This window comes from Streptomyces sp. NPDC005181 (genome assembly GCF_040608395.1).
Taxonomy (GTDB): Bacteria; Actinomycetota; Actinomycetes; order Streptomycetales; family Streptomycetaceae; genus Streptomyces.
The window spans coordinates 1-56,338 of sequence record NZ_JBEXID010000034.1 but is presented as its reverse complement, the minus strand read 5'-3'; the positions used below and the strand labels follow the sequence as shown (position 1 = coordinate 56,338).

General features: G+C 70.0%; 53 protein-coding genes and 1 pseudogene (1 of these 54 cut by a window edge). 25 read left to right on the top strand and 29 right to left on the bottom strand.

The genetic code is table 11. The annotated features are described in order from the left end of the window. The 3 genes in view from ABZV38_RS22060 to ABZV38_RS22050 are tightly spaced (at most 20 nt apart) and all read right to left on the bottom strand, a layout consistent with a single transcriptional unit that may run on beyond the window. A protein-coding gene (locus ABZV38_RS22060; protein ID WP_356329405.1) for an N-acetylneuraminate synthase family protein crosses the window boundary here: on the bottom strand, positions 1–276 show its beginning. Its footprint begins 660 nt before the window's first position; 276 of the gene's 936 nt are visible here — the first part of the coding sequence; the start codon lies at positions 274–276; its stop codon lies off the left edge, out of view. Positions 277–288: 12 nt separating this feature from the next. Then, complete coding sequence (locus tag ABZV38_RS22055) at positions 289–1,533, bottom strand: N-acylneuraminate cytidylyltransferase (protein ID WP_356329404.1); 1,245 nt, start codon at positions 1,531–1,533, stop codon at positions 289–291. Between the two features lie 20 nt (positions 1,534–1,553). Next, positions 1,554–2,912: a DUF6716 putative glycosyltransferase gene (locus ABZV38_RS22050; RefSeq protein WP_356329402.1), complete on the bottom strand. Its 1,359-nt coding sequence runs from the start codon at positions 2,910–2,912 to the stop codon at positions 1,554–1,556. A 209-nt stretch (positions 2,913–3,121) separates the two neighbouring features. Between ABZV38_RS22050 and ABZV38_RS22045 the strand changes: the two genes are divergently transcribed. Continuing rightward, positions 3,122–4,105, top strand: a complete 984-nt coding sequence (locus ABZV38_RS22045; RefSeq protein WP_356329400.1) for a glycosyltransferase family 2 protein — start codon at positions 3,122–3,124, stop codon at positions 4,103–4,105. Beyond that, positions 4,102–5,475, top strand: coding sequence for a polysialyltransferase family glycosyltransferase (locus ABZV38_RS22040; RefSeq protein WP_356329398.1), 1,374 nt, complete (start codon positions 4,102–4,104; stop codon positions 5,473–5,475). Before ABZV38_RS22045 ends, ABZV38_RS22040 begins: the two co-directional genes overlap by 4 nt. A gap of 99 nt (positions 5,476–5,574) precedes the next feature. On the opposite strand, the gene ABZV38_RS22035 is transcribed toward ABZV38_RS22040, so the two are convergent. Next, positions 5,575–7,923: a glycosyltransferase gene (locus tag ABZV38_RS22035; RefSeq protein ID WP_356329397.1), complete on the bottom strand. Its 2,349-nt coding sequence runs from the start codon at positions 7,921–7,923 to the stop codon at positions 5,575–5,577. Further along, positions 7,920–9,473, bottom strand: coding sequence for a hypothetical protein (locus ABZV38_RS22030; protein ID WP_356329395.1), 1,554 nt, complete (start codon positions 9,471–9,473; stop codon positions 7,920–7,922). The genes ABZV38_RS22035 and ABZV38_RS22030 overlap by 4 nt, the downstream gene beginning before the upstream one ends. A gap of 312 nt (positions 9,474–9,785) precedes the next feature. Here ABZV38_RS22030 and ABZV38_RS22025 point away from each other — a divergent pair, with 312 nt between their 5' ends. The 3 genes and pseudogenes from ABZV38_RS22025 to ABZV38_RS22015 all read left to right on the top strand — a co-directional run bounded on the left by ABZV38_RS22025 (position 9,786) and on the right by ABZV38_RS22015 (position 11,635). Continuing rightward, complete coding sequence (locus ABZV38_RS22025) at positions 9,786–10,883, top strand: acyltransferase (protein WP_356329449.1); 1,098 nt, start codon at positions 9,786–9,788, stop codon at positions 10,881–10,883. A gap of 72 nt (positions 10,884–10,955) precedes the next feature. Beyond that, positions 10,956–11,111 (top strand): annotated as a pseudogene (locus ABZV38_RS22020) (pentachlorophenol monooxygenase); the annotation flags it as partial. A gap of 65 nt (positions 11,112–11,176) precedes the next feature. Further along, a complete protein-coding gene (locus tag ABZV38_RS22015; RefSeq protein WP_356329392.1) occupies positions 11,177–11,635 on the top strand; it encodes a MarR family winged helix-turn-helix transcriptional regulator in 459 nt (152 codons plus the stop codon). A 15-nt stretch (positions 11,636–11,650) separates the two neighbouring features. Here the strand turns inward: ABZV38_RS22015 and leuE are convergent, their stop codons facing one another. Together leuE and ABZV38_RS22005 are read right to left on the bottom strand one after the other, a co-directional pair. Next, complete coding sequence (gene leuE / locus ABZV38_RS22010; RefSeq protein WP_356329390.1) at positions 11,651–12,331, bottom strand: leucine efflux protein LeuE; 681 nt, start codon at positions 12,329–12,331, stop codon at positions 11,651–11,653. A 72-nt stretch (positions 12,332–12,403) separates the two neighbouring features. Then, a complete protein-coding gene (locus ABZV38_RS22005; RefSeq protein WP_356329389.1) occupies positions 12,404–13,984 on the bottom strand; it encodes a methylmalonyl-CoA mutase family protein in 1,581 nt (526 codons plus the stop codon). 221 nt (positions 13,985–14,205) lie between these two features. Between ABZV38_RS22005 and ABZV38_RS22000 the strand changes: the two genes are divergently transcribed. Beyond that, positions 14,206–15,105, top strand: a complete 900-nt coding sequence (locus ABZV38_RS22000; protein WP_356329387.1) for a L,D-transpeptidase family protein — start codon at positions 14,206–14,208, stop codon at positions 15,103–15,105. A 188-nt stretch (positions 15,106–15,293) separates the two neighbouring features. On the opposite strand, the gene ABZV38_RS21995 is transcribed toward ABZV38_RS22000, so the two are convergent. The 5 genes from ABZV38_RS21995 to ABZV38_RS21975 form a co-directional block, all read right to left on the bottom strand. Further along, positions 15,294–16,511: a hypothetical protein gene (locus ABZV38_RS21995; protein ID WP_356329385.1), complete on the bottom strand. Its 1,218-nt coding sequence runs from the start codon at positions 16,509–16,511 to the stop codon at positions 15,294–15,296. Beyond that, positions 16,490–17,224 carry an RNA polymerase sigma factor gene (locus tag ABZV38_RS21990; protein WP_356329447.1) on the bottom strand — a complete coding sequence of 245 codons (735 nt, stop codon included), beginning with the start codon at positions 17,222–17,224 and terminating at the stop codon, positions 16,490–16,492. The genes ABZV38_RS21995 and ABZV38_RS21990 overlap by 22 nt, the downstream gene beginning before the upstream one ends. Positions 17,225–17,522: 298 nt before the next feature. Beyond that, positions 17,523–18,101 (bottom strand): hypothetical protein, encoded by a 579-nt coding sequence (locus ABZV38_RS21985; RefSeq protein ID WP_356329383.1) that lies wholly within the window; start codon positions 18,099–18,101, stop codon positions 17,523–17,525. Between the two features lie 171 nt (positions 18,102–18,272). Then, complete coding sequence (locus ABZV38_RS21980; protein WP_356329381.1) at positions 18,273–18,971, bottom strand: DUF4328 domain-containing protein; 699 nt, start codon at positions 18,969–18,971, stop codon at positions 18,273–18,275. 215 nt (positions 18,972–19,186) lie between these two features. Beyond that, complete coding sequence (locus ABZV38_RS21975) at positions 19,187–20,797, bottom strand: glycoside hydrolase family 20 protein (protein WP_356329380.1); 1,611 nt, start codon at positions 20,795–20,797, stop codon at positions 19,187–19,189. 255 nt (positions 20,798–21,052) lie between these two features. Here ABZV38_RS21975 and ABZV38_RS21970 point away from each other — a divergent pair, with 255 nt between their 5' ends. The 6 genes from ABZV38_RS21970 (at position 21,053) to ABZV38_RS21945 (ending at position 26,066) form a co-directional block, all read left to right on the top strand. Next, the gene (locus tag ABZV38_RS21970; protein ID WP_356329445.1) at positions 21,053–21,667 is read left to right on the top strand and encodes a 2-oxo-4-hydroxy-4-carboxy-5-ureidoimidazoline decarboxylase; all 615 of its coding nucleotides are present in this window, start codon (positions 21,053–21,055) and stop codon (positions 21,665–21,667) included. Positions 21,668–21,850: 183 nt separating this feature from the next. After that, entirely contained in the window at positions 21,851–22,231 is a 381-nt protein-coding gene (gene sdhC, locus ABZV38_RS21965; RefSeq protein ID WP_078852596.1) for a succinate dehydrogenase, cytochrome b556 subunit, read from the top strand. A 5-nt stretch (positions 22,232–22,236) separates the two neighbouring features. Then, positions 22,237–22,713: a succinate dehydrogenase hydrophobic membrane anchor subunit gene (locus ABZV38_RS21960; RefSeq protein ID WP_356329378.1), complete on the top strand. Its 477-nt coding sequence runs from the start codon at positions 22,237–22,239 to the stop codon at positions 22,711–22,713. 29 nt (positions 22,714–22,742) lie between these two features. Then, entirely contained in the window at positions 22,743–24,503 is a 1,761-nt protein-coding gene (gene sdhA, locus ABZV38_RS21955; RefSeq protein WP_356329376.1) for a succinate dehydrogenase flavoprotein subunit, read from the top strand. Further along, on the top strand, positions 24,503–25,261 hold the full coding sequence (locus ABZV38_RS21950) for a succinate dehydrogenase iron-sulfur subunit (RefSeq protein WP_030914518.1): 759 nt from the start codon (positions 24,503–24,505) through the stop codon (positions 25,259–25,261). Before sdhA ends, ABZV38_RS21950 begins: the two co-directional genes overlap by 1 nt. 181 nt (positions 25,262–25,442) lie before the next feature. Further along, positions 25,443–26,066, top strand: a complete 624-nt coding sequence (locus tag ABZV38_RS21945; RefSeq protein WP_356329374.1) for a hypothetical protein — start codon at positions 25,443–25,445, stop codon at positions 26,064–26,066. A 105-nt stretch (positions 26,067–26,171) separates the two neighbouring features. On the opposite strand, the gene ABZV38_RS21940 is transcribed toward ABZV38_RS21945, so the two are convergent. Further along, positions 26,172–26,681 carry a MarR family transcriptional regulator gene (locus ABZV38_RS21940; RefSeq protein ID WP_356329373.1) on the bottom strand — a complete coding sequence of 170 codons (510 nt, stop codon included), beginning with the start codon at positions 26,679–26,681 and terminating at the stop codon, positions 26,172–26,174. 88 nt (positions 26,682–26,769) lie between these two features. On the opposite strand from ABZV38_RS21940, the gene ABZV38_RS21935 reads away from it, so the two are divergent. From ABZV38_RS21935 to ABZV38_RS21920, 4 genes are all read left to right on the top strand, one after another. Further along, complete coding sequence (locus tag ABZV38_RS21935; protein ID WP_356329372.1) at positions 26,770–28,008, top strand: MFS transporter; 1,239 nt, start codon at positions 26,770–26,772, stop codon at positions 28,006–28,008. Positions 28,009–28,076: 68 nt separating this feature from the next. After that, positions 28,077–28,511 carry a hypothetical protein gene (locus tag ABZV38_RS21930; RefSeq protein WP_356329370.1) on the top strand — a complete coding sequence of 145 codons (435 nt, stop codon included), beginning with the start codon at positions 28,077–28,079 and terminating at the stop codon, positions 28,509–28,511. Next, entirely contained in the window at positions 28,508–28,948 is a 441-nt protein-coding gene (locus ABZV38_RS21925) for a DCC1-like thiol-disulfide oxidoreductase family protein (protein ID WP_356329368.1), read from the top strand. The genes ABZV38_RS21930 and ABZV38_RS21925 overlap by 4 nt, the downstream gene beginning before the upstream one ends. Positions 28,949–28,986: 38 nt before the next feature. Beyond that, positions 28,987–29,721: a TetR family transcriptional regulator gene (locus tag ABZV38_RS21920; RefSeq protein WP_356329366.1), complete on the top strand. Its 735-nt coding sequence runs from the start codon at positions 28,987–28,989 to the stop codon at positions 29,719–29,721. On the opposite strand, the gene ABZV38_RS21915 is transcribed toward ABZV38_RS21920, so the two are convergent. The 3 genes from ABZV38_RS21915 to ABZV38_RS21905 form a co-directional block, all read right to left on the bottom strand. Next, on the bottom strand, positions 29,708–31,261 hold the full coding sequence (locus ABZV38_RS21915) for an ABC transporter substrate-binding protein (RefSeq protein WP_356329364.1): 1,554 nt from the start codon (positions 31,259–31,261) through the stop codon (positions 29,708–29,710). The genes ABZV38_RS21920 and ABZV38_RS21915 overlap by 14 nt on opposite strands. A gap of 271 nt (positions 31,262–31,532) precedes the next feature. Further along, the gene (locus tag ABZV38_RS21910) at positions 31,533–32,831 is read right to left on the bottom strand and encodes a metallophosphoesterase (protein ID WP_356329443.1); all 1,299 of its coding nucleotides are present in this window, start codon (positions 32,829–32,831) and stop codon (positions 31,533–31,535) included. 73 nt (positions 32,832–32,904) lie between these two features. Continuing rightward, positions 32,905–33,150, bottom strand: a complete 246-nt coding sequence (locus ABZV38_RS21905; protein WP_356329362.1) for a hypothetical protein — start codon at positions 33,148–33,150, stop codon at positions 32,905–32,907. 121 nt (positions 33,151–33,271) lie between these two features. Here ABZV38_RS21905 and ABZV38_RS21900 point away from each other — a divergent pair, with 121 nt between their 5' ends. Then, positions 33,272–34,549, top strand: coding sequence for a serine hydrolase (locus ABZV38_RS21900; RefSeq protein ID WP_356329360.1), 1,278 nt, complete (start codon positions 33,272–33,274; stop codon positions 34,547–34,549). Here ABZV38_RS21900 and ABZV38_RS21895 read toward each other — a convergent pair. Then, complete coding sequence (locus ABZV38_RS21895; protein WP_356329357.1) at positions 34,497–35,426, bottom strand: YihY/virulence factor BrkB family protein; 930 nt, start codon at positions 35,424–35,426, stop codon at positions 34,497–34,499. The genes ABZV38_RS21900 and ABZV38_RS21895 overlap by 53 nt on opposite strands. A 175-nt stretch (positions 35,427–35,601) precedes the next feature. Between ABZV38_RS21895 and ABZV38_RS21890 the strand changes: the two genes are divergently transcribed. Further along, positions 35,602–36,951, top strand: a complete 1,350-nt coding sequence (locus ABZV38_RS21890) for an FAD-binding oxidoreductase (protein WP_356329356.1) — start codon at positions 35,602–35,604, stop codon at positions 36,949–36,951. Positions 36,952–37,032: 81 nt separating this feature from the next. Continuing rightward, the gene (locus ABZV38_RS21885) at positions 37,033–37,788 is read left to right on the top strand and encodes a decaprenylphospho-beta-D-erythro-pentofuranosid-2-ulose 2-reductase (protein ID WP_356329354.1); all 756 of its coding nucleotides are present in this window, start codon (positions 37,033–37,035) and stop codon (positions 37,786–37,788) included. Between the two features lie 59 nt (positions 37,789–37,847). On the opposite strand, the gene ABZV38_RS21880 is transcribed toward ABZV38_RS21885, so the two are convergent. Both ABZV38_RS21880 and trpS read right to left on the bottom strand, forming a co-directional pair. Beyond that, complete coding sequence (locus tag ABZV38_RS21880) at positions 37,848–38,438, bottom strand: 2'-5' RNA ligase family protein (protein WP_356329352.1); 591 nt, start codon at positions 38,436–38,438, stop codon at positions 37,848–37,850. A 112-nt stretch (positions 38,439–38,550) separates the two neighbouring features. Next, on the bottom strand, positions 38,551–39,564 hold the full coding sequence (gene trpS, locus ABZV38_RS21875; RefSeq protein ID WP_356329350.1) for a tryptophan--tRNA ligase: 1,014 nt from the start codon (positions 39,562–39,564) through the stop codon (positions 38,551–38,553). 247 nt (positions 39,565–39,811) lie between these two features. Here trpS and ABZV38_RS21870 point away from each other — a divergent pair, with 247 nt between their 5' ends. The 4 genes from ABZV38_RS21870 to rocD all read left to right on the top strand — a co-directional run bounded on the left by ABZV38_RS21870 (position 39,812) and on the right by rocD (position 43,551). Next, complete coding sequence (locus tag ABZV38_RS21870) at positions 39,812–40,393, top strand: sigma-70 family RNA polymerase sigma factor (protein ID WP_356329441.1); 582 nt, start codon at positions 39,812–39,814, stop codon at positions 40,391–40,393. Continuing rightward, positions 40,386–41,240 carry a hypothetical protein gene (locus ABZV38_RS21865; protein WP_356329348.1) on the top strand — a complete coding sequence of 285 codons (855 nt, stop codon included), beginning with the start codon at positions 40,386–40,388 and terminating at the stop codon, positions 41,238–41,240. The genes ABZV38_RS21870 and ABZV38_RS21865 overlap by 8 nt, the downstream gene beginning before the upstream one ends. A gap of 255 nt (positions 41,241–41,495) precedes the next feature. After that, a complete protein-coding gene (locus ABZV38_RS21860) occupies positions 41,496–42,233 on the top strand; it encodes a hypothetical protein (protein WP_356329347.1) in 738 nt (245 codons plus the stop codon). A gap of 112 nt (positions 42,234–42,345) precedes the next feature. Next, positions 42,346–43,551, top strand: a complete 1,206-nt coding sequence (gene rocD, locus ABZV38_RS21855) for an ornithine--oxo-acid transaminase (RefSeq protein ID WP_356329344.1) — start codon at positions 42,346–42,348, stop codon at positions 43,549–43,551. Between the two features lie 61 nt (positions 43,552–43,612). Here rocD and ABZV38_RS21850 read toward each other — a convergent pair whose 3' ends face one another. The 3 genes from ABZV38_RS21850 to ABZV38_RS21840 form a co-directional block, all read right to left on the bottom strand. After that, positions 43,613–44,818: a glutathionylspermidine synthase family protein gene (locus ABZV38_RS21850; protein WP_356329342.1), complete on the bottom strand. Its 1,206-nt coding sequence runs from the start codon at positions 44,816–44,818 to the stop codon at positions 43,613–43,615. Positions 44,819–44,824: 6 nt separating this feature from the next. After that, complete coding sequence (locus tag ABZV38_RS21845; RefSeq protein ID WP_356329340.1) at positions 44,825–45,100, bottom strand: hypothetical protein; 276 nt, start codon at positions 45,098–45,100, stop codon at positions 44,825–44,827. Between the two features lie 237 nt (positions 45,101–45,337). Further along, positions 45,338–46,741 carry a PLP-dependent aminotransferase family protein gene (locus ABZV38_RS21840; RefSeq protein ID WP_356329338.1) on the bottom strand — a complete coding sequence of 468 codons (1,404 nt, stop codon included), beginning with the start codon at positions 46,739–46,741 and terminating at the stop codon, positions 45,338–45,340. A 47-nt stretch (positions 46,742–46,788) separates the two neighbouring features. Here ABZV38_RS21840 and ABZV38_RS21835 point away from each other — a divergent pair, with 47 nt between their 5' ends. Both ABZV38_RS21835 and ABZV38_RS21830 read left to right on the top strand, forming a co-directional pair. Then, positions 46,789–47,301 (top strand): carboxymuconolactone decarboxylase family protein, encoded by a 513-nt coding sequence (locus ABZV38_RS21835; RefSeq protein ID WP_356329337.1) that lies wholly within the window; start codon positions 46,789–46,791, stop codon positions 47,299–47,301. 47 nt (positions 47,302–47,348) lie between these two features. Further along, the gene (locus tag ABZV38_RS21830) at positions 47,349–48,077 is read left to right on the top strand and encodes an isocitrate lyase/phosphoenolpyruvate mutase family protein (protein WP_356329335.1); all 729 of its coding nucleotides are present in this window, start codon (positions 47,349–47,351) and stop codon (positions 48,075–48,077) included. Positions 48,078–48,112: 35 nt separating this feature from the next. On the opposite strand, the gene ABZV38_RS21825 is transcribed toward ABZV38_RS21830, so the two are convergent. From ABZV38_RS21825 to ABZV38_RS21795, 7 genes are all read right to left on the bottom strand, one after another. Beyond that, positions 48,113–48,961, bottom strand: a complete 849-nt coding sequence (locus tag ABZV38_RS21825; RefSeq protein WP_356329333.1) for a hypothetical protein — start codon at positions 48,959–48,961, stop codon at positions 48,113–48,115. Positions 48,962–49,054: 93 nt separating this feature from the next. Further along, positions 49,055–50,044, bottom strand: coding sequence for a malate dehydrogenase (locus tag ABZV38_RS21820; protein WP_356329331.1), 990 nt, complete (start codon positions 50,042–50,044; stop codon positions 49,055–49,057). Between the two features lie 182 nt (positions 50,045–50,226). Next, positions 50,227–51,381, bottom strand: a complete 1,155-nt coding sequence (locus ABZV38_RS21815; RefSeq protein WP_356329330.1) for a DUF2690 domain-containing protein — start codon at positions 51,379–51,381, stop codon at positions 50,227–50,229. 470 nt (positions 51,382–51,851) lie between these two features. Next, positions 51,852–53,072 (bottom strand): NADP-dependent isocitrate dehydrogenase, encoded by a 1,221-nt coding sequence (locus ABZV38_RS21810; protein WP_356329328.1) that lies wholly within the window; start codon positions 53,070–53,072, stop codon positions 51,852–51,854. A 207-nt stretch (positions 53,073–53,279) separates the two neighbouring features. Further along, a complete protein-coding gene (locus ABZV38_RS21805) occupies positions 53,280–54,023 on the bottom strand; it encodes a DUF3017 domain-containing protein (RefSeq protein WP_356329327.1) in 744 nt (247 codons plus the stop codon). Positions 54,024–54,052: 29 nt separating this feature from the next. Continuing rightward, positions 54,053–54,931 (bottom strand): bifunctional methylenetetrahydrofolate dehydrogenase/methenyltetrahydrofolate cyclohydrolase, encoded by an 879-nt coding sequence (locus ABZV38_RS21800; protein ID WP_356329325.1) that lies wholly within the window; start codon positions 54,929–54,931, stop codon positions 54,053–54,055. Positions 54,932–55,131: 200 nt separating this feature from the next. After that, a partial coding sequence (locus tag ABZV38_RS21795) for an ISL3 family transposase (protein WP_356329324.1) occupies positions 55,132–56,338 on the bottom strand: 1,207 nt, incomplete at its 5' end.

Sequence of the window (56,338 nt, the reverse complement as noted above, 5' to 3'; positions counted from 1 at the left end):
CTCGCCGAACTCGACGCGGTGACGGTAGTCGATGTACGTCATCCGGCCCCAGGGGGTGTCGCGCTCGATGTCCCACTGGTCGCGCGGGGTGCAGATCTCCGGGGTGCGCTTCTGGAACTTGACGGCGTCGCAGCCGGCTTCGGCGGCCACGTCGATCAGCGCGAGGGCGTTGTCGAGGTCGCCGTTGTGGTTGATGCCGATCTCGCCGGTGATGTAGACGGGCTGGCCGGGGCCGGCGGTGCGGGTGCCGAGGGTGCGCAGGCGGGAGGTGCTCATAGGGGTGTTTCCTTACTTGGTGGTGGTGTTGGTGGGGGTGGACTGGTGGTTTGTGAGGGTGGGGCCGAGCAGCCAGGCCGCGATTTCACGGATGGCGCCGAAGCCGCCGGGGGTGGTCGTGACGGCGCGCGCGGCGGCGCGTACCGAGTCGTGGGCGCTGGCGACGGCGACGGGCCAGCCGGCGAGGGCGAAGCAGGGCAGGTCATTGACGTCGTTGCCGACGTAGAGCACCCGCTCGGGCGCAATGCCCTGCTCGTCGCACCACTCCTTGAGCGCGAGGTCCTTGCGGTCGATGCCGTGCAGGACAGGGATCTTGAGCTTGTTGGCGCGGGCGGCGACGACCGGGTTCTGCTCGGTGGACAGGATGAGGAGGTCGAGCCCGGACTTGCGCAGGGCCGCGATGCCCAGACCGTCGCCGCGGTGGACGGCGACGATCTCGCGTCCGTCGGCGTCGATGAGCACGCGGTCGTCGGTCTGGGTGCCGTCGAAGTCGAGGACGACGGCGTCGATGTCGTCGCGGGTCGGCAGCGGCGACGGGTCGAGGAGCGGCGCGAGGGCGCGGGCACGGGCCAGGTCGTGCGGGTCGTCGATCTCCAGGACCCGGGCGGGGTCGGTGCGGACCAGCGCGGTGTCGCCGAAGAAGCGGTGGCGGTGGGTACGGAAGCCGGCGACGTTCATCGCGTACGCCGCGCCGGTCTCCAGCAGGTCCTCGGGGCGGTCCTGCCGCATCTGCCGGACGCCCTTGTCGTGGTTGACGCCATAGGCGTGGTCCTCGACGGCGGTGCCGTCGCGCCAGATGAAGCCGTGGAAGGGGGCCACGGTGACGGCCGTGTCGGCGCCTTCGTGGGCGACCGCCGCGGCCACGCCGTCGATGTCCTCGCGGGTGAGGAACGGGCTGGTGCACTGGACCAGCAGCACCACGTCGACCGTGCGGTCGTGCATCGCCTCGTATGCGTCGAGAGCGTGCAGCACCGCGTCCTCGCTGCTCGACCTGTCGCCCGCGATGGCCGCGGGGCGCTGCACGCAGTGCAGCCGCCCGGAGGCCCCCAGCGCGTCACCCGCGGCCCGCGCGGCGGCGGCGATGGCCGCGTCGTCGGTGGTCACGACGACATCGGTGACCTCGCTCGATCCGAGGCAGGCCTGCACCGCGCGGGCGACCAGCGGTATGCCGCCGACCTGGGCGAGGTTCTTGGCCGGGACGCCCTTGGATCCGCCGCGGGCGGGGATCACGGCGAGCACGGTCGGGGTCGGGCTCATCTCTGCTCCTGAAGTGGTGTTCACAGTTCGCCCATCCGTCGGATCACGGGGGCGACCCGCTGGACTCCCTGCCGGTACGCGCCCCGCGCCGCCTCCCGTACGGCGTCGCGGACCGCGCCCCGCACCCCGCCGGTCTCGCGCGGCGCCGCGGCGCCCGGCAGCGGGTGGCCGTCCGGGGCCAGGTGGTGGCGGGCGAGGATGCCGGGGAGGTAGCCGGGGGCGCTGGCGGGCGTGTAGTACGGCGCGAGGTCGGGAAGGCGGGCCTCGGCCAGCAGCGCGTCGACGCGGGCGCGAGCGGTGTCGTAGGCCGTGTCGTAGGTGCCGTCGGCGGCGACGCCCTGGCCGGCCAGCCACTTCTCGTCGGGCTCCGGGTGGGAGCCGCCGTCGAGCCGGTCCCACGAGGTGAGCAGGCCCGAGCCGATGAAATGGTGGTTGCCGAGGGTCTCGCGGACGCCGAGGTCGGTGAGGATCGCGGTCGGGATGCGCCGGTGCAGGGACTCCAGCGCGGCGGTCGAGGAGACCGTGACCAGCAGGTCGGTGCGGTCGAGGACCTCGCCCATGTGCCCGTACACCAGACTGAAGTTGGGCGGCAGCCCGCCGGGCAGCTTCTCCGCGAGCCGCTGGTACGGAAGTTCTTCGATGTGCGTGGTGTGCTCACCGGGCTTGGAGCGCAGCTTCAGCAGCACCTCGCGGTCGGGGTGCAGCCTGGCGTGCTCGACGAGCCGGCGCAGCAGGTACGTCCGGTCGGCGCGGGAGGCCGGTACGGAGGGCTGGGCGGCGAACACGACCGTGTCGCGGCCCTCCTGCGGCCGGTGCGGCGCGCCGCCGAGAAACGGCAGTGCGGCCTCCGTGACGGCCGAGGCGTCGGCGCCCACTCCTTCGTACACCGCGCGGAAACGCTCCGCGTCGTGCCGTGAGTTGGCGAGGACGACGTCCGCGCCGTGCCGCAGCAGCAGTCCGTCGGCGAGCTTCTCGTAGACGACACCGACATAGCCGGTGACGACGACGGGCCTGGCGGGCAGCCGCAGGGCGGCAAGGCCGTGCAGCATCGCCTGGACGGCGCCGCCGACCAGGGCGAGGACCACGACGTCGTACCCCTCGTTCCGCACGGTGTGCAGGAACTCGACAGCCGTCACCTCGCGCACCCGGCCGGTCTCGATCCCGACGTCGCCGACCTCGGCGAGCTGGCGCGGGGTCGGGGTGGCGCGGCCGCGCAGGAGCAGTCCGCTGATCTCGACCGGCCGGTCCGCTGCCCGGGGCGCGTCCGGGGCCCCGGTGGTCAGGCGGCGCGCGGTGAGCGCGCCCCATTTCCACCGGGTGTCCGAGTCGGCGAGTACGGCTACCCGGAGCGCCGTCGTTTTGCTGGTTGGTGGGGGCACGTCCTAGAAGTTAGGAAGGCATTTCGATTCGCAGCCCAACGTGGCGGCAACAGCTGGTTAACAGCCCGCCGACGGTTGGCGAATCAGCTCCACAAATGCGCTGCAATCGCCTCGGATTCGGACCGGTTCACCATTCCGACATTCGTCGTTCACCTGCCGTCCCTCCTGGGTCCAGGGCAAATGACGAGCACCCCCCTAGCGTGTGACAGGTGGTTAAGCTCTCCGTCATCGTGCCGTTCTACAACGTGCAGACATACGCCCCCGACACCCTGAGAAGCCTGCGGGCCAACGCCCGCGAGGACTTCGAATTCATCCTCGTCGACGACTGTTCGACCGACGGGACCGCGGACATACTGCGCCGCGCGAAGGACGAGATTCCGGGGGTGGTCGTACGCAGACACAAGCAGAACGGCGGACTGGCCACCGCCCGGAACACCGGTCTGGACGCGGCCCGCGGCGAGTACCTCGCCTTCCTGGACGGCGACGACTGGCTCGCCCCCGGCTTCTACACCGACCTGCTCGCCCGCGCCGAAGCGCTGGGCTGCGACTTCGTCCGTACCGACCATGTCCAGGTCGACGGCAGGACCCGTACGGTCCACCGCGTCCCGCACGGCCGCAGGGGCGAGGTCATGGACCCGCGGGACGCGATCCTGCCCGCCGGGCGCACCACCTCGGTCGACTATCCGTACGCCTGGGCGGGTCTCTACCACCGCCGGCTCCTGGACCGCGGGCTGCTGCACTTCACGGACGGTCTGCGCACCGCCGAGGACCGGCCGTGGATCTGGCGGCTGCACCGCGAGGCGGATTCGTTTGCGGTGCTGGGACTTCTCGGAATTTTCTACCGGCGCGGCGTCGCCTCGTCGCTTACACAGATCGGTGACGTGCGCCAGCTCGATTTCATTCGCTCATTTGACCAAGTCGTACGGGAGACAGCGAAGGACCGCGATGCGCAGGCGCTCCTGCCGAAAGCGGTCCGTACCTATTGCGCGATCATTTCGCACCACATGGGTGCGATGGAAAGGTTCGAACCTGCTGTGGCCCGTGCCCTGAAGTCGATGAGCGCCGACGCGCTCAAGCGGATGCCGCAGGACGTGCTGGACGACGCCCTCGACTCGATGGACCTGCAGCGCGCGACCCTGCTGCGCCGACTGCGCCGCCGGTCCGTCGGCGCCAAGGAGGTGGCGGCCGCATGAGCAGCAGCCGGACCCGTGCGACACAGATCTTCTTCGCCTCCACCCTCTACGGCGCGGCCACGCTCGCCGCCGCCCTGGACGCGGGCGCCTTCGCGGACGCCGACCGCCGCATCCTGCTCGTCTCGAACAACGCGGCGATCCCGGAGACGACACCCTCCGTCGACGCGATGCCCGGGTTCGACGCGCTGCGCGGCCGGTTCGACGACGTCGTGTCGTGGAACGCGACGATTGCCCCCCACCACCCGAGCGGCTGGGCTCCGCGCCCGGACGACGTACCGCTGTGGGAACGGCATCTGCGCCTCGCCTGGGGACTCGGCGACGACGAGATCGAACTCGCCATCGAGTCGATCCAGGTCAACCCGGCGATGGCGATCGCCCAGATCTTCACCGGCGTACCGATCGATGTGTACGCGGACGGGCTGATGAGCTACGGCCCGACCAGGAACAAGATCGACCCGCTGATCGGCACCCGGGTGCGGCGGCTGCTCCACCTCGACCTCGTGCCGGGGCTGAAGCCTTTGCTGCTCACTGAGTTCGGCGTGGCGTCGCAGATCGTGCCGACCGAGGCGTTCCTCAAGGTGCTCGGTGAACTGGGCGACGCGCACGATGTCGCGGCGAGCGTGCCGTCCGTGGACGCGCCCGCGCTGCTGCTCGGCCAGTACCTCTCCGCGCTCGGCCTGATCAGCGCGGCGGAGGAGGAGGAGCTGCACCTGCGGATGATGCGCGGCGCGGTCGGACTCGGCCACACCCGCCTGGTGTTCAAGCCGCATCCGACGGCCCCGGCCCAGTGGTCGCAGGCCATGGAGACGGAGGCGGCGAAGCTCGGCGCGGAGCTGACCGTGCTGGACTCGGGGGTGCTGACCGCGCCGGTCCTCGCCGAGGTGCTGTACCAGCGGATGCGGCCGGCGCTGGTCGTCGGCTGCTTCTCGACCGCTCTGCTCACGGCGTCCGCCTTCTACGGGCTGCCGGTGGCGCGGGTCGGTACTGGGATGCTGCTGGACCGGCTGTCCCCCTTCGAGAACAGCAACCGGGTTCCGGTCACGCTGGTGGACGCGCTGGTGCCGGACCTCGGCGACCGGAGCGCGGTCACGGACGCGGCTGCGGTGGCGCCGGTCGAGCTGAACGAGCTGATCACCGCGGTCGGCTTCACGATGCAGCCGAAGATCTACCCGGAGCTGCGGTCGGCCGCAGAGCGGTATCTCTCCGCCCATCTCACGAACACCACATGGCGTTACTTCAAGCGCAAGCGGCTGACTTCGCTGGGGCTGCCGGGTGGGGTGCCCGCGCAGTTCTCGTTCCTGCCGCGGAGTGCCGCGGTGCGCAGGGTTGCCAGGCGGGCGAAGGCGTTGCGGCGGGTTGTGCGGCGGTAAATCGGCTCGACCGGGTACTCCGGTGGCGGTGGAAGACGAAAATGAGGACGGAAAAGGGGCGGGGTGCCTGGTCGGCGCCCCGCCCCTTTCGTCACGCCGTCAGACGTTCACGCCTCCCTGGATCACCCGGAGGTCCGCCGCGTTCGCCTCGGTGACCTTCCACAGTTCCTGCTGCCGCCCGTGCACATCGGCCACCGTCGCCGCATGGTCGTCCAGCAGCCCGGCCGCCCGCTCCACGAGCCGCGCCCCGAGGTGCCGGTCATGGACGGAGATGCCCCACTCGGGCCGTTCGATGTCGGACAGGAAGTACGCCATCTTCGGGTGCGAGATCAGGCTGATGATCGGTGTACCGCAGCCGAACGGGATCATGCCCGCGTGCCCACGCATGCCGATGACCAGCTTGGTCCGGGCGTACGTGTCACGGATCTCGTCGTTCTCGAAGTCGTACATCGGGATCACCGGCAGCGAGATGCCGTGCTCGCGCCGCAGGTCGAAGGCGATCCGCTCGTCGTCCAGCGAGTGGGCCACGCACTGCACCTCGGCGTACTTGCCGAGCCCCTTCACCGCGGTGGCCATCTCGGCGAGGAAGTGCTCGTAGTCATGGCCGAAGCGAAGCCCGGACCGGTCGTACGCGGCGTTGATCAGCACGGTGTCCTCGCGCTGTACGGGGTCGGTCCAGCCGTCCACCAGCTGCCGGGTGACCGTGGTCGGGCAGGGCTGGAAGCGGACCTTGTCGTGCAGCGACGTCGGCAGCAGCTCGCGGACCTTCTCGATCGAGCCGTGGTTGCGCAGCCCGAAGAACGAGGCGCGCTCCACCAGCTTCCGCAGGGAGGAGAGGAACCGGTCCCTGCCGTGGCCGTACGCCTGGCCGTCGAAGGCGTTGAACCCGACCGCGTACACCATGACGGGGACGTCGATCCGCTCCAGCAGTTCGTCGGGGACGTTCCACTGCCAGCCGCTGTTGCCGTTCGGTGCGGTGTCCGGGATGAAGAGGCCGCCGCCGCCGATGACCAGTCCGCGGCGGGCGTTGACCCGCTCCAGCGCGGCCTCGTCGAAAAGCCGGTGGGCGTGGACGGAGTGCCAGCGGGCCGGGCCGGTGTCGTGGCCGAAGGCCAGCCGGACGCTCTCCGGGAGCAGCTTGTCCCCAGCGTTGCCCTGCCGGTCCATGTAGAAGGCGACGTGTGCAAGCTGCTCGGCCGCCGGTCCCTCGGCGGGGGCCGGAACATCCTTGGTGCGCTTGTACATCAGCCGGTTCGCCCGGTGGGTCGGGTCGACACCGAGCCCTTCGAGGGCGTACTGCGCGGCGGTGGCGTCGTCGCCGTGGATCCAGGCGATCTGGGCGAGGCGCGAGAAAGCGGTCGCGGCCCGGTTGGGGGCGGCGCCGGCCAGCAGGAGCTGGGCGCGGGCCTCCTCGTAGCGGGAGACGCTCATCAGCGCGTGGCCGAGCACCTCGTGCGGCCAGGCATCGTCGACGGGGATCCGGACCCCGCCGAGCAGGTCGGCCGCCTGCTGGTACTCACCGGCGCCGATGTGCGCGGCGGCGACCCGGCGGGCGCTCTCGGGGTCGGCGGTGCGCCGGACGTGCGGGGTGCCGTAGTGCACCAGCAGGTCGTGGTGCTTGGCGCCGGGCAGTGCCAGGTACGCGGCGTGGAACTCGGCGTCGGACAGCTCGAATGCGCGCCAGCGGTCCTCGGCCTGCCCGTAGCCGGCCTCGCCGCCCTGCCAGGGCTTGTGCCGCCCGGTGAAGTGCAGGATCGCGGTGGTGTCGGGCACCGGAAGGTCGCCGGAGAGCCGCCGCTTGACGAAGTTGTAGCGGGCGTCGAGCTGCACGAAGGCGCCGTCGAGCACGGCGTTCAGGATGCCCTGGTCGTGCTTGTCGAGTTCGTAGGTGCCCTTGCGGCCGACGTCGTCGATCTTCGCGCAGAACGCGTCGCTCAGATACTCGCGCTGGATGACCAGCAGCCCGCTGTTGAGCTTGTGCTGCCCGTAGAAGAACTGCGGAACGGCGGCAAGACCGTCGCGCAGCTTCAGCAGGTCGCCCAGATCGCCGAGGACCACCATGTCGGTGTCCAGGGTGATCACGGTGTCGTAGTCGCGCACCCGGAACACATCGAGGATGAAGTACGCCTTGCGCACCAGGTAGTTGTCCTGGTCGCCCTTGGCGTACGTGTCGTAGTGCGCGGCGTCGACCCGGCGGAAGTCGATGCGCGGGTGCAGCGCCCGGATCTGTGCGACGGAGGCGGGGCGCAGCCCGTCGTGCAGGACGATGAAGTCCTCGCAGACCGCCGGGTTGGACAGGGCGAGGCTGCGCAGCAGGGCGAGAAAGCCGGGCAGGTAGTTCTCGTCCACGAAGCTCGCGAAGGCGACGCGGCGCTTGCCGGTGAGTGCGTTCGCGGGGGCGGGGGCCTGTGGTGCGGGCGTGCCGGTCGTAGGGGGCGTCGTCGTCATCGCAGTCGGATCCTCATATCGGTGACGCTCTGGGCGCGTTCCATGACCCACGCCTTTTCACTGGTGTACTCGTGCACGGAGGTGATGGGCATCTTCATCGCGGCGGGCAGCCGGTAGGCGCCGCTCTCGTAGAAGTCGAAGCCGATCAGGTCGAGCTGCGGGCTGACGTCCAGGTAGTCCAGCAGCCACAGCATGTTGAAACCGCTGGTGGGGATGGCCGGCCAGACATCCGCGCCGACCTTGCCGATGTCGCGCAGCGGCCAGCGCAGCGATTCGTCGCCGAGGTACTGCTGGGCGCCCGGCACCAGCCGGTTGCGCAGCGAGTACTTCCAGTCGCCGGAGACCCCGCCGAAGACCAGCCGGGTGTGGACCTTCTGGTCCCAGTTGAAGCCGTGCTTGTGGATGGTGGCGTGGATGTCGGTGCGCTTGCCGGTCGCCGACGGGTCGATCTTGTAGGAGTTGAAGCGGACGACCAGGTCGTACGCATCGATCTCGGCGCCCATCGAACCGGTGCCGACACGCTGCGAGTTGGCGATCAGACAGATGGACTTGCCCGCGATGTGGTTACGGAACTCGCCGAGCGTGGTCCATTCGACGCCACCGAAGGTGGGGTCACCGATCGGGCCGCGCATCCGGGCCCGGCGCTGCTCGGCGTAGAGCGCGATGAGGTCCGTGAGAAGGGCGAGGTCGCCGGTGCGCGCGTTGCCACGGGGGCTGCCGCCGCTGCCCGCCGCGCCGCTGACCTCCAGCACGAGGCCGAGGTACTGGGCCAGGGCCTCCTGGATCTCCGGCACCGGCGCGCCGGCCCGGTCCTGGGCCAGCAGTGCGCCGATCAGCCGGGGCCGTGCCTCGTTCCAGTCTCCGCGCCCGTGCAGCGCCAGGCCCTCGGCCCAGGACTCGGTGACGGACCGGCCGGCGAAGGCCGCGGCCTCGGGACAGTCGCGCTCCAGCTTCCGCAGCAGCTCGCTCTGGCGCTCCGCGCCCACCCGCAGCCCGGCCGTCTTCGCCGCGACCCCGAAGCCGTCCTCGTCGGTCAGGTCGAGGTAGCGCTCGTACGCCTCGACGGCGGCGGCCTCCGCGCCCATCGCCTCGAGTGTCCGGGCCCGCAGCCGCCAGCCCGCCCTGGAGCGCTTGCGCTGGGTCAGCACGGTGTCCGTGATGAGGATCGCGAGCTTCAGCTCGTCCTCGTAACCGCAGTCCAGCGCCTTGTTGCCGACCGCGAGCAGGGGGTCGAGCAGCTCGTCGCCGAGCACGAGAGCAGAGCCCGAACCACCCTTGGCCGTGCGCCGCAGCAGCGGGATCGGGGAGGCCGCGGAGGACGTCTGCTCCATGGTGGCGTGGGTGGCCAGGAGATTCCGCAGGGCCTCCGAGAGCACCGTACGCCGCCGGTCGAGCCCGGCGACCAGCTTCCCGCTGTGCGCGGCGCAGGCACGCAGGCAGGTCTCCAGTTCCGTCGGCCGGACGGTGGCGAGGTGGGACGTACCGCCTTCGGGCGGGACCGAGTCCTCCGCGTCACGCTGCCGTGGCCAACGGGTGCGGGCTTTCGTCATGGCGCTCCAAGCGTCTGGTGCCCGTGGGGGAAAGGGGCGTATGGAGGGGTACAGATGTTCGGCAACCGTTTGAGGTTCCGTAGCACGCTAAGAAACCTGAACGGCCGCAAGATGAACTCGCTCTGTCAGCACGGGAAACTGCTCCCTTCCCGTCCGTTTCGGGGCCCCGGAGCGCCCTAACCTGACCCTTCGCCACCGTGGGAAGGGAAGGCCGTGACCACCACTCCGGAGAATCCGGGCAGGACCGTCGAGCGGGTTCTTGCCGCCCCGGCGCCGCTGCCGGCGTCACCTCGCCCGTCGTCACCGCAGCGCCTGCCCGCCCAGGACCGCCGGCCGGTGCGCACCGGGCCCCGGCTGCGCGCTCTGGACGGGCTGCGGCTGGTCGCCGCGCTGATGGTCGCCGCGTACCACTACGGCGGCCGGGGCGGCGATATCACCAAAGCGTGGGGGACCTCCGCCGCTTCCCTGTTCCCCACCGCCCACACCTGGTTCGCCTACGGCTGTCTCGGGGTGCAGATCTTCTTCGTCATCAGCGGCTTCGTGATCTGCATGAGTGGCTGGGGGCGCTCACTGACCTCGTTCTTCGCTTCGCGGGCGGCCAGGCTGCTGCCCGCGTACTGGGCGGCGGTCCTGCTGGTGACCCTGGTCTTCGCGCTGCCCGCGGTGGCGTACAAGGCGGTCTCACCCAGTGATGCGCTGGTGAACCTGACGCTGCTGCAGCAACCGCTGGGCGTGGACCGGGTGCTCGGGGTGTGCTGGACACTGTGGGCGGAGATCCGCTTCTACGCGCTGTTCGCCGTGTGCGTGGTGCTGCCGGGGGCCAGCAGGCGGCGGATCGTGCTGTTCTGCGCCGCGTGGACGCTGGCCGCCGCGCTCGGCAAGGCATCCGGCGAGCCGCTGGCCGACGTCGTCCTGATGCCCGAGTACGCCCCCTTCTTCATCGGCGGCATCGGGCTGTACCTGGTCCACCGCAACCGGCGGGACGCCACGGCCTGGGGCATCGTCGGGGTCAGCTGGCTGCTCGGCCAGCACTACGCGGTGGCCGCCCTGTGGCATCCGGCGGGTTCGCACGCCTTCTCGTACCGCTCATCGCTGGTCATCATCGTGATCGTGACCGCCGGGTTCGCCGCGGTCGCCGCGATCGCGCTCGGCGCCCTCGCCCGCTTCGACCGCCCGTGGCTGACCGTCGCGGGAGCGCTGACGTACCCCTTCTATCTCGTCCATGAACACCTGGGGTGGGTGGCGGTGAGCACGCTGCACCGGCGCCTCGGCATCCCGGCGGGGGTGACGGCGGCGCTCACGGTGCTGCTGATGCTGGCGCTGGCGTGGCTGCTGCACCGGTACGTGGAGCGGTGGAGCACTCCGCTGCTGCGCAGGTCCCTGACGGGCGGGTCGCGCCGCCCGGCCTGACCACCGCTCAGCGCACCCCGAACCGTGCCTCGATCCCTGCGACGATCAGCCGCAGGCCGTCCTCGAACCATTCCTCGCAGTGCCGACATGCTGGGGCTCTCCACTCGTATCCACCGCGGCGAGCAGGAGCGCGGTGCGGCAGCCCAGCAGCTGGGGCCCGGCTACCGCGAGGGCCCGCTGTCGGCCGGCCGTGCGGGCGCGCTGGAGGCGGGCGACCGGGCCCGGGACTCGGTGCATATCCGGCACCGCTCGGCCTTGACCTCAAGCGCGGTTGAGTTCCTACGTTCGAGGCCATGGACTACTCACATGACGACGCCGGACTCGCCCAGCAGCCGATCGGCTACTGGAGCTGGGCCGCCCACAAGGCGACGGTGACCCACATCCGCGGCGCCCTGGCCGAACACGGCCTCACCCAGCCCCGGTGGTGGGTGCTGAACCAGCTCATCGACGCGGACGAACAGGGCCGCGCCCGCACCGAAGTGGTCGCGACCCTGCGCGGCTACCTCGACATCGGGGACGGTCTTGCACCGGAGATCGACACCCTGCTCGACCAGGCCCTGATCACCGAGGACGACGACGGGCGGCTACGGATCACCGACGAGGGCCGCGCCCTGCGCACCCGCGCCGCCGCCCGTACGCGCAGGGTGAGCGCGGAGATCCACCGGGACATCCCCGACGAGGAGTACGTACGCGCCCTCAAGGTCCTGCAGCGCATGATCCGCAACGTGGGCGGCGACGCGTGGCACCAGTGAACCGGCCCGCCCGCCTCACACGCTGCTGAGCGAGAGCTTCGCCGCGAAGCCCAGGAACAGCACACCGGCCGCCGACGTCGCGCCCGCCGACAGCCGCTTGCGGCGGCGGAACGCGGCGGACAGCCGGGTGCCGCCGAATATCAGCATCGACAGGTAGAGGAAGCTGGCGATCTGCAGAAGCGAGCCCAGCAGCAGGAAGGAGAGCGCCGGGTAGGCGTACCCGGGGTCGACGAACTGCACGAAGAAGGAGATCAGGAACAGGATCGCCTTCGGGTTGAAGAGGCTCACCACCAGCGCGCGGCGGTACGGCCGTTCCACCGTCCCGGCCGCCGCCTTCGCCCCGCCCTGTCCGGCGGCGTCGTCGTCGGTCAGTTCGGCGATCTGCCGGTGCCGCTCGCGCCACATGGACGCCGCGGCCCGCAGCATCCCGATCGCCAGCCAGGTCAGATAGCCCGCGCCCGCGTACTTGACGAGGGCGAAGAGCACCGGCGTGGTCTGCAGCAGAGAGGCGGCGCCGAGCGCGGACAGCGTCATCAGCACCGTGTCACCGGTCCACACACCGGCCGCCGCCACATACCCGGTCCGCACACCGCGGCGGGCGGCGACAGAGAGCACGTACAGCGAGTTCGGCCCCGGCAGCAGAACGATCAGCACGAGGCCGACGAGATAGGTCGGAAGGTCAGTGACACCCAGCATGAATGGAAGTGTCGCACGCGGGTACGACACTCCCTTCGGGTGGCATCCCCGCCCGGTGACCGTGCGGACGGATCAGAACGCATCCGTCGGCACGTACGTCCCCCACACCTCCCGCAGCGCGTTGCACACCTCGCCGACCGTCGCCCGCGCCGCCAGTGCGTCCTTCATCGGGTAGAGGACGTTGTCCGTCCCCTCGGCCGCCTTCTTCAGGCGGCCCAACGCCTCATCGACCGCACCCTGGTCGCGCTCGGCCCGCAGCTTCGCCAGCCGGGCCGCCTGCTGGGCCTCGATCGCCGGGTCGACGCGGAGCGGCTCGTACGGCTCCTCCTCGTCGAGCCGGAAGCGGTTGACGCCGACGACGACGCGCTCCCCGCTGTCCGTCTCCTGGGCGATCCGGTAGGCGCTGCGCTCGATCTCGCTCTTCTGGAAGCCGCGCTCGATCGCGTTGACCGCCCCGCCCATGTCCTCGACCTTGAGCATGAGGTGCCTGGCCTCGGCTTCGACGGCATCCGTCATCGACTCGACGACGTACGAACCGGCGAACGGGTCGACGGTGGCGGTGATGTCCGTCTCGTACGCCAGGACCTGCTGGGTGCGCAGGGCCAGCCGCGCGGACTTGTCGGTCGGCAGCGCGATCGCCTCGTCGAACGAGTTGGTGTGCAGCGACTGCGTACCGCCGAGGACCGCGCCGAGCCCCTGGACGGCGACGCGCACCAGATTGACCTCGGGCTGCTGGGCGGTCAGCTGGACACCCGCGGTCTGGGTGTGGAAGCGCAGCATCAGCGACTTGGGGTTCTTCGCGCCGAACTCCTCCTTCATCACCCGGGCCCAGATCCGGCGGGCGGCGCGGAACTTGGCGACCTCTTCGAGGATCGTCGTGCGGGCGACGAAGAAGAAGGAGAGACGAGGAGCGAAGTCGTCGACGTCCATGCCGGCCGCGACGGCGGTACGGACGTACTCGATGCCGTCCGCGAGGGTGAACGCGATCTCCTGCGCGGGAGAGGCACCGGCCTCCGCCATGTGGTAGCCGGAGATCGAGATGGTGTTCCACTTCGGGATCTCGGCCTTGCAGTACTTGAAGATGTCGGCGATCAGCCGCAGCGAGGGCTTGGGCGGGAAGATGTACGTGCCGCGGGCGATGTACTCCTTCAGGACGTCGTTCTGGATGGTGCCGGTCAGCCTGTCCGCCGTGACGCCCTGCTCCTCGCCGACCAGTTGGTACATGAGGAGCAGCAGCGCGGCAGGCGCGTTGATCGTCATCGAGGTGGAGACCTTGTCGAGCGGGATCCCGCCGAACAGGACCCGCATGTCCTCGACCGAGTCGATCGCCACCCCGACCTTGCCGACCTCGCCGGACGCGATCGGCGCATCGGAGTCATGGCCCATCTGGGTGGGCAGGTCGAAGGCGACGGACAGGCCCATCGTGCCGTTGGCGATCAGCTGCTTGTAGCGGGCGTTCGACTCGGAAGCCGTACCGAACCCGGCGTACTGGCGCATCGTCCACGGCCGGCCGGTGTACATCGACGGGTAGACACCGCGTGTGAAGGGGTAGGCGCCCGGCTCGCCCAGTTTGTCGTCGGCGTTCCACCCGTCCAGTGCGCCCGGCCCGTACACCGGCTCGATGGGCAGTCCCGACTCCGACTCGCGCGTCATCTGCTGTGCCTCCCGCTGAAGCTACTTACTGGTAACCAACGACCCTCGCGACGGACTGTAGCGGCGGGCGTGCGACCGGTGGAGAGACACGGGCTGGGACCTTGCTCACAAGGTGCGTCCGACGGCCTTCCCCACCGCACTCACCATCATGCGCGGGCTTTGGCAACCGGGCAGAGCGGGAATTCGTCCTCACAGATACCGAAGGAAGCAGGTGGCCGAGGATGGCACACAGAACCGGGCACGGTGCAGGAACGATTGGCCGGACAGCAAGGCACCCGGGTGGTGCAGCGCTGGCTGCCGTCGCCGTCCTCGCCCTGACCGTCACCACCGCGGGCTGCAAGGCGCAGCCCGCCAACGGATCACCGGCGGCCGCGTCGTCACCGCCGAAGATCTCCGCCCCGGCGACCGACGACGCCAAGCCCGCCGCGTCTGCCTCGAAGCCGGCGGCCTCACCGACACCGTCCGCCGCGCCGAAGCCCGCCCCGCAGGGGAAGACGCTGATGGCGACCGGATCCCAGGGCAAGCAGGTACGGGAACTGCAGGCCCGGCTCCGTCAGATCGACCACTTCGACCGGGCTCCCACCGGCTACTACGGCACCGTGACCGTCGCCGCCGTGCAGTCCTTCCAGGGCAAGCGCGGACTGTCCCGTACGGGCAGGACGGACACCCTCACCTGGCAGAAGCTGCTCGCCATGACCCGGAAACCGACGGCCGCCGAGCTGAACCCGCCGACCTCCCGCCCCGTCGCCAAACCCGACAAGCGCTGCTTGACCGGCCGGGTGATCTGCATCAGCAAGAACAGCCGGACCCTGTCCTGGATGATCGACGGCCGTACCGTCTCGACGATGGACGTACGGTTCGGCTCGCAGTACACGCCGACCCGCGAGGGCACCTTCTCCATCTACTGGAAGTCACGGCACCATGTGTCGACGATTTACCACACGGCCATGCCGTACGCGATGTTCTTCAGCGGGGGCCAGGCCGTGCACTACTCGGCGGATTTCGCGGCCCGCGGCTACAGCGGCGCCTCGCACGGCTGTGTGAACGTCCGGGACCAGGGAAAGATCGCCGCGCTCTTCGACCAGGTCCGCACCGGCGACAAGGTCGTCATCTACTGGTGAGCGCGAAGAAGGGAGTGGGGCGCGGGCGGGACCGGGGGAACGTGTCCCGCCCGCGCCAGGTGCGCTGAGCCGAAGGTACGGGGGGAACCCCGGCTCTGTGCGCTGCCGATGACCAGTCGGCTCACTCTGTACTGCGCCGACGGCTCAGAAAATGTCACACCCGGTGGCGGCGGAGCGGCCGGCGCGGCTCAGCGAGTGGACGCAGAGGTGTTCCAGGCGGCCGAGGACGCAGGGGCCGACGGCGGCGGGGTGGCGGGTTTGAACCAGAGCGACCGGACCGCGTCCGGACCGTCGTCGCCCGCGCCGTCGCCGGACCCACTGCCCTGCTGCGCGTCACCGCCGTCGCCGGATCCGTTGCCGCTGCCCTGCTGCGCGTCACCGCCGTCGCCGTCGTCCTTCTCCAGGACGCGCTTGCAGAACCGGTCCAGGTTGCCGGCACCCCTGGCCAGCTCTACGAGGCGGCGCCTGCGGTCGGCGTCGAGGTTGCCGTCGCGGTAGTCGCGGCAGGCCCTGACGGTCCGGCCCAACCATTTGCCGGACGTGCCGCCCTGGCCGCTGCCGGACGTGCTGTCGCGGGCGGTCCCGTCCTCGGAACGGGGGCGGGCGTCGACGTCGTCCCCGTAACCACCGTCCTTGCCGTCCGTGCTGCCCTGGCCGTCCCGGTTGTTCGCGCCACCGTCGCCCATGCGGGTTCCGTCGCCGGCGGGGGCTGACGGAACGGCAGCGTCCGCAGAGGTGTCCGGGCCCGTGGACGCGGGCCGCGGGACACGCGTCTCGTCGGAGGCGGGCCCGGAGCCCAGCTCTCCGGGGGAGGCGGGCGCCGACACGGAGGAGGCGGGCAGCGGGTTGGCATGCCCGCCGAACGGGCCGGGAAGCACGCCCGTACCTGCGGCGACGGCAACCCCGCCGAGCGCGCAGCCCGCGAGGGAGGCAGCAAGACCGAATCGGATGGGCCGGCTCCAGCGCAGCGAACGCATGCCGCCGGGGGAGGCGAAGGAGGAGGACGAGGACGACCGGGCGGAGGGAGCGGGGCCGATACGTATCGCTCCGAGCGTCTCGGGATGACTGCTTTGCCCTGACTGCCCCAACTGTCCGTACACCTCCGGCTGCCCCGGCTCGCTGCTCTGCGTGGCGCGCCCCGCCGCCTGCGCCTCGAACTGTCCCCGCGTACGGGCGGCGCGCGGGACTGCGCGGAAGGCGGCCAGTGCGGCGGCCTCGCCCGGCAGTTCGCCGGTGGCCGACCGGGCTCCGCGGGCGGCGGCAAGCGCGGCCATCAGCCGTTCGGCGTCGGTGCGCGCGTGGCCGTCGACGGGATCGACCGGTTCGCCGCGGAGCAATCTCTCCGCCGCGTCCTTGTCAAGCCATTCGTACCGCTCGTCGGCCATCACATGTCCCTCTGCGTCCACGGACGCGAATGCGTCACACCGGCGGACGCCGTCAGGCCGGTGCGTGAGGCCCGCTGCGCGGGTACGGCATCGAGCTCCACCGCCTGACCTGCCGCGCTCCCGTGCGGGTGGGAAACGCCGCGCCCGTCGCCGTTCGCGCCGCCGCCCGGGCCGCTCTCGCCGCCGTCCGCACGGAGCAGTTCCGCCAGCCGCTTCAGTCCGCGGTGCGCAGCCGTACGCACCGCCCCGGGCCGCTTGCCCAGCGTCTGCGCCGCACTCTTCGCGTCCAGGCCCACCACCACACGCAGCACGACGGCCTCGGCCTGGTCCTGCGGCAGCTGGGCGATGAGGGACATCGTACGACCGGTGGCCAGGGCCTCGATCGCCTCGTCGGCGGTGTCGGACTCGGCCGGCTTCTCGGACAGTTCCGTCTCGTCGCCGCCGATCGCGGGGCGCCTGCCGCGCATCCGCAGATGATCGAGGGCGCGATTACGGGCTATCCGGGCCGCCCACCCCCGGAACCGGTCGGCGTCGCCGCTGAACCGGTCGAAGTCACGCGCTATCTGCAGCCAGGACTCGGACGCCACGTCCTCGGCGTCCGGCTCCCCCACCAACGTCCTTATGTAACCCAGCAGCCGCGGCTGCACTGCGCGGTACACAGTACGGAAGGCGTCTTCGTCCCCGTCCTGTGCCGCGAGCACCGCGGCGGTCAGCTCCGCGTCGTCCCCCAGCACTCCCTCAACCCGCCCTGCTGTCCTGAATCGCAGCTGGTCACCACTGCCGCGCCACCCTGCGCGACTCAGCACGCTACGTCCTTCGCAGGGGCCACGTCCATGACTTGTACAACCCGCAACCTTTCACGGGCACCGTGCGGTGTGACAGAAAACGCAGTCGCGGCGCTGAGATGAGTACGGGGTCGCCATGCGGCCCCGCGGAAGACGACCGGGGCCTCTCCTGTGGGGGGTGGCGGCCCCGGTCGTCCTCGTCAACTTCCCGAGGATGTCCGGCGCCCCCTCGCCCGAACGGGCTCGATCACGCCGGCCCGCGCCCGCGCGCCCGCCGCGATGTCGCCGCACGGAGCACCCGCTGTCCCTCGGTCGAGACGTCAAGTACCTGGCGCAGTCCCGCCCCCGCGCGGGAAGCCCCCGAGGTCTCCGCCAGCATCTCCAGGATCCGGATCTGCCGGCGCACCTCCCCGGCCACCAGCGGCCCGGCCCCCGCCGGACCGTCCTCGCGGCAGCGCCGCAACAGCTCGTCCCCGGCACCGGGCGTCGCGTCCTGCCCGAGGTGGACCTCCAGGGCCAGGAGCGAGCAGGCGTCCGCCCACGTGCGCAGCTCCGGATCCGTCCGCTCCGCAGGCGCTTCGCCGAGCAGCTTCCGTATCGCCGGTACGGCACCGTCCGCCCGGGGCGGCACGCCGTCCAGCGCCGCGCGGGCCTCAGCCAGGCGGTCCGTCCACTCGTCACCGTTGGCGCAGCCCGCCCAGAGCGGACGCAGAGGGTCGGGGTCGGCGCCCTCCGCGGGCTGCGGCAGGCACCGGTCGAGGCAGGCGATTCCGCTCGCGACCAGCGCCCGCTCGTCCGCCGCGGCGATCAGTTCCAGCAGACTCATCGGCTTCTCCCCCCTCGACCTGTCCCCGCACAGGTCCGCACGGGGACGCGGCGCTTCCCGCCGCCGCATACCGCTTTCAGCGTCGAATGGCTCAAAATCGTCACTACTGGAGTCTGAAATCGCACCCCTCAACGGGGGTTCGTCCCCCACTGAGCTTCAGCGGGTCCGTCCTCAGCTGAGCGGATACACGCCCAGCGCCGCCCGCTCCCCCTGCATCCGGGTCAGTTTGCGCACGAAGAGGATCGTGAACACCGCGGCCACGACGGCGAACGTATCGGCTGCCAGCATCCGGCCGGCCGCGTCCATGACCTCCTGTGCGTCCTCTGCCTTCATGTACTGCTGGGAGGCGTACCGGGAGAGGAGCAATGAGCAGACCCACGCCCCCCACCACAGATTGACCGGGGCCGCTGAGACCGTGCGCCAGCTGCCGTCGGTGTTCGTCTGGGCGCTCGCGGTCCAGATGCCGCCCGCGATCCGACGCGGCAGCACCAGGTTGGCGACCGGGACGAACCAGGCGCCGACCGCCCATCCGGGCTTCATCTGCTGCATGCTCGCGTCGAACACCTCGGCGTTCAGCCGCACCCGCCGGAACCAGAGGATGAAGACGACACCGCTGGCCAGCATCGCCAGGACTTGGAGGACCCCTGAGGCCACGTACAGGTTGTCGGCGCGATCCGCCTCGGCGTCGTCGAGCGTCGCGAGGCCGTTGTCCAGCGCATCGCCGAGCAGGCTGCGGATGTTCAGCCCCGCGAGCACGGCAAGCAGGTCGGCCGCGGCGACGACCACGAGCAGGATGACGACGGCCTTCGCGAGCCCGTCGGGTGAGCGCAACTGCTGCTGCGGCGACGCGAAGGGCGGGGCCGCAGGCATCGGCGCCGGCCCCCCGGCCGGCCCGGCGCACAGGATGCAGAGCCCCTCCGCGGTGACCGGCGGTCTGATGCGACAGGTCGAGCACAGCATGAAGTGGCCCCCCAGGATTCTGATCTATCCGCAAGAACGCGCGGCTTCCCTACCCGCGGAGCGCGCGGCAAGCGGAATGTAGCCCCGGCCCACCGTGATGTCCATCGAAATCCGGTACGGCCCGCTCAGCCCGTCTTGTCGATCGCCCCGGCGAGCGCCTGGAACTGACCCCAGCTCAGCGCCGGCCTCCTCGGATCCCAGAGTTTCTGGGCCGTGGCCCGCAGTGGCATCCGGATCCCCGCCGCCACCTGCGCCGGGGTCTGCGCCTGCGGCAGGTCGCCCCAGACCGCGAACCGGCCGCCCAGGATCTGGCCCGAGTAGCGGGCCGGGACCGGCTGGGTGCCGCGCAGGACGAGCGGCGTCCACAGCTCGTAGATCCGCTTCCCCGTCGGGTAGATGAACGCATTGGGCTGGCCGAGCACGTAATAGAGGAACTCGTCGTTGAGGTTCACCACCCGGCGGCCCTCGCTCAGGTACTCCTCCGGCGGCCGGGCGCCGTACTCCTTGCCCGTCCAGTACTCGACCTCGATGCCCTTGTCGGCCCGGACGGTTCCGCCGCGGAAGAAGCCGTCGTTCCAGGCCTTGGGCTGCAGGCCGTGCGGGCGCACCACCGCCGCCCGGTCGTTGAGCCACCCGGTCGCGAGGTCCTTGATGCCGGCCGCTGCGCCGTACTTCAGCTGGGCGGCGCGCTGCAGCTGCGGGTACGAGGCAGCCGGGTTCTGGACCGTCAGCGCGCGGTATTCGTCGCCGCCGAGATGCCAGTACCTACCGCCGAAGAGCTTCGTGAACTCGCCGAGCAGCTGGTCGATGAGTTTCGCCGCGCCCGGATGGGAGATGTCGAGCGACCCGGTCGAGGCCACGCCCGCCGTGTTGCGCAGCTGGAGTTCGGGGTGGGCGCGCAGGACGGCGCCGAGATGGCCCGGGGAGTCGATCTCGGGGACCACCTCGATGTGCAGCCGGCCCGCGAGGGCGAGGATCTGGCGGACCTCCGCCTTGGTGAGATGTTCGGGCGACACCACCTCGGGGTGGGTGTCGGACTCGATCCGGAATGCCTGGTCGTCGGAGAAGTGCAGGCCCAGCTGGTTGAGCTTGAGGTCGGCCATCTCGCGCAGCCGGTCCTCGATCCAGCCCACGCTGTAGTACTTGCGCGCGATGTCGAGGTTGAGCCCGCGCTGCGGCCGGTCGGGGCGGTCGCGCACCTCCCCCTCGGGCATGGTGCCGTCGGCGCGCAGCGACTGTTTCAGGGTGCGCGTTCCGTAGAAGACACCCGCCTGGTCGGGGCCGGTGATGGTGACGCGCCCGTCGTGGGTCCTGAGGGTGTACGACTCGGGGGCGCTCTTGCCGGAGGTTCCGAGGGCCAGCTCGACATCGCCCGCGCGGACGGGGACGGCGCCCCGGTAACGGATCTTCAGCTCCTTGGCGAGCAGCTGCGCCTCGTCCGCGAGCGCCCCGCTGCCGTCGCCGATCACGACGCCACTGGTCGGGCCCGGCTGCCAGCCGGGGCCCCGGGCGGCGATGTGTTCGCGTACGGCGGGGATGGTGCGGGGTGCGGTGGAGAGCGGGTAGCTACGGGTCGGTGAGGGGGAAGGGGACGCGTGCGAAGGGGTACTGGCCACGGCCGTCTCCCCCTGGCGTCCGGTGTTGGATCCTTCCGGCCAGACGACGACGGAGATCGTCACCGCGGCCGCCGCAGTGAAGGCGGCGCCGGCCACGAGCGCACCGCGTGAGAGCGACATCGGTCAGAAACCTCCGATATAGGCGGGCAATAGGGCATAAGCATGGAGATAGCCGGGCATTCTCCTCGGAGATTCGTCCATCGGACGTTCCGAAACTCTCCCTTCCGGGTGATATTCGCGCATCCGTCGGACGGCCGTTACCCAGCCTCGCTAGCGGTGGATCACATTCGTCTCTCCCTTCACCCTGCATCTCCCTGGTCTCTCTCGTCCCACCGACCCCAGGGTCACAGATGCCGATGAGCCGAGGAGCCCACGCTGTCCAGGCCCAGCGAGTCCCACGCCGGCCTCCCGGAACCACCGCCACAACACGACGGCCGGCCCGCCGTACCCGTCCAGAGCTGCCGTCCGGCCCCTGCCCGCGCCGGCGCCCGCTCCCGCGGCCTCGACCGGTTCAATACAGCATCGCCCGCCGCCACCGAAGCCGCCCTGCTCGGCTGCTGCGGCAGCCGCCGCTGGGCGCAACGGCTGGCCGCCCACCGCCCGTACCCCGATCTGGACGCCCTGCTCGCCGCCGCCGACGAGGCGGGCTACGACCTGGCCCCGGCGGATCTCGCCGAGGCACTCGCCGCCGAGGACTCCCCCGGACTGCACCACGCGGCGCCCCCGTCCGCGCATCTCGCGCTGAGTGCCGCGCATGCCGCGTACGAGTGCCGCTTCGGTCATGTCTTCGTGATCTGCCTGGACGCCTTCCTGCCCTCCGAGCACCCGGACCAGGTGCTGGCCGGCATCCGGGCCAGGCTGGGCCACGACCCGGACGAGGAGCGGGTGATCACGGCGGACGAGATGCGCAGACTGGCGCGGGGCCGCATCATCGAGCTGTTGACGGACAAGGACCCGGCGGACACTCCCTGGGGGCTGGACACGCCCTGAGGGCCGGACACCCCTAGCCCGTCCGTGCCTGTTTGATTGCCACTTTGATCACACCAGAGGCCCCCGCGCGAACGAACCGACAAACCGTCGCTACGATGGCCGGGGCCGGTGGACCGTACCCGGCCGGGTCAGACCGACAGTCAAGCCGGCCGACCCCAATCCCCGCTCCCGGAGGGTTCTTCCGTGCCGGCTGGAACGCTGTACCGCGGCCGGGAAGGCATGTGGTCCTGGGTGGCTCATCGAGTCACCGGTGTCCTCATTTTCTTCTTCCTGTTCGTACACGTCCTGGACACCGCTCTCGTCCGCGTCTCCCCCGAGGCCTACGACGACGTCGTGGCCACGTACAAGACGCCGATCGTCGCACTCCTCGAATACGGCCTGGTGGCCGCCATTCTCTTCCACGCGCTGAACGGTCTCCGCATCGTCGCCGTGGACTTCTGGGCCAAGGGCCCGCGCTACCAGAAGCAGATGCTCTGGTCCGCCGTGGGTATCTGGGTCGTGCTGATGGTCGGGGCCCTGTACCCCGTCCTCGGCCACGCCGTACGCGAAGTCTTCGGGAGCTGAGGCCAATGTCCACCGAGTCCTCCGCCGCGATCGGTTCCGTCGAAGGCGTCAGCCTCTACGACATCGACCACCCGGCCCCGCTCATCGAGCCCCCGCGCAAGCGGACCGGCAAGAGCCCCAAGGCTTCGCGCACCAACTTCGAGATGTACGCCTGGCTCTTCATGCGCCTGTCGGGCATCGTTCTCGTCGTCCTGGTCATCGGCCACCTGCTGATCCAGCTCGTGCTGGACGGCGGCGTCTCCAAGATCGGCTTCGCCTTCGTGGCGGGCCGCTGGGCCTCGCCGTTCTGGCAGGTCTGGGACCTGGCGATGCTGTGGCTGGCGATGCTCCACGGCACCAACGGCCTCCGTACGGTCATCAACGACTACGCCGAACGGGACAACTCCCGCTTCTGGCTCAAGATGCTCCTGTACACCGCCACGGTGTTCACCGTCCTGCTGGGCACGCTGGTGATCTTCACCTTCGACCCGAACATCCGCTAGGCGCCGGGCCAGAGGGACCAGAGGAAATCATGCAGATCCACAAGTACGACACCGTCATCGTCGGCGCCGGCGGCGCCGGCATGCGCGCGGCAATCGAGTCGACGAAGCGCAGCCGTACCGCCGTGCTGACGAAGCTGTACCCGACCCGCTCCCACACGGGCGCCGCGCAGGGCGGCATGGCCGCCGCGCTCGCCAACGTGGAGGAGGACAACTGGGAGTGGCACACCTTCGACACGATCAAGGGCGGCGACTACCTGGTCGACCAGGACGCCGCCGAGATCCTGGCGAAGGAGGCCATCGACTCCGTTCTCGACCTGGAGAAGATGGGCCTGCCGTTCAACCGCACGCCCGAAGGCAAGATCGATCAGCGTCGCTTCGGCGGCCACAGCCGTAACCACGGCGAGGCCCCGGTCCGCCGGTCCTGCTACGCCTCGGACCGCACCGGCCACATGATCCTCCAGACGCTGTACCAGAACTGCGTCAAGGAGGGTGTGGAGTTCTTCAACGAGTTCTACGTCCTGGACCTGCTGCTGCAGGAGGACCCCGAGACCGGGCTGAAGAAGTCCGCGGGCGTCGTCGCGTACGAGCTGGCGACCGGCGAGATCCACGTCTTCCAGGCGAAGGCGATCATCTTCGCCTCCGGCGGCACCGGCAAGTTCTTCAAGGTGACGTCGAACGCCCACACCCTGACCGGTGACGGCCAGGCCGCCGCGTACCGCCGCGGTCTGCCGTTGGAGGACATGGAGTTCTTCCAGTTCCACCCGACGGGCATCTGGCGCATGGGCATCCTGCTGACGGAGGGCGCCCGCGGTGAGGGCGGCATCCTCCGCAACAAGGACGGCGAGCGCTTCATGGAGAAGTACGCGCCCGTCATGAAGGACCTCGCGTCCCGTGACGTCGTGTCCCGCTCCATCTACACGGAGATCCGTGAGGGCCGCGGCTGCGGTCCCGAGGGCGACCACGTCTACCTCGACCTCACGCACCTGCCGCCGGAGCAGCTGGACGCGAAGCTCCCGGACATCACCGAGTTCGCGCGTACGTACCTCGGTATCGAGCCCTACACGGACCCGATCCCGATCCAGCCGACCGCGCACTATGCCATGGGCGGCATCCCGACCAACGTCCAGGGCGAGGTGCTGGCCGACAACACCACCGTCGTCCCGGGCCTGTACGCCGCCGGCGAGGTCGCGTGTGTCTCCGTGCACGGCGCCAACCGACTGGGCACCAATTCGCTGCTCGACATCAACGTCTTCGGACGCCGGTCGGGCATCGCCGCTGCCGAGTACTCCGCGAAGCACGACTTCGTCGAGCTTCCCGAGAACCCGGCGCAGCTGGTCATCGACCAGGTCGAGCGGCTGCGCAACGCGACGGGCACCGAGCGGGTCGCGACGCTCCGTCTGGAGCTGCAGGAGTGCATGGACGCCAATGTGATGGTGTTCCGTACCGAGCAGACCATCAAGACGGCCGTCGACAAGATCGCTGAGCTGCGCCAGCGCTACCTGAACGTGTCCATCCAGGACAAGGGCAAGCGGTTCAACACCGACCTCCTGGAGGCCATCGAGCTGGGCAACCTGCTCGACCTGGCCGAGGTCATGGCGACCTCCGCGCTGGCCCGCAAGGAGTCCCGCGGCGGTCACTACCGCGAGGACTACCCGAACCGCGACGACGTCAACTTCATGCGCCACACCATGGCGTACCGCGTGGTCGCCGACGACGGCACCGAGTCGATCCGGCTCGACTACAAGCCGGTCGTCCAGACCCGCTACCAGCCGATGGAGCGTAAGTACTGATGGCAACCCCGACTTTGGACAAGGTGGAGGCGGAGTCCGCCGCCTCCCCGTACATCACGGTCACCTTCCGGATCCGCCGCTTCAACCCCGAGGTCTCCGACGAGGCCCAGTGGCAGGACTTCCAGATCGAGATCGACCCGAAGGAGCGTGTTCTCGACGCCCTTCACAAGATCAAGTGGGACGTCGACGGCACGCTGACGTTCCGTCGCTCCTGCGCGCACGGCATCTGCGGCTCCGACGCGATGCGGATCAACGGCAAGAACAGGCTCGCCTGCAAGACGCTGATCAAGGACATCAACCCGGAGAAGCCGATCACGGTCGAGGCCATAAAGGGCCTCACGGTCCTCAAGGACCTCGTGGTCGACATGGACCCGTTCTTCCAGGCCTACCGCGATGTCATGCCGTTCCTCATCACCAAGGGGAACGAGCCGACGCGCGAGCGTCTGCAGTCCGCCGAGGACCGCGAGCGGTTCGACGACACCACCAAGTGCATCCTGTGCGCCGCGTGCACCTCGTCGTGCCCGGTCTTCTGGAACGACGGCCAGTACTTCGGCCCGGCGGCGATCGTCAACGCGCACCGCTTCATCTTCGACTCGCGCGACGAGGGCGGCGAGCAACGGCTGGAGATCCTCAACGACCGTGATGGTGTGTGGCGTTGCCGCACCACCTTCAACTGCACGGACGCGTGCCCGCGTGGCATCGAGGTCACCAAGGCGATCCAGGAAGTGAAGCGCGCGCTGATCACGCGTCGCTTCTGACCCTTCCGCTACGCCAGTTGCACTGGAGGCCCCGCTTTTCCGCGCCAACGCCGCGGGAAGCGGGGCCTCTTGCTGCGTTCTTCGGGCCTTGACGGTACGGTCGTGCGGAACCGGACACCGGTTCGCCGCCCCCGGCGCAGCAAGGCGCGGGGCGCACAAGCTTGATCGAGAGCGGGGAACGTTGAGCGATCCGAATCCGTACGCGGACGACTCATACAAGTGGGGACCTCCCCAGCAGCCGGGCAATCCGCCTACCGTCCCGGACGCCCAGGGGTACGGCTACCCGGGCGCGGGCACGCCGGGCGCGGGCACGCCGTCGTACGGCTACCCGCAGCAGCTGCCCGACTCCGCGGCCCAGCCGGGCCCCGGTTACGGCTACCCGAACGCGAATCAGCCGGCCGTCCAGCAGCCCCTGCCCGGCTACGGTTTCCCGCCGCAGCAGGGCCCGGGGCCCGGCGGTGGTGCGCCGATGATGTCGTTCGGCGACATCACCGTCATGAACGACTCGATCGTGACGCCGTCCGGCACGATGCCCCTCAAGGGCGCGGTGTGGACGGCCACCGACATGTCACGCACCGAGGAGAGGATCCCGACGGTCGCGATCGTGCTCGCGATCATCTTCGCCCTGCTCTGCCTGATCGGGCTGCTCTTCCTCCTGATGAAGGAGAAGAGGACGACCGGTTTCATCCAGGTCTCGGTGACCAGCGGCGGCCGGCACCATTCGACGATGATCGCGGCGACGGGCCCGGAGACCTTCCAGATGGTGATGGCCCAGATCAACACGGCGCGTTCACTCAGCATCTGACGGTCAGTACGCGAGGGGCGGAACGGGGGCGGGGCCGGGCACCGGCAACGTCCCTCCCGGCGTTGCGGCGCAGGGCCGTTCAGGCAGCGCAGGCCTCGCCGGCACTCAGTCCCGCGGGGCGCCGTCCCGGTCCTCCGCGACGACCATGATGCGCCGCAACATGTCGTTGAGCAGGGTGCGTTCGTCCCGGTCGAGGACGCCGAGCAGCCGGTACTCCTCGTGGCCGAGGAAGTCCATCGCGCCGAGCCAGGTCGAGCGCCCCTCCTCGGTGAGTTCCACGTTGACCCGCCGCCGGTCCGTGGTCGACGGCGTACGGCGGACGAAGCCGCGCCGTTCGAGTGCGTCCAGCCGGCCGGTGACGGAGGCGGGGGCCAGGTCGAGGTCGGCGGCGAGCTCGGAGGGGGCCGCCCTCCCGCCGCGTCCGGCGAGCTTGTGGAGCGTGTCGAACTCCTGCCGGTCCAGATCGAAGTCGACCAGGGACTGTTCGCGTACCCGGCGCAGATGGACCGAGAGCTTCTTCATACGGGTCACCGCGCCCTCGACATCGGGATCGAGGTCGGGAAGCACAGGCTTCCACCGCTCCACGTGTCCGTCGGTCCAGTCGCTTCGCTCCATGAGGAAAGGGTACGCCCGGAGTTCCAGAATGCTTCGGTACCGAATATTTCGTTGGCGAATAGTTCGTTTCCGCAATAGATTCCTGCGCATGCCGCATCCCTTGCGCACGCGCGCTTTCCGCCTGCTCTTCGTCGGACGCACCCTCTCCCTCCTCGGCGACGCCGCCATTCCCACCGCACTCTCGCTCGCCGTCTATCTGGCCACCGGCTCGACCGCCGCCCTCGCCCTGGTCCTGGCGTGCGCGATGGTGCCCAAGCTGGTCCTGCTGCCGCTCGGCGGCGTTGTCGGCGACCGCTTCAACGCCCGTACGGTCGCGCTCGCCACCGACCTCGTACGGTGCGCGACCCAGCTCTTCGTCGGACTGGAGCTGCTCGGCGGCGCGCCGCAGCTGTGGCAGATCGCCGTCGCCGAGGCGATCGGCGGGGCGGCGAGCGCGTTCGCCATGCCGACCGTGTCGCCGTTGATCACCGGCACCGTGGAAGCTCCGGGACTGCTGCGTGCCAACGCCCTGATGGCCGTCGTGAACAGTGCGACCCGGGTGGCCGGTCCCGCCCTCGGGGGAACCCTGATCCTCACCGCGGGTCCGGGCTGGGCCTTCGTGCTGGACGGTGCGAGCTTCGCGGTGAGCGCCGCACTGCTGTCCGCCATCAAGGTCCGGCATGTGCCGATCCCGCGCCGATCGGTGATCAGCGATCTCAGAGAGGGCTGGGGCGAGGTCCGCAGCCGCGACTGGTACTGGACGAGCCTGATTGCCCACGCCGCCTGGAACGGTGCGGCGGCCGTGCTGATGACCCTGGGTCCGGCCCTCGCCGTACGGGATATGGGCGGCAAGGACGTCTGGATCGCCCTGCTCCAGACCGGTGCGATCGGCCTGCTGCTCGGCTCGCTGCTGGCCGGCCGCGCCCGCCCGCGCCGCCCGGTCCTCGTCGCCAACCTGGGACTCGCCACCTACGCGCTCCCGCTCGGCCTTCTCGCGGCGGGCGCGCCGGCTGTGCCGACCATCGCCGCGTACGGCATCGCGCAAGCAGGCCTCGGCTTCCTCGGTCCGGTCTGGAACACCTCGGTCCAGTCCGCGGTGCCCGCGCACGCCCTGGCCCGCGTGACCTCGTACGACTGGCTGCTCTCCCTCGCCGCGATGCCGCTCGGCTATGCCCTGGCCCCGCTCGCCGCCTCGGCCTGGGGGGCCGAAGTCCCCCTCGCCGTCGCCGCGGTGGCGGTCGGCGCAGCTTGTCTGGCAACCGCGGCAGTACCGGGCGTACGGCACTTCAGGGCACCGGCCACCGAGTCCGGGACTGCGGAGAAGGAGCACCCCGGAGTACCGGCTTGAACATGTTCAAATTCCGGTCTACAGTCCATGACAACAGCTTTTTGAACGCGTTCAAGGGAGGGTGGGGCATGGACCTCACTGTTGTCGCGTACGTCATCTACCTGCTGATCAGCGTGGCGCTCACCATCTGGGTCGCCCGCACACTGAGCCGTAACGGCAAGGTCTTCCTCGCCGACGTCCTGCACGGAAACGAAAAGCTCGCCGACGCCGTCAATCACCTGCTGGTGGTCGGCTTCTACCTGGTCAACCTGGGCTTCGTCACCCTCTACCTGAAGAACTCCGACGCGGTCGCCGACGCCCGCGGGCTCTTCGAGGCGCTCTCGGTGAAGGTCGGCGTCGTCCTGCTCGTCCTCGGAGTGATGCACCTCGGAAACGTCTATGTGCTCAACAAGATCCGCCGCCGCGGTCTGATGGAGCGCGAGCAGACCCCGCCCGTACCGCCGCAGGGCTGGACGGGCCCCACCGGCCAGGGCCCGTGGGCCGCACCCGCCACCGGCCGGTGACCGGACACATCACGGCACCGTTCGACGGGCGGCGGACGCCCGTCGAACGGCTCGCCGTGCTCTACGACGCGCAGTGCTCGCTCTGCGTCCATGTGCGTCACTGGCTGATGAAGCAGCGTCAGCTCGTCCCGCTCGATCTGGTCCCGGCGGCCTCCGAGGAGGCGCGGCGCCGCTTCCCCGGGATCGACCACGCCGGGACACTCTCCGAGATCACCGTGATCGGCGACCAGGGGCAGATCTACCGCGGGACCTCCGCCTGGATCGTCTGTCTCTGGGCACTGGCCGAACACCGGCCCAAGGCCCACTGGCTGGCCACCCCGGCGGGCCTGCCGTTCGCCCGGGCGTCGGTGCTCGCCGCCGCGAAGTACCGGTCGGTGACGGCCGCACCCTGCGGGGCCGGGGACGAGGCCTGCCAGGTCCCGGACCTCGAGAGCTAGAGGCACATCTCCCGGTCCGGGCGGATACCCTCGGGGGCGTGGTGAAGGAAGTGAAGGACGTGAAGGAAGTCAAGGCTCCCAAGAGCGAGCAGACCCGCACACTCATCCTCGAAACTGCGCTCCGGCTTTTCGAGGAACGCGGTTACGACAAGACGACGATGCGGGCCATCGCGCAGGAGGCCGGGGTTTCCGTCGGAAACGCCTATTACTACTTCGCCGGCAAGGAACACCTCGTCCAGGGCTTCTACGACCGGCTCGCCGCCGAGCACGAGGCGGCGGTGCAGCCGGTCCTGGCCGGCGACAAGGACCTGGCCGTACGCATCCGCGGGGTGCTGCTCAGCTGGCTCGACGTGGCCGAGCCGTACCACCGCTTCGCCGCCCAGTTCTTCAAGAACGCCGCCGACCCGGAAAGCCCCCTCTCCCCGTTCTCGAAGGAGTCGGTCGCGGCCCGGGAGGCGGCGATCTCCATTCATGAACGGTGTCTGGCCGGCTCCAGCACCAAGACCGACCCCGACATGGCGGAAGAGCTGCCGCAGTTGATGTGGCTGATACAGATGGGTCTGGTGCTGTTCTGGGTCTACGACCGGACGGAGGGCGCCGAGCGAAGCCGCCGTCTTGTCGAACGCACCGCCCCGATCGGCGCACGAGCGATCGCGCTCTCCCGATTCCGGGTGCTGCGACCGCTCGTGCGTCAGGTCTACGACGTACTGACGGAGTTCCTGCCCGGGACGGCCGAGCACCCCGCCGGGGATCCCGGAACTAGATCCAGTTGAGTTCCCACAGTCGCCAGATGCCCGTGCCGTCCGACAGGTACTGCGAGCCGGAGACATCTTTCGTGCTGACGACGTAGTCCTTCTTCTGCCACAGCGGTACGAGCGGCACGTCCTCGCCGACCAGCGCCTGAAGGTCCTTGAAGTCCCCCGCGGTGCGGCTGCGGTCGCTGAACTGCAGCGTGGCCGAGATCAGCTGGTCCATCTTCTTGCTGCTGTAGCCGTTGTGAAGGCTGGTGTCGCGGCCGACGAGCGGCTGGCTGAAGGTGTCGGGGTCCGGGTAGTCGGGCAGCCATCCGACGGTGTACGCGTCGTACTTGCCGGCCGCGTACCCCTTCTGGAACTCCTGCCATTCCACAGCCTTGACCGAGACCTTGAACAGTCCGTCCGCCTCCAGCTGGCGGCGCAGTTCGGCGGTCTCCTTCGTGTACGCGTCGTCGGCGCGATAGGCGAAGTTGATGTGCAGCGGTATCTGCACCCCGGCCTCCTGCATCAGCTTCTTGGCACGCGCCGGGTCGGGCGCCGGGTAGGCGTCGAAGAACGGCGTGCTGTGCCCGATGTAGCCCTGCGGGATCAGCGAGTAGAGCGCCTCGACGGTGCCCTTGTAGACGTCGGTCACCAGCGGCCCTCGGTCGATGATCGCCGCGATGGCCTGCCGCACCTTCTTGTTGGCGAGCGGGGCGCCGGGGCGCACGTTGAAGACCAGGTTGCGGATCTCGGCGCTGTCCGCCTCGGTGATGTGCATGTCGGGGTCGCCGGGGTTGAGGTCGGCGAGCGTGGCGGGCGGCAGCTGCCGGTGCGTCACATCGACCTGCCCGGACTTCCAGGCGGCCAGGAGGTCGTCCGACTGCTTGTAGTAGCGGATGCTGACCGGGACGCCGCTCTTCTTCAGTGCGCCCTTGTACTTGGGGTTCGGGACCAGCTGGGCCTCGGTGCCGGGCTCGTACGACTTCAGGATGTACGGCCCCGAGCCGTCGACCGTGTTCCCGGTGCGGAGCTTGTCCGCCGGGTACTGGTCGCGGTCGACGATCGAACCGGCTCCGGTGGCGAGCTTCTGCGGGAAGGTCGCGTCACGCGAGGAGAGGTTGAAGGTGATCGTGCGGCCTTCGGACACCACGTTCTTCAGGCTGGGGAACAGCACCGAGGGGCCGACGTCCGTCTTGATCCTCATCATGCGCTCGATGGAGTACTCGGCATCGGCGGCGGTGACCTTCCGGCCGCTGGCGAAGGTCAGGTCGTCACGCAGCTTGCACTGGTACGTCTGCAGCTTCTGGCCGATGAACCCACAGCTCTCGGCGGCGTCCGGCTCGGGGACGATCGCCCCGGACTTGAACGTCATGAGCGACTGGTAGACGTTGCTGTACATCGCCCAGGAACCGGCGTCGTAGGCACCGGCCGGGTCGAGTGAGGTCACCTCGTCCGTCGTGCCGACCGTGATCGGATCGTTCTTCACCTCGTCCGACGGAAGCAACTGCCAGGCGACGACGCCTGCGATGACCAAAACCGCGAAAATCGCGAGAATCCGTAGCCGGATCGACCGCATTGCCGTGCTCTCCCTTACCAGCCCCACCTGGGCAGATGTGCTCAGAAACGCACATCACCGCATGCTCGACCTCAGCCAATCACACGATATTCACATCTGGAAGGGGAAATCCGCATCTCTTAGCCAATTCTTTGGCAGTTGAAACCTCCCACGGGCCGAACGGCCGAAAACTGCGGAGCCGCTGTGTGGTTGTGAAGGACAGCTGTGCATGCGGTCGTGCGACGCAGCGGTGCAGTCGTGCGGCGGCGCAGTGGTGAGGCTCCGTCCGCGATTACACCTGCCGGGAAGCGAGCTGCACGACGGTGATGTCGGAGGGCGCGCCGACCCGCACCGGCGGGCCCCAGGCGCCCGCGCCCCGCGAGACGTACAGCTGGGTGTCACCGTAGCGTTCGAGCCCGGCGACCGTGGGGTTGGCCAGTTCGGCGAGGTAGTTGCCCGGCCAGAGCTGGCCGCCGTGGGTGTGGCCCGAGAGCTGGAGATCCACCCCGTGCGCGACCGCCTCGTCGATGACGACGGGCTGGTGGGCAAGGAGGACGGCGGCGCGGGTACGGTCCCGGTCGCCGAGGGCGCGCTCGAAATCGGGGCCCTGCCCCTCGCTCTCCCCGGCAACGTCGTTGACCCCGGCCAGATCGAAGCCGTCGATCTCGACCCGCGCATTCTCCAGCGGGTGGAGCCCCAATTCCCTTACGTGGTCGACCCATTGGGCCGCCCCGGAGAAGTACTCGTGATTGCCGGTGACGAAGAACGCACCATGACGGGCGGTCAGCCGGGCCAGTGGTTCGGCGGCCGGGCCGAGGTCGGCGACGGTTCCGTCGACGAGGTCGCCGACGACCGCGATCAGATCGGGCTGGGTCCCGTTGATCGTGTCGACGATCCGCTGGGTGTGGGCACGGCCCAGGATCGGGCCGAGGTGGATGTCGCTGACGACGGCGATCCGGAAACCGTGCGCGGACCGGGGCAGCTTGGCGAGCGGGACGGTGACCCGCTTGACGCGCGGGCCTCGGAGCACACCGTACGTGCCGTAGCCGGCGGTACCGAGCCCTGCGACGGCGGCAGCGCCCCCGACGGCCCGTGCCACGAACAGCCGGCGGGACGGGTCGACCGCCGGCGAGGACGGGGCGGGAGCTTCGACGACGAGAGTGGCCGGGCCGGCAAGGGTCCCACTCGCGGGCGCTTCAGCCGGAGATGAATCCGTATCAGCCGCATCGTTCCCGGCAGCGGCAGCGGCCCTGCCGGCCCTGCCCTCACCCGTCGCGCGACGCACGAGCACCCGCCGCAGAACCGGCCGCACCACCTCACCGACCAGAAGAGCCATCGTCAGATACAGGAGCGCCGCCAGCCAGAGAAAGCCCGGCCAGGCCAGCGTCTGCTGCAGCCAGAACGGTGCGCCCGCACGCCCGGACACCAGGGCGCCGATGCTCAGCAGCGGCAGCAGCCAGGCCGCCACGGTGCCCGCCCGGCGCAGCGCACTGCCCGGCGCCGTCGTGTCACCGACAAAACGGCGCCACGCATAGCGGTGCACCCCGACCAGCAGCGCGAGGACCGCGACCGCCACCAGAACGAAGACCAGTGCCACTTGTGCTCCCACTCCGGTTCCGCACAACTGTGTTTCGTACGCCTATGTCCGGCCGCCGTGCGGCCGGTTATGCACGTTCGTGGCGCAGAGCCCTGAGTCCGCGCAACCCGATCACGCCGACCGCCGTCCCCAGAAGAAAGGACGTGATGGCGAGCAGCAGATGCACCCAGAAGTACGCAGTCGGGTCACCCGCGTCGTCGAAGGCAAGTCCACTGCCGTCTTTCCATAGATTCTTGGCGAAAGTGACCCAAATGCACCAGCTCCACACCCCGAAGGCGAGCAGGAACCAGGAGACGGGGCGGGTGAGCTTCATAAATCCAGTATCGCCACCGCGCTCCGGCCGGGACGCTCGGGGTCGGCTGTCCCGGCGGTCCGCTTGGCGGGTCCGGCGGTCCGCGTCCCTGTTCACATCATCAGCCTGTACGTTTCCGACCGTGCCTGCTCTGAAAAAGACCGCGTTGATGGTCACCTCTGCCGTCCTGCTGTCCACCTTTGTCGTCGGTCCCGCGTCGGCGGCCGACAAGGACACCACCGACGAACCGAAGCCGACCGCCCCGATGTCGAAGGTCGGCGGCGACCGGCTCGGCCGCGTCGGCACCCAGGTCGATCTGGGGTCGGGCGCCCCGGTGCTGCCGAAGGACCTCACCGGCCGGTCCTGGATCGTCGCGGACGCGGAGAGCGGCGCGGTGCTCGCCTCGCACAACTCGCACTGGCGGCTGCCCCCGGCGTCCACGCTCAAGATGCTGTTCGCGGACACGGTCATGGACGCGGCCGAGCTGCAGCCGAAGACCCTGAAGCACAAGGTGACGAACAAGGATCTCGCCGATGTCGGTGAGGGCAGCAGCCTGGTCGGCGTGAAGGAGCGCCAGACCTACACGGTCCACGACCTGTGGCTCGGCGTCTTCCTGCGCTCCGGCAACGACGCGGTGCACGTGCTGTCCTCGATGTACGGCGGCGTCCCCAAGACCGTCGCCGCCATGCAGGACCGCGCCGAGGAGTTGCAGGCCCTCGACACGCACGTCGTGTCGCCCGACGGCTACGACGCCCCCCACCAGGTCTCCAGCGCGTACGACCTCACCCTGTTCGCCCGCAGCGGGCTGCAGAAGGAGGACTTCCGCGAGTACTGCTCGACGGCCACGGCCGACTTCCCCGGCGAGAAGAAGGACGGCAAGAAGCGCGAGACCTTCCAGATCCAGAACACCAACCGGCTGCTCACCGGCGACGTCGGCGTCGAGCCGTACAAGGGCATCGCAGGCGTCAAGAACGGCTACACCACTCACGCGGGCAACACCTTCACCGGTGTTGCCGAGCGCAACGGCAAGGTGTTGCTCGTCACCGTCATGAACCCGTCGTCCGACGAGAGGCACGCCGTCTACAAGGAGGCCGCGAGCCTGCTCGACTGGGGCTTCGACGCGGCCGGCAAGGTGACCCCGGTCGGCGAACTGGTCCCCCCGAAGTCCGCGCAGACCGGAACCGGCAAGGGCATGGAATCGGGCAGCGGACAGAGCACTGCGGGCGCGAACGGCGCGGCGAACAAGGGCAAGCACGGTTCGGACACCACCAGGGCGGCCGCGGCCGGCGCGGGCTCCAGCGGGGTAGGGATCGCGCTCGGGATCGTCGGCGGGGTCCTGGCGCTGCTGGCCGGCGGGGTGTTCCTGGTCAACCGGCGCTGGCCGCTGCCGGACCTGGTGCGCCGCCTTCCTCGCCGCTGACGTCCGCGGCGCCCTCCTTCGTCTGCCGCCTGCTCGGCGTCGCCGTCCAGGCGGCGCAGAACAGCAGAAGTTTCGCGGTGAAGTTGATCCACAGCAGTAGAGCGATCGGCACGCCGAAGGCGCCGTACATACTCTTCGACGCGACGCTTTTCATATAGCTGCCGAGCAGCAGCTTGAGGAGTTCGAAGCCGATCGCGCCGATCACCGCGGCCGTCACCAGCCTGCGGTGCGGCGGCTTGACGCCGGGCAGCAGCGTCAGCAGATAGAGCAGCAGCAGGAAGTCGGCCAAGGCCGCCACCACCAGGGCGGCGACCTGCAGCAGCACCCCGCCGGCCCCCCGGTCGGAGATGCCCACCAGTCGGGCGGTCCAGCCGACCGCGGTGGAGCCGGCCGTGGAGGCGGCGAGGGTGACGAGCGCCGCTCCGCCGAGGCCGACCAGCAGTCCGGCGTCCTTGAGCTTACGGACGACCGGATTGCCCTCGTCCACATCGTCCATCTCCCAGACCGCGCGCAGACAGTCGCGCATCGCACCGATCCAGCCGACACCGGTGAAGAGCAGCAGCACACCGGCGACCAGCCCGACCGTGCCCGCGTGGTCCACCAGGCCGGCGATGCCGAGCTGGTCGGAGATGCCGGGCACCTGCTCGGCGACCTTGTCCTCGATCTTGTTCAGCTGCTCGGTGGAGAGCATCGCGGCGCCGATCGCCGCGGCGACCGCGATCAGCGGGAAGAGCGCCAGGAAGCTGATGAAGGTGATCGCTGCGGCGAGCCTGGTCCAGTGGACCCGGTCGAGCCTTTCGTACGAGCGCCACGCATGCGTCGTCATCAGCCGGGAGACGAGCGGTCCGATGACGGGGAATTTCTTCAGCCAGTCCATGTCGTGCGCGTACCCTCCTGGGCGCGAAAAACCGGTGTGCGGTCCCCACCGCACTCTTCTGGTCGGCTGCGGGAGTTTTGCCTCCCGAACGGATGACACTCTTTCAATCACCCATTTCGGTGAGTGTTGTAACAAATCCCTCAAAGGTGTTTTCTCGGGCGATACGGTCACCACCATGTCCGTCGACACCGTGTCCCTGACCGGCTGGGGCCGTACCGCCCCGACGACCGCGCTGCGGTTCCGCCCCCGTACGCACGAGGAGGCGGCGGTCGCGGTACGCGGCTGCGGACCCCGTGGTTCCATCGCCCGCGGCCTCGGCCGGGCCTACGGCGACGCGGCGCAGAACGCGGGCGGCTCGGTACTCGACATGACCGCGCTGAACCGGATCCGCAGCATCGACGCCACGGCCGGCCTGGTGGTGTGCGACGCGGGCGTGAGCCTGCACCGGCTGATGGAAGTGCTGCTGCCGCTCGGCTGGTTCGTACCGGTGCCCCCCGGGACCCGATACGTCACCGTGGGCGGCGCGATCGGCGCCGACATCCACGGCAGGAACCAGCACGTCTCCGGCTCCTTCTCCCGACACGTACGGGACATGGAGCTGCTGACCGCCGACGGCACGATCCGGACGGTCCGGCCCGGCACCGACCTCTTCGACGCGACCGCGGGCGGCCTGGGACTGACCGGAGTGATCCTCTCTGCCACGCTCCGGTTCCACCCCGTCGCGACGTCGCTGATGTCGGTCGACACCGAACGGACCGTCGATCTGGACGACTTGATGGCCCGGCTCACCGCCTCCGACCACCGCTACCGCTACTCGGCCGCCTGGATCGACCTCCTCGCCCGCGGCCGGGCGACCGGGCGCTCCGTACTCACCCGCGGGGAGCACGCACCCCTGCATGTGCTCCCGGCGCGCGACCGGCGCACACCGCTCATGTTCCGCCCTGGCCGGCTGCCTGCGGCGCCCGCGTTCCTACCGGACGGGCTGCTCGGCCGTACCTCCGTCGCCCTGTTCAACGAGCTCTGGTACCGCAGAGCCCCCAGATTCCGCACCGGTGAACTCCAGAAGCTCTCCACGTACTTCCACCTGCTGGACGCCGTACCGCACTGGAACCGGGTCTACGGCCGCGGCGGCTTCGTGCGGTACCAGTTCGTCGTCGGACACGGGCAGGAGGAGGCGCTGCGCCGGATCGTCCGGCGGATCTCGCAGCGGCGCTGCCCGTCGTTCCTCGCCGTGCTCAAGCGGTTCGGGCACGGCGATCCGGGCTGGCTGTCGTTCCCGATGCCGGGCTGGATGCTCGCCCTCGATCTGCCTGCCGCCCTGCCGGGCCTGGCCCGCTTCCTCGACGGGCTGGACGAGGAGGTGGCGGCGGCCGGCGGACGTGTCTGCCTGGCGAAGGACTCCCGGCTGCGCCCCGAGACGCTGGCCGCTATGTATCCGCGGCTGCCCGAATTCCGGGCGCTGCGCGCCGAACTGGACCCGAACCGGGCGTTCCGCTCGGATCTCTCCCGCCGCCTTGCGCTCTGAGTCCACGTCACGCCCGCCGGCTCCCTTCCCCCTTCCTCTCTCCCCAACTCTCTGTCCGTTGCTTCCGCTAGGAGTGTTTTCGTGAAGGACGCCTTCGGTGCCCCGCAGTCCCTGCTCGTGCTCGGTGGCACGTCCCAGATCGGGCTGGCGACCGCGCGCCGCCTGATCGCCCGCCGCACCCGCACGGTCTGGCTGGCCGGACGCCCCTCGCCCGGACTGGAGTCGGCCGCAGCGGAACTGCGCGCCCTGGGCGCATACGTCCGTACAGTCGACTTCGACGCCCTCGACTCCGAATCCCACGAGACCGCCCTCGGCAAGATCTTCACCGAGGGCGACATCGACATGGTGCTGCTCGCATTCGGCATCCTCGGGGACCAGGAGCGCGACGAGGAGGAGCCGCTCTCCGCGGTACGGGTCGCCCAGACCAACTACACGGGGGCCGTCTCCGCCGGTCTGGTGTGCGCCGGCGCACTCCAGGAGCAGGGCCACGGATCGCTGGTGGTGCTGTCCTCGGTGGCGGGCGAACGGGCCCGCCGCGCCGACTTCATCTACGGATCGAGCAAGGCGGGACTGGACGCGTTCGCCCAGGGACTGGGCGACGCTCTGCACGGCACCGGGGTGCATGTGATGGTCGTACGCCCCGGCTTCGTACGGTCGAAGATGACGGCGGGGATGGCCGAGGCGCCGCTCGCGACGACCCCGGAGGCGGTCGCGGACGCGATCCTGACGGGACTGCGGCGGCGTTCGGAGACGGTGTGGGTACCGGGGGCGCTGCGGGTCGTGATGTCGGCGCTGCGCCATGTGCCGCGGCCGCTCTTCCGGCGGCTTCCGGTCTGAGCGGCGCGGTTACGGAGCCCGGCAGACCTCGGCAGCACGGTCGGCCGGCGCCGGTGGCCTCAGGGCTGCAGGGACGGCTCGTCCACGGAGCTGCCGCCCTGTGCCGGCACCGCGGGAGCAGAGCCCTCGGCCCCGAACGGAAACTCGTTGATCTTGCGCCAGACGGCGTCCGGACCCTGCTCGTACAGCGCGAAGGAACCGCAGGTCCAGGACGCCTCGTAGTCGGAGAGCTCCGCGTACGCCCGGTCCATCGCCTCCTCGGCGATGTCGTGCGCCACGGTCACGTGCGGGTGGTACGGGAACTGCAGGTCGCGCCTCAGCGGGCCGGACGCGTCCCGCACCCGCTTCTGCAGCCAGGCACACGCCGACGCACCCTCGACGACCTGGACGTAGACGACCGGAGACAGTGGCCGGAAGGTCCCCGTCCCGGACAGCCGCATCGGAAAGGGGCGGCCGCCGGTCGCGATCGCGGCGAGATGCCGTTCGACCGCGGGCAGGTCGGCCGCCTCGGCCTCGGTCGGCGGGAGAAGGGTGACGTGGGTGGGAATGCCGTATGCGGCAGGGTCCCCGAAGCTCGCGCGCCGCTCCTGGAGCAGGCTGCCGTAGGGCTCCGGGACCGCGATCGAAACGCCGAGCGTTACGGTCCCCACGTCGTTCTCCTCAATCTTCGAAGGTCGATGGCCGGCTTCACGCCGTCACCGGAGTCGGTTACCCCTCGCCAGTGTGCCGCCTGCGGCCACGGTCCCGCCAGGGTCCTTGGACTCAGTGCTTCGCGGGCAGAAAGCCCATCCGGTCGTAGGTCAGCGCCAGGGTCTCGGCGGCCACGGCCCGGGCTTTCTCCGCGCCCTTGGCCAGGATCGAGTCCAGCGACTCCGGGTCGTCAAGATATTCCTGGGTGCGGGTCCGGAACGGTGTGACGAACTCGACCATGACCTCTGCGAGGTCGGTCTTCAACGCACCGTAGCCCTTGCCCTCGTACTTCTGCTCCAGATCCGCGACAGCGGTTCCGGTGAGGGTGGAATAGATGGTCAGGAGGTTGCTGACGCCCGGCTTGTTCGCGATGTCGTACCGGATGACCGTGTCCGTGTCGGTGACCGCGCTCTTGACCTTCTTGGCCGTGGTCTTCGGCTCGTCGAGGAGGTTGATCAGCCCCTTCGGGGTGGCCGCCGACTTGCTCATCTTCGACGACGGGTCCTGAAGGTCGAAGATCTTCGCCGTCTCCTTGAGGATGTACGGGTCCGGGATGGTGAAGGTCGCACCGAACCGGCCGTTGAAGCGCTCGGCGAGGTCGCGGGTGAGCTCGATGTGCTGGCGCTGGTCCTCACCGACCGGGACCTGGTTGGCCTGGTACAGCAGGATGTCCGCGACCTGGAGGACCGGATAGGTGAAGAGGCCGACGGTGGCCCGGTCGGCGCCCTGCTTTGCGGACTTGTCCTTGAACTGCGTCATCCGGGATGCCTCGCCGAAGCCGGTGAGACAGTTCATCACCCAGCCGAGCTGGGCGTGCTCGGGGACATGGCTCTGGACAAAGAGTGTGCAGCGCTCCGGGTCGAGTCCGGCGGCGAGCAGCTGGGCGGCGGCGAGCCGGGTGTTCGCGCGCAGCTCGGCGGGGTCCTGCGGAACGGTGATCGCATGCAGGTCCACGACCATGTAAAAGGCGTCGTGGGACTCCTGCAGCGCCACCCACTGGCGGACCGCACCGAGGTAGTTGCCGAGGTGGAACGAGCCTGCGGTGGGCTGGATTCCGGAGAGCACGCGAGGGCGTTCAGAGGCCATAAAAGTCATTGTCTCAGGTACGGAACCGATCTCCGGCAGCCGGTGTATGAAAGGTGTGAGGACGCAGGAGGGGGCCCTCCACAGGGGCCGGGAGGGGGGTCGTGCCGTCGACGACGGGGGTGCGGACCGCGCTCTCGGGCGTGCCGAGGGGCAGGTCGAGGGGCAGGTCGAGGGGCGGGCCGGGCAGCAGGCCGGGACTCGGGCCGAGACGGCGGCAGGAGCGCCGGCCGAGGGCGAGGCGGCGGTAATCGCTCGTGTGCGCGCCGGGGAGGCAGAGGCATACGCGCAGCTGGTGCGCGCCCACACGGGCGTCGCCCTGCGGGCCGCGGTCGCCTTCGGAGCGGGGGCCGATGCGGAGGATGTGGTGCAGTCCGCGTTCTTCAAGGCGTACCAGTCGCTGGGCCGCTTCCGGGAGGGGTCGGCGTTCCGGCCATGGCTGCTGCGGATCGTGGTGAATGAGACGAGGAACACAGTCCGTTCGGCGGGCCGGGCGCGGGCGGTGGCCGGGCGCGAGGCGATATTGCGAGGCACCGATCCGGTGATACCGGAGTCGGCGGATCCGGCGGTGGCGGCGCTCGCGGAGGAGCGGCGGACGTTGCTGACAGCCGCGCTCGACGGGCTGAGCGAGGAGCACCGTCGCGTCGTCACGTACCGCTACCTGCTGGAGATGGACGAGGCGGAGACGGCACAGGCGCTGGGCTGGCCACGGGGGACGGTGAAGTCCCGGCTGAACCGCGCGCTGAAAAAGCTGGAGAAGAAGCTCGGGACGTCTGCGGGCGGTCGAGGGGCGGACAGGCGAGGGGCGGAAGGGGGTGAGGGGCATGAGTGACGCGGACCGGGGGCGTGGCGGTGACCGGGCGCGCCTGCGAGCGGAGCTGCTGGCGCTGGGACGCGGGATGGATGTGCCGGCGCGGGATCCGGAGGGCGACGGGCTGACGATGGCGGAGCGGGTGCTGGCGCAGATCGTCGCGGAGAAGGTCCCGGTGCCGGTGCCCGTTCCTCCGGGGCGGCTGGAGCGGGCCGGGGCGTGGGTGCGGGGGCGGGCCCGCCTGCTGGCCGCGGCCCTCTCAGGGATCCTGGTCCTGCTGGTGCTGACGCCGCCGGTGCGGGCGGCGGTCGCGGACTGGTTCGACTTCGGCGGGGTCGAGGTGCGGTACGACCCGTCCGCGCCGGCCCCCGAGCGGCCGGGCGCGCCCGTTCCGGGCTGTGACACCTCGGTGACGCTGTCGGAGGCGGCGCGGCGGTCGGGCTTCCGGCCGGTCGTGCCGTCGGCGCTCGGCGCACCGGAGGCGGTGGCCGTGACGGGACTGCCCGACGGCCGGTCCATGGTCACTCTGTGCTGGCAAGAGGACGGGCGGACGGTACGGCTCGACGAGTTCCTGTCGAGACTCGATCCGTACTTCATGAAGCAGGTGCGGGAGCAGCCGGAGTGGCTGAAGATCGACAACGGCCACGGCGGCCGGGGGGACGGACTGTGGTTCGCCCGGCTGCATGTGCTGCGCTTCGGCATGGTCGACGGGGACGGCACCCGGTGGACGCGGTCCCAGCGAACAGCTGGGCCCACCCTGCTGTGGGTCAAGAACGATCGGCTGACACTGCGGCTGGAGGGCGTGGATGCGCGGGAGCGGGCCCGCGCGATTGCCGGGTCCACGCTAGGACGGGCCGGGGACCGGTAGGCCGGAGACCGGTACGCCGGGGAACAGTCGCCGGGGATTGGTGGGCCCCGAGCGGAACCGGCGGGGCTTGAGCGGTGTACCAGAGGTGACGCGGTACGGACGGGCCGTACCGGACAGTGCGACAGTGCAAGGGGGACGGCCATGCGAAAGCCAGAGGACCTGAACACGCGACGACCGCGGGTGCGTGCCGTGCGACAACGACAGGGGGGCCGGTTCAGGCGGCAGCCGCGGGCCCTGTTCCTACGGTGGTCGGCTGTGCTGGCCGCGGTGTGGGGGCTGAGTCTCTGCCTCGCGCCGAATGCGGTGGCAGGCGGATCGACGACCGTGCTCGTCTCTTCGCCCGACAGCGGGGAGGCGACCGCACTCTCCGTCTCGGATCCGAGGTACGCCGAGCTGGAGACCTTGCTGGGTCCGGCCGGAAAGGGCGCCAAGCAGCGGCCGCAGAGCATGGACGGGGCGATGGGGACCCGGCAGATCAATGTGACCTGGATGGTTCTGGATCTGGAGCCGATGCGGACCGACCGCGTCTTCCCGGGCGACGATCCGGACACCGTATGGATACACACGGCCTCCGAGGTCCCCTATACCTACCGCGGGTACTGGCACCGGGCGAAGAATCCGGCGGCGCTGGTCAAGCTGTTCACGGAGCTCGGGCTGATGAGGAAGAGGACCAACGAGGACGCGTACGCGAGGTTGTTCCCGCAGGCCTGGGAGAACAAGAAGGCGTCCGCCCCGACGGACCCGTTGGCCGGCCTCGCATCGGAACCGGAGACTTCCTCGTCCGCTCCTCCGTCGGCTTCTGCGGACACCGCCAGGGCCGCCGGCTCCGCCGACCGCTTCGACGGCGTGTGGTGGGCCGTACCCGGGGTGGTGGCGGGGGCGGCGCTCGCTCTGGCCCTGCGGCCCCTGGCAGTCCGCCGGGGTGGTGGCGGGGATGGCGGAGGCCGGGGCGGCCGCGACACCGGCCCACGTCAGGAGCTCCTGGACCTCTGACTGCGCAATCTCACGGGCGCGCCGTGGATTGAAGGTTTCCTCCCCGGAGATCCGACCGACGATACAAAGTGGGCACCACCCCCGCCCACGCCGCACGACGAACGGAGATCCCGTGTCGACCACGGAAACTGCCATCGCCTCCGCCGAGGCGCACAGCGCGCACAACTACCATCCGCTTCCGGTCGTCGTCGCCTCGGCGGAAGGCGCCTGGATGACCGATGTCGAGGGCCGGCGCTATCTCGACATGCTCGCGGGCTACTCGGCGCTCAACTTCGGCCATGGCAACCGGCGCCTGATCGAGGCGGCCAAGGCACAGCTGGACCGGGTGACCCTGACCTCGCGTGCCTTCCATCACGACCGGTTCGCCGACTTCTGTACGCAGCTCGCCGAGTTGTGCGGCATGGAGATGGTGCTGCCCATGAACACCGGGGCGGAGGCCGTGGAGACCGCGGTGAAGACCGCCCGCAAGTGGGGATACCGGGTGAAGGGCGTCCCGGACGGCATGGCGAAGATCATCGTCGCGTCGAACAACTTCCACGGCCGGACGACGACCATCATCAGTTTCTCCACGGACCAGGAGGCGCGGACGGACTTCGGCCCGTACACGCCGGGGTTCGAGATCGTGCCGTACGGGGACCTGACCGCGCTGCGTGCGGCGATGACGGACAACACCGTGGCGGTGCTTCTGGAGCCGATCCAGGGCGAGGCAGGGGTCCTGGTGCCACCGCCTGGCTACCTCCCCCGGGTGCGCGAGCTGACCCGCGAGCGCGACGTGCTCTTCATCGCGGACGAGATCCAGTCGGGTCTGGGCCGGACGGGCAAGACCTTCGCCTGCGAGCACGAAGGCGTCGTGCCGGACATGTATGTGCTCGGCAAGGCGCTGGGCGGCGGCGTGGTGCCGGTGTCGGCCGTGGTCTCGTCGGCCGCGGTGCTCGGGGTGTACCGGCCGGGTGAACATGGCTCGACGTTCGGCGGCAACCCTCTTGCCTGTGCGGTCGCACTGGAGGTCATCGCGATGCTGCGGACCGGCGAGTTCCAGCAGCGGGCCGCGGAGTTGGGCGACCACCTCCACCAGGAGCTGGGCCTGCTGGTGGGTGGCGGCGCGGTGGAGACGGTGCGGGGCCGCGGGCTGTGGGCGGGAGTCGACATCGCCCCGAGTCATGGCACGGGCCGGGAGATCTCCGAGAAGCTGATGGACCGCCGGGTGCTGGTGAAGGACACGCATGGTTCGACGATCCGGATCGCCCCGCCCCTGGTGATCAGCAAGGAGGACCTGGACTGGGGCCTGGAACAACTGCGCGAAGTACTGCGCGGCTGACGGTGCCGGGCGGGTGGGGCCGGGCCGGTGGGGGCCGGGTCGACGGGCCCCACCGGTGTCGCTAAAGGATGACGTGGGGCAGGAAGCGTGCGTACTCGTCCGTGACCAGCCCCGCTGATTCCCGGATGCCGAGCCCCGCGGACTCGTCCTCGACGATCCAGGCGCCCAGCACGACCCGGTTGCCGTCGAAGTCCGGCAGCGGGGCCAGCTCCTGGTAGCAGCACGGCTCGTCCCGTATCACCACGGGGCTTCCCGGCTCATGGATCGTGACGCCGGCGCCCTCACGGCCGAGCAGCGGCTTGGCGACATAGCCGATGCCACCGCCGCCGTTCCCGTCCCCGTCCCCGGCCAGTTCGCGGGGACCGTCGAGATAGGAGGGCAGCAGATTCGGGTGTCCCGGATAGAGCTCCCAGAGAATGGCCAGCAGCGCCTTGTTGGAGAGGAGCATCTTCCAGGCGGGCTCGATCCAGCAGGTGGTGCCCGTGCCGCCACCGTTGTCGAGGGTGTCCAGGACATGGGGGCCGAAGCGGTCGCTCGCCAGCCACTCCCACGGGTAGAGCTTGAAGCAGCTGCGGATGAAGCGGAGCCGATCGTCGACGAACCGTCCGGTCAGCCGGTCCCAGCCGATCCTTTCCACGGAGAGCGCCTCCGTGTCGATCCCGGCCTGTTCGGCGGTCTCACGGAGATACGCGACCGTCATCAGGTCCTCGCCGAGTTCGTCCCCCTCGGAGTGGGCGAAGTGCAGCGGTCCCGGTGGCAGCAGTGCGGCCTGCCGCTTCCATGCCGCGACAAGACGTTCATGAAGGGAGTTCCACTGGTCGGCGTCCGGGAAGCGGTCCTCCATCCAGAACCACTGGACGCTGGCCGCCTCCACGAGTGAGGTGGGGGTGTCGGCGTTGTACTCCAGCATCTTCGCCGGGCCGGTTCCGTCGTAGCGCAGGTCGAACCGGCCGTAAAGGGACGGAAGTTCAGCTCGGCGCCGCCAGGACTCGGCGATCAGAGCGGTCAGTCGCCGGTCGGTGATGCCGAGGTCGGCGAAGCGGTCCTGCTCGACGATGTGCGCGGCGGCGGCCAGGCACATCGTGTGCAGTTCCTCTACCACGTCCTCCAGCGCCTCGACCTCGGGCAGCGAAAAGACGTAGTACGCGCTCTCGTCCCAGTAGGGGCGCAGCGATCCGTCCGGGTAGCGGGTCAGCGGATAGACGATCCCCTGCTCCTCGACGGTCTCCTGCCAACCGGGGCGCGGTTCGGTGGTGCGGCGTTCCATGACCGGTCAGCCGCCGCCCGTACCGGAGCAGCCGAAGCCGCCGCGGTCGACGGCGGACTTGTCGAAACTGCCACCCTGGACCTTGCTGCCACTGGAGCTGCCGCCGTAGTAGTAATCGCCCTTGCCGCTGCTGCTCTTGCACTCGTAACTCGGCAGCTTGGAGTGGGTCACCGGGTCCACACACCGCTTGTCCGGGTCCGATCCACACGAGGTGATCGTCGCCGCGAGAACCCCCATGGAGCCGAGCACCACCGTGCTCGACCTCACCCTGCGCTTGGCCATGCTTCCGTCTCCCCCATCGTTCCGTTCAAGCCATTGGACCGTCCGTCAGATTAGATGGCCGCCCGGGAGGGCGGGAACCGGGTGCGGTGCAGACCGCCCCCGCAGAGTCCGCATGTGCTCTTTGGGATGATCTGCGCGCTCGGTTCCGAGGGATGCTCGCGGTGGAGCGCTCGAATGCCGACGGCCGGGCGCGCGGACGGCGGGCGCGGTCGAGGGCGTCGGTTGCGGTACCGGTTGCTACGGCAGTACGCGGCAGAGTGCATCCAGGGCGCCGGCCCAGGCGCTGTCGGTCGGGGAGCCGTAGCCGAGGACCAGGGCGTCGCCGCCCGGCTCCGCGTCCGCGTGCCGGAAGCGGTCCAGGCCCTCCAGGGCCAGCCCCTGCCAGGCAGCGGCCTGGATCACCGATCGTTCGGTGCCCTCGGGGAGTTCGAGCACGGCGTGCAGTCCGGCAGCGATCCCGCTGATGCGCAGTGCGGGGGCCTGTTCGGCGAGCGCCGCGACGAGCTGGTCGCGGCGGCGCCGGTAGCGCAGCCGCATCGAGCGCACATGGCGGTCGTACGCACCGGACTCGATGAACTCCGCGAGCGTCAGCTGGTCCAGTGCGCTCGACACCCAGTCGACCTGCCCCTTGGCCTCGGCCACCTCGCCCACCAGTCCCTGTGGCGGGACCATCCAGGCCAGCCGCAGCCCCGGCGCCAGGGACTTGCTGGACGTTCCCAGGTAGACGACCCGTTCCGGGTCGAGGCCCTGCAGGGCACCGACCGGTTGCCGGTCGTAGCGGAACTCCCCGTCGTAGTCGTCCTCCAGGATCAGCCCGCCCGCACTCCGCGCCCAGTCGACCGCCGCGGCCCGCCGGTCGGGATGGAGCGGCACCCCCGTCGGGAACTGGTGCGCGGGCGTCATCAGCACCGCACCCACCCCGCGCATCCCGGCCAGCTCCCCGGTCCGGGAGCCGAGTCCGTCGAGCGGCACGCAGGGCGTGCGCAGTCCGGCGTCCGCGAGCAGGTTCCAGTGCACATCCAGTCCGTACGACTCGACGGCCACCTCCCGCACCCGCCGCTGCCGCAACACCTTCCCCAGCAGCATCAAGCCATGCAGGAAGCCGGAACAGATCACGATCCGTTCCGGGTCGGCGTACACCCCGCGCGCCCGCGCCAGATAGTCGGCCAGTACGGTGCGCAGCTCGATGCGCCCGCGCGGATCGCCGTACCCGAAGGCGTCGTTGGGCGCGGCGGTCAGGGCGCGCCGGGCCGCCTTGAGCCAGTCGGCGCGCGGAAACGTAGACAGGTCGGGCGCGCCGGGCATCAGGCTGTAGGCGGGCCCTCGCCGCACCGGCCGGGAGCGCGGCGCCGTCGTGGCCGCCCGGCGCGGCTCGGCGCGCTGCGCCACCCTGGTGCCGGAACCCTGCCGGGCGGTGAGCCAGCCCTCGGCGACCAGTTCGGCGTAGGCGTCGGCCACGGTGTTCCGGGCGATTCCCAGGTCGGCGGCGAGCGTACGGGACGACGGCAGCCGGGTCCCGGGCGTCAGCCGCCCGGTCCGTACGGCCTCCCGCAGCGCGTCCATCAGTCCGGCCCGCAGCCCCGCCGCGCCGGTCGGGTCGATATGCAGGTCGGCCCCGAAAGTGGCCCAGGAATCCGTCATGGAAATGGACCATACCCGTGCGCCATCCACGCCGTACGGTTGTATCCATGACGACGAACGAGCACACCCACCCCACCTCCGACTACGCCCCCGAGCACAGCCCCCGCCTGAACTGGGCCCAGCTCGCCCCCGAGGTCTACAAGGCCATGGTCCGGCTGGACGCGGCGTCCCGTAAGGGCCTCGACCCGGTCCTCCTCGAGCTGGTGAAGATCCGCAGCTCCCAGCTCAACCACTGCGCGTTCTGCCTCGACATGCACACCAAGGACGCGCTCGCGGCGGGCGAGTCCGTCGAGCGGATCATCCAGCTCAGCGCGTGGGAGGAGTCGCAGCACTTCTACACGGAGAAGGAGATCGCGGCGATCGAGCTGACGGAGGCCGTGACGGTCCTGACCGACGGTTTCGTACCGGACGAGGTGTACGAGAAGGCCGCGAAGCACTTCGAGGAGGCCGAGCTGGCCCAGCTGATCGCCGCCATCACGGTGATCAACGCCTGGAACCGGTTCGGCGTGACCACCCGTATGGTCCCCGGTCACTACACTCCCGGCGAGATCAAGCACTGACCCGGATCGAGCAGCGCCTCCGCCCCGCCCCTCCCAGGAGCCCCGCGATGACCGTCTCCGCCTTCCGCGCGCTGCACCACGGCCGCACCTCCGGCGACCCGCTGGTCCTCCCCGGCCCGTGGGACGCCGCGAGCGCGCGGGTCTTCGCCGACGCGGGCTTCCCGGCGCTCGCCGCACCGAGCGCCGGGGTCGCGGCCTCGGTCGGGTACAAGGACGGGGCGACGCCCGCCGCCGAGATGTTCGCGGCCGTGGCCCGGATCGTGCGCGCTGTTTCCGTACCCGTATCGGCGGACATCGAGGCCGGTTACGGGCTGCCGCCGAAGGAGCTCGTGGAGCGGCTCCTCGACACCGGTGCGGTCGGCTGCAATCTGGAGGACTCGGCGGACGGCGCCCTCCTCGATCCGCAGGAACAGGCCGACCGGCTGGCACAGGTACGGGCAGCAGCGGGCGAGCGCCTCTTCATCAACGCCCGCGTCGATACGTACGTACGCGGCGTCCCGGACGGCACCGACCCGGAGACGGAGACGATCGCCCGCGCCCGGCTGTATGCGGCAGCCGGTGCGGACTGCATCTACCCGATCGCCGCACCGCCCGAGTCCCTTCCCCGCCTGGCCGCCGCCGTCCCGGCCCCGCTCAACGTCTTCGCCGTGCCGGACGGCCCGACCCCGCGCCGCCTCGGCGAACTGGGCGCCACCCGGATCACGTTCGGCCCCGGCCTGCAGCTCCAGGCCATGGCAGCCGTTCGCGAGATCGCCGACCGGCTGCACGCGCTGTAGCCTCCCGCCGCCCGCGCACCGAGGTCCGCCAGGCCCTAGCCGTGGGCCCGCCTGCCGCCGAAGGCAGCCAGGGTCCGTTCCAGCATGGGCATGGCCCGCACCACGTTGCGGGAGCGGATCAGGGCGTCCCAGGCGGGTTCGAACTTCTTCCAGCCGCCCGCGTACGCCAGGTGCCTCAGCCGCTCGTGCGTGCCCGGCTGGACGGCCGCGCCGCGCCAGATGTTCGACCAGCGGTAGAAGTCCCGGTACGCACGCCAATAGCCGTCCTCCAGCTGACGCGAGGTCATCCCCTTCGGACGGTGGACGACATGGCGGGTGTCGTAGAGATCCCAGTCGCGGTGGACGATCCGGTCCTCGGCCTCCATCTGCTTCCACAGCCCGGTGGACGGGTACGGCGTCATGATGTGAAAGGTGGCCGTCTCGATGCCCTGCTCGACGGCCCACTCCACCGTCCGGTCGAATACGTCCGGGCCGTCGTGGTCGAGGCCGAAGACAAAACTGGCGTTGACCATGACACCGGCGTCATGGAGCCGGCGGACGGCGGCCGCGTAGTCCTTGCCGATGTTCTGGTCCTTGCGGCGTTCGGCGAGGTTCGCGCTGTTGACGGTCTCGAAGCCGACAAACAGGCTGCGCAGCCCCGCGTCCACGGCCCGCTCCAGCAGATCCGGCTGGAGGACGGACTTCACGGTGCCGGCCGCCTGCCAGAGCCGCCCCATTCCGGCCATCCCGTCGAAGAGTGCCTCGGCGAAGCGCCGGTTGCCGAGCAGATGATCGTCGAGGAAGTACAGATGCTTGCCGGGCAGCCGCTCGATCTCGACGAGGGCGTCGTCCACGGCCTGGGTGTAGAAGGACTTGCCGCCCTCGTGTCCGCAGTTCCCATCCACTGCCGTTCCCGCCCACGGCCCTGTGCGAACGCAGCCGCCCCCGGCAGCGACTGCTGCCGGGGGCGGTGAGGTACGTGCCCGGAGGCGTACGGATCAGATCAGACCGAGCTCGCGAACCGCGTCGCGCTCCTCGGCGAGCTCCTGCACCGACGCGTCGATGCGCGTGCGGGAGAACTCGTTGATGTCCAGGCCCTGGACGATCTCGTACCTGCCGTCCTTCGTGGTGACCGGGAAGGACGAGATGAGGCCCTCGGGCACACCGTAGGAGCCGTCCGACGGGATACCCATCGAGGTCCAGTTGCCGGGGGCGGTGCCGTTGACCCAGGTGTACACGTGGTCGATGGCGGCGTTGGCGGCCGAGGCGGCCGAGGACGCGCCACGGGCCTCGATGATCGCGGCGCCGCGCTTGGCGACGGTCGGGATGAAGGTGTCGGCCAGCCACGCCTCATCGTTGACGAGCTCGGCGGCGTTCTTGCCGGCCACCTCCGCGTGGAAGATGTCCGGGTACTGGGTCGCCGAGTGGTTGCCCCAGATCGTCAGCTTCTTGATGTCGGAGACGGCGGCGCCGGTCTTGGCGGCCAGCTGCGAGATCGCACGGTTGTGGTCCAGGCGGGTCATCGCGGTGAAGCGCTCGGCCGGTACGTCCGGGGCGGCGGCCTGCGCGATGAGCGCGTTGGTGTTGGCCGGGTTGCCGACGACGAGGACCTTGATGTCGTCCGCCGCGTTGTCGTTGATGGCCTTGCCCTGCGGCTTGAAGATGCCGCCGTTGGCGGAGAGCAGGTCGCCGCGCTCCATGCCCTTCGTGCGGGGGCGGGCGCCGACGAGCAGAGCGACGTTCGCACCGGCGAAGCCGACGTTGGCGTCGTCCGTGATCTCGATGTTGCGCAGCAGCGGGAAGGCGCAGTCGTCGAGCTCCATCGCGGTGCCCTCGGCGGCCTTCAGCCCCTGCGGGATCTCCAGGAGGCGCAGGTTGACCGGCACGTCCGGGCCGAGCAGGTGGCCGGAGGCGATGCGGAAGAGCAGCGCGTAGCCGATCTGGCCGGCTGCGCCGGTCACGGTGACATTCACGGGAGTGCGGGTCATGGCGATCTCCGTTAGACAGCTGGCGGTGGGGGTCCCTGCCCCTGGTGCTGGATATCCCCTGAATCTTGATGTGAAGAGATATCCAGCGATCAGGCTATCCGACCCGGAACCTCCCGGCCGCCCGGCCCCCTGTGGCACCGCACACAGCCGGTCACGCACCGCTCACTGCGACCCGTGCTCTCTCATCCGGCCGCGTCGGTGGTGCACCCCTTCGTCCCGGACGCGAGCGTCGCGCAGGCCCTGGCGTCCGCGGCCTTCTTCACGGCGACCATGGGGGTGTACGCGTCCGTGTCCGTGTCCGTGCCCGCGTCCACCGCGCCGTCCTGCCCCGCGGCGCCGCCCGCGGCGATCCGGACCGTGTCGCCCGGAGTGGCTCTGGTGATCCGGGCCCACGCCGCCGCACACGTCTCGCTGTAGCGCACCTCGACGAGACTTCCGCCGACCGTGACGCTGGAGGCCGTACGGGCGAACCGGCCGCCGCATCCCATGTCCTCCGGGTCCTTCCCCGTGCAGTCGGCGCCGCTGCACTTGACGCCTTCCGGCAACTCGGGCGCGCTGGTGCCCGGCGACGCCGACGGGGTGGCGGCAGCCTTCTTGCCGCTGTCGTCACCGCCCGGGCCGGTCAGGAGTACCGCGGCGGCTATCACCATCAGCGCGCCCACCACGCCGGCGAGGAACACGGTCAGCCTGCGGCGGTCGGCCGGCTTCCGCGGGCCGCCCCCGTGTTGCGGCTGCGGCGGTGACTGCGGTGGCTGCCCCCCTGCCGCGTCTCCGTATGCGTCCGCATGCCCGGCACCCGGGCGCGCCTGCGGCTGCTGCGGCACGCGCGGGACGGTCCCGCGTTGAATCGGTACGGACGGTGCGCGGCTTCCGCCACGCCCGTCCGTACCCCTGCCCGTGCCCGGGTCCGAACCCGCGTCCGTGGCTGTGCCGACGCCCGTGCCGGTGGCCGCACCGGCGGAGCGGCGGCTCCCGCCGTGACCCACCGGGCTGGGCCCGAACTCGCCGAGCGCCGCCCGCGCCTGGGCGATCCGGATGCCCTCCATCGTCATGTCGTGGCGCATCTCGGCGCGGCTCCAGGCCCGCTCCGCCAGCTCCCACATGGTGGTCAGATGCACCTGATTGGTGCCCGTGACCTCGGCGAGAGCGACGATCGCCCCCTTCGGCGCGAGCAGCCGTCCGTTCAGATAACGCTCCCACGACGTCTTGCTGTAGCCCGTGCGGTCAGCAACCGCGGCGATGCCCAGACCACTGCGGTCGATGAGTCTGCGCAGCTGGCCGGCAAACTCCCTGACCTGCGGGTCGAGTTCATCCGGTAGTGCCTTCCAACGAGGCATTACTTCCCCCTCAGTTCCCCCGAACGTGCCTGATGTGCCCCGCTCTGTCGTTCCCCCTTGTCCGATACGGCGGTCTACCGTTCCGGACTACCCAGGAGGATGCACAAAGGCAGGCGGTCAGTTCCTGAGGAGAGAGCGCACCGAGGCATTGGGGAGTTCGGCGCGCATCGTCGCGCGCCCCCTGCCCTGCGTTGCCGGGCCAGTCTGCCACCGTTGCGCGGCGATCACACCGTGGCGGAATGGTCACTTCCGTGCCACAGGCCACAGCGTTCCCTTGAACCGTCGTTCCGCGTCGACAAGGCTGGATCCAGGCCGGGGCAAGGCCGCTCAAGTCACCACTTTCCGGCGCTTCTCCGCTCCTGTGGGCCCCGGCCGCAGGTGTCCGTCCCTTCTCGGGGGAGGGGACGGACATCGCCCGCCGGGCGGCAGGCCGCCGCGCAGCAGCCTGCCGGGCCGAACTCCAGCAGCACTCAGCGGGATGCCATCTCCTTCTGCAGGTTGACGTCCAGCGCGTCCAGGAACTGTTCCGTGGTCAGCCATGGGGCGTCCTCGGAAATCAGCAGCGCCAGATCCTTCGTCATCCGGCCGGTCTCGACGGTCTCGATGCAGACCGTCTCCAGCGCCTCGGCGAACGCAATGACGTCGGGGGTGCCGTCCAGCTTGCCGCGGTGCGCGAGACCGCGGGTCCAGGCGAAGATCGACGCAATCGGGTTGGTCGATGTCGCCTTGCCCTGCTGGTGCTGACGGTAGTGCCGGGTGATCGTGCCGTGCGCGGCTTCCGCCTCGACGGTCCTGCCGTCGGGCGACATGAGGACCGACGTCATCAGGCCGAGCGAGCCGAAGCCCTGCGCGACGACATCGGACTGGACGTCGCCGTCGTAGTTCTTGCACGCCCAGACGTAGCCGCCCTCCCACTTGAGCGCCGAGGCGACCATGTCGTCGATCAGACGGTGCTCGTAGGTGAGACCGGCCTTCGCGAACTCCGCGCTGAACTCGGCGTCGAACACCTTCTGGAAGATGTCCTTGAAGCGGCCGTCGTACTTCTTGAGGATCGTGTTCTTCGTGGACATGTACACGGGGTACGCGCGGTCCAGGCCGTAGCGGAACGAGGTGCGCGCGAAGTCCCGGATCGACTCGTCGTGGTTGTACATCGACAGTGCGACACCGGCGCCCGGGAACTCGTGGACCTCGACCTCGACCGGATCGGAGCCGTCCTTCGGGGCGAACGTCATGGTGAGGGTGCCCGGGCCCGGGATCTTCAGGTCGGTGGCGCGGTACTGGTCGCCGAAGGCGTGACGGCCGACGACGATGGGCTTGGTCCAGCCCGGGACGAGCCGCGGCACGTTCTCCATGATGATCGGCTCGCGAAAGATGACGCCGCCGAGGATGTTGCGGATCGTGCCGTTCGGCGAGCGGTACATGGCCTTGAGGCCGAACTCCTCGACACGGCCCTCGTCCGGCGTGATCGTGGCGCACTTGACCCCGACGCCGTACTCCTTGATGGCGTGGGCGGCGTCGACGGTGACCTGGTCGTTGGTGGCGTCGCGGTGCTCGATGCCCAGATCGAAGTACTTCAGCTCGATATCGAGGTACGGGAGGATCAGCTTGTTCTTGATGAAGGACCAGATGATGCGGGTCATCTCGTCACCGTCGAGCTCCACGACGGGGTTGACCACCTTGATCTTGACCATGGAGTGAAACGTCCCTTTCGCGCTTCGGCTGTCACTTTATCTCGATACCAAGATACTCGACATCAAGATAAATGCACTCGGTCTGCTGCGCAAAAAACTGCGGCCCCCTCGCACCCGGGGTGGGTGCGAGGGGGCCGGTTCGGCGTGACGCGGAGTACGCGGCGTCCTGGATTCACTCGGCGCCGGGGGTACCGCAGTCGTACGGAGTCAGCGGATCGTGAAGCGGACCGCGTGCTCCAGGAACGGTATGTCCAACCACGGCTTGGGCTGCGCCACGAGTGAGAGCAGCACGATCAGAACGCCCAGCAGTCCGTACGTCACCAGGTCGGTGAACCGGGAACGGACCGCGAGCATGCCCACCGAGGGGACCACGCAGCGCAGCACGGCTCCACCGATGAGGGCGACGCCGATCAGTATCGTGCCGATCCTGAAGGCCTCGGCGAAGGGGTTGACGGCGACGATCAGCAGGCCGATCCCGGCTGTGCTGAGCACGGCGAGCAGCGGCCACTGACGGGCCGGGGCGGGCGCGTCCCCGGACGCCGCCCTGCCGCCGCCCTCGGGGCGCGCAGTGTCCCGGGTGAACGAGGGGAACCGCCGCGACGGGCGGGGCCCGGCACCCGGACCACCGCCGGGGGCGGAATCGCTGCTGCCGGAGCCGGCCCCCGCGGCCTCGGTCGTCGTTTCGGCCGTGGTTTCGCCGTCCGGGACTTCGGCATCCGCAGCCTCTTCGGCCGTGGTTTCGCCGTCCGGGACTTCGGCGTCCGCAGCCTCGTCGCCCGCAGGCCCGGCCTCCGGGCCCTCGGCACCGGCGCCCTCGACCGCAGCGGTCACACCCTCGCCCGGCACACCCTCGGCACGCTCATCCACGCCGCGCGCGCCCCCGCCCGGCGGCACCGGAATCGCCCGGTCCGCCGCGGCGGCCGGGTCGGCCGGACTCGTACCAGCACCCATGGGGTTCCTTCCGGATCAGGTCGGTCGGCTCAGTCGGCAGAGACGGAAGCCGCGGCAGCCGCATCGCGCTCGGCCGCCTCGACCACATTGACGAGCAGCTGGGCACGGGTCATCGGACCGACACCGCCCGGGTTCGGGGAGATCCACGCGGCGACCTCGGCCACCCCGGGGTGCACATCGCCGACGATCTTCCCGTCGTCGTCCCGGCTGACGCCGACGTCGAGCACGGCCGCGCCCGGCTTCACGTACTCGGGCTTGATGATGTGCGGCGAACCGGCGGCGGCGACGATGATGTCGGCCTGCTTGAGCTGGGCGGCGAGGTCACGCGTACCGGTGTGGCACTGGGTGACGGTGGCGTTCTCGGACTTACGGGTCAGCAGCAGCGGGATCGAGCGGCCGATGGTGACACCGCGGCCGACGACCACGACGTGCGCCCCGTTGATCTCGACGTCGTGGTGGCGGAGCAACTGGACAACGCCCTGTGGGGTGCACGGCAGCGGGCCCGTCTCGTTCAGGACGAGCCGGCCGAGGTTCATCGGGTGCAGACCGTCGGCGTCCTTGGCCGGATCCATCAGCTCCAGGACACGGTTGGTGTCGATGCCCTTGGGGAGGGGAAGCTGCACGATGTACCCCGTGCAGTCGGGGTTGTCGTTGAGCTCCCGTACGACGTCCTCGATCTCCTCCTGGGTGGCGGTGTCGGGAAGTTCGCGCTGGATGGAGCCGATGCCGACCTGCGCACAGTCGCGGTGCTTGCCGTTCACGTACCACCTGCTGCCCGGGTCGTCCCCGACGAGCAGGGTTCCCAGGCCTGGGGTGATGCCCTGCGCCTTGAGGGCCGACACGCGGACGGTCAGATCGGACTTGATCGCGGCTGCGGTGGCCTTGCCATCGAGAATCTGGGCAGTCATAGTGCCCATCCTCGCGGATGACCCCACCTGCATACCAATTCTGGGTGCCGAGGGTGGACACGATGTTGCACTTGAGCAACATCCACCAACAGCGACTGGACAAACTTACGTCCCGCTTATAACGATGAAGGCCGCAGTGCCGCAGAAGTACCGGGGGGCGGACCACTGACATTTTCTGGCTCTCCTGCTTCATGAGTGGGTCACTCTGTCCGGGGTTGGCGGCCGGGCAGGGTGGGCTTGTTGCCGGCGAGGGTGAGCATGACGAGGGCGATGACTGCGTCGGCGGAGTGGAAGCCGAAGCCACGGCGGATGATCAGGCGGGTCTTGGTGTTCGTCGATTCGATCAGGCCGTTGGACATGCCGGTGGTCAACGCGGACCGGATGGCGTCGTAGTGGCGTCGGATCTTGCGCTGAAGATCGACGAAGCTGTCGATGCGGCACCGCTGGGCCCAGCCGAGCCACCGGTCCAGGGCCCCCAGCGCGGCCGTCGGGCGGGTCTTGGCCAGGGAGAACACCGTGCGGAGGGATTCCTTCAGGCGCCAGGCCCGGTGCAGGCGGGGGTCGGTGGCGGCGATCCAGGTGAGCTTCGCGGCTTGGCGGTCGGTCAGGTCCGCCTCGTTCTTCCACAGCGCGAACCGGGAGTCCTTCAACGCCCGGGCCCGGTCCTTGTCGCCGGCCTCGTGCCGCGCCCGGTTCCACGCCGCGCGGCGCTCGGTGTCCAACGCTTCGGTGGCCCAGGCGACCACGTGGAAGGGGTCCATGACCCGGATCGCATGCGGGGCCCGGCGGACCAGGGCCTCGGCGATCCAGCCGGCACCGTCGGCGCTGATGTGGGTCAGCCTCGCGACACGCTCCGGGCCGAGGTGGTCGAAGAAGGCGTCCATGACGTCCTTGCCGTGCCCGTCGGCCATCCACACCACCCGCCCCGTGTCATGGTCGACCACGCAGGTCATGTACTTGTGCCCGCGCTTGTAGGAGATCTCGTCGATCCCGATCCGCCGCAGACCCGCGAGCCGGTCGACACGCCGGTCCCGGTCGGCGACGAACCGTTCCACGATCCGGCCCACGGTCCGCCATGAGGTCCGCATCAGCACCGCCGTCGCGGACTTCGAGCACTCCGCTGCCAGCCAGACGGTCTGCTGGTCGAAGGCCAGGGTGTGACCGGCACCGTGCCGGGCCCAGGGCACCCAGGTCACCGTCGGACCGTGATTCCGGCAGGCCACCCGGGGCGCGTCGGCCTCCAGGAACACCTTCATCGCCCCGTGGTCCAGGGCCCGCCACCGGCGCCGGCCCCGCCCGGTGTCGTACCAGGGCGCGGGCCGGGAACAGATCCCGCACCGCTGCCGCCGACGCGCTTCGGGCCGTACCGATACGACCACGCACCGTTCGCTCTCGTCGAAACGGACG

Bases quoted from the DNA above. Each gene is read 5' to 3' on its own strand.
- ABZV38_RS22055 (WP_356329404.1), bottom strand. From the start codon at position 1,533: ATGAGCCCGACCCCGACCGTGCTCGCCGTGATCCCCGCCCGCGGCGGA.
- ABZV38_RS22040 (WP_356329398.1), top strand. From the start codon at position 4,102: ATGAGCAGCAGCCGGACCCGTGCGACACAGATCTTCTTCGCCTCCACC.
- ABZV38_RS22035 (WP_356329397.1), bottom strand. From the start codon at position 7,923: ATGACGACGACGCCCCCTACGACCGGCACGCCCGCACCACAGGCCCCC.
- ABZV38_RS22030 (WP_356329395.1), bottom strand. From the start codon at position 9,473: ATGACGAAAGCCCGCACCCGTTGGCCACGGCAGCGTGACGCGGAGGAC.
- ABZV38_RS22015 (WP_356329392.1), top strand. From the start codon at position 11,177: ATGGACTACTCACATGACGACGCCGGACTCGCCCAGCAGCCGATCGGC.
- leuE (WP_356329390.1), bottom strand. From the start codon at position 12,331: ATGCTGGGTGTCACTGACCTTCCGACCTATCTCGTCGGCCTCGTGCTG.
- ABZV38_RS22005 (WP_356329389.1), bottom strand. From the start codon at position 13,984: ATGACGCGCGAGTCGGAGTCGGGACTGCCCATCGAGCCGGTGTACGGG.
- ABZV38_RS22000 (WP_356329387.1), top strand. From the start codon at position 14,206: ATGGCACACAGAACCGGGCACGGTGCAGGAACGATTGGCCGGACAGCA.
- ABZV38_RS21985 (WP_356329383.1), bottom strand. From the start codon at position 18,101: ATGAGTCTGCTGGAACTGATCGCCGCGGCGGACGAGCGGGCGCTGGTC.
- ABZV38_RS21980 (WP_356329381.1), bottom strand. From the start codon at position 18,971: ATGCCTGCGGCCCCGCCCTTCGCGTCGCCGCAGCAGCAGTTGCGCTCA.
- ABZV38_RS21975 (WP_356329380.1), bottom strand. From the start codon at position 20,797: ATGTCGCTCTCACGCGGTGCGCTCGTGGCCGGCGCCGCCTTCACTGCG.
- ABZV38_RS21960 (WP_356329378.1), top strand. From the start codon at position 22,237: ATGTCCACCGAGTCCTCCGCCGCGATCGGTTCCGTCGAAGGCGTCAGC.
- sdhA (WP_356329376.1), top strand. From the start codon at position 22,743: ATGCAGATCCACAAGTACGACACCGTCATCGTCGGCGCCGGCGGCGCC.
- ABZV38_RS21950 (WP_030914518.1), top strand. From the start codon at position 24,503: ATGGCAACCCCGACTTTGGACAAGGTGGAGGCGGAGTCCGCCGCCTCC.
- ABZV38_RS21940 (WP_356329373.1), bottom strand. From the start codon at position 26,681: ATGGAGCGAAGCGACTGGACCGACGGACACGTGGAGCGGTGGAAGCCT.
- ABZV38_RS21935 (WP_356329372.1), top strand. From the start codon at position 26,770: ATGCCGCATCCCTTGCGCACGCGCGCTTTCCGCCTGCTCTTCGTCGGA.
- ABZV38_RS21930 (WP_356329370.1), top strand. From the start codon at position 28,077: ATGGACCTCACTGTTGTCGCGTACGTCATCTACCTGCTGATCAGCGTG.
- ABZV38_RS21915 (WP_356329364.1), bottom strand. From the start codon at position 31,261: ATGCGGTCGATCCGGCTACGGATTCTCGCGATTTTCGCGGTTTTGGTC.
- ABZV38_RS21905 (WP_356329362.1), bottom strand. From the start codon at position 33,150: ATGAAGCTCACCCGCCCCGTCTCCTGGTTCCTGCTCGCCTTCGGGGTG.
- ABZV38_RS21895 (WP_356329357.1), bottom strand. From the start codon at position 35,426: ATGGACTGGCTGAAGAAATTCCCCGTCATCGGACCGCTCGTCTCCCGG.
- ABZV38_RS21890 (WP_356329356.1), top strand. From the start codon at position 35,602: ATGTCCGTCGACACCGTGTCCCTGACCGGCTGGGGCCGTACCGCCCCG.
- trpS (WP_356329350.1), bottom strand. From the start codon at position 39,564: ATGGCCTCTGAACGCCCTCGCGTGCTCTCCGGAATCCAGCCCACCGCA.
- ABZV38_RS21865 (WP_356329348.1), top strand. From the start codon at position 40,386: ATGAGTGACGCGGACCGGGGGCGTGGCGGTGACCGGGCGCGCCTGCGA.
- ABZV38_RS21850 (WP_356329342.1), bottom strand. From the start codon at position 44,818: ATGGAACGCCGCACCACCGAACCGCGCCCCGGTTGGCAGGAGACCGTC.
- ABZV38_RS21845 (WP_356329340.1), bottom strand. From the start codon at position 45,100: ATGGCCAAGCGCAGGGTGAGGTCGAGCACGGTGGTGCTCGGCTCCATG.
- ABZV38_RS21840 (WP_356329338.1), bottom strand. From the start codon at position 46,741: ATGACGGATTCCTGGGCCACTTTCGGGGCCGACCTGCATATCGACCCG.
- ABZV38_RS21835 (WP_356329337.1), top strand. From the start codon at position 46,789: ATGACGACGAACGAGCACACCCACCCCACCTCCGACTACGCCCCCGAG.
- ABZV38_RS21830 (WP_356329335.1), top strand. From the start codon at position 47,349: ATGACCGTCTCCGCCTTCCGCGCGCTGCACCACGGCCGCACCTCCGGC.
- ABZV38_RS21820 (WP_356329331.1), bottom strand. From the start codon at position 50,044: ATGACCCGCACTCCCGTGAATGTCACCGTGACCGGCGCAGCCGGCCAG.
- ABZV38_RS21815 (WP_356329330.1), bottom strand. From the start codon at position 51,381: ATGCCTCGTTGGAAGGCACTACCGGATGAACTCGACCCGCAGGTCAGG.
- ABZV38_RS21810 (WP_356329328.1), bottom strand. From the start codon at position 53,072: ATGGTCAAGATCAAGGTGGTCAACCCCGTCGTGGAGCTCGACGGTGAC.
- ABZV38_RS21805 (WP_356329327.1), bottom strand. From the start codon at position 54,023: ATGGGTGCTGGTACGAGTCCGGCCGACCCGGCCGCCGCGGCGGACCGG.
- ABZV38_RS21800 (WP_356329325.1), bottom strand. From the start codon at position 54,931: ATGACTGCCCAGATTCTCGATGGCAAGGCCACCGCAGCCGCGATCAAG.